45 protein-coding genes, 1 tRNA gene and 5 pseudogenes (1 of these 51 running past the window's edge) are annotated in these 57671 nt (G+C 69.4%); 19 read left to right on the top strand and 32 right to left on the bottom strand.

The window, feature by feature from the left end; translation table 11 throughout:
* Positions 1-871, bottom strand: a pseudogene (locus ACWC1K_RS29835) (IS630 family transposase); it reaches 275 nt to the left of the window's first position.
* A gap of 387 nt (positions 872-1258) precedes the next feature.
* Here ACWC1K_RS29835 and ACWC1K_RS29830 point away from each other — a divergent pair.
* Complete coding sequence (locus ACWC1K_RS29830; protein ID WP_450836025.1) at positions 1259-3520, top strand: M4 family metallopeptidase; 2262 nt, start codon at positions 1259-1261, stop codon at positions 3518-3520.
* A 74-nt stretch (positions 3521-3594) separates the two neighbouring features.
* Here ACWC1K_RS29830 and ACWC1K_RS29825 read toward each other — a convergent pair whose 3' ends face one another.
* Positions 3595-4260 (bottom strand): TetR/AcrR family transcriptional regulator, encoded by a 666-nt coding sequence (locus ACWC1K_RS29825; protein ID WP_450835895.1) that lies wholly within the window; start codon positions 4258-4260, stop codon positions 3595-3597.
* Between the two features lie 60 nt (positions 4261-4320).
* Between ACWC1K_RS29825 and ACWC1K_RS29820 the strand changes: the two genes are divergently transcribed.
* Entirely contained in the window at positions 4321-4620 is a 300-nt protein-coding gene (locus ACWC1K_RS29820) for a hypothetical protein (RefSeq protein WP_450835893.1), read from the top strand.
* Between the two features lie 417 nt (positions 4621-5037).
* Entirely contained in the window at positions 5038-5442 is a 405-nt protein-coding gene (locus ACWC1K_RS29815; RefSeq protein ID WP_450835891.1) for a nuclear transport factor 2 family protein, read from the top strand.
* A gap of 333 nt (positions 5443-5775) precedes the next feature.
* Here the strand turns inward: ACWC1K_RS29815 and ACWC1K_RS29810 are convergent, their stop codons facing one another.
* The 7 genes and pseudogenes from ACWC1K_RS29810 to ACWC1K_RS29780 form a co-directional block, all read right to left on the bottom strand.
* Positions 5776-5922 carry a hypothetical protein gene (locus ACWC1K_RS29810; protein WP_450835890.1) on the bottom strand — a complete coding sequence of 49 codons (147 nt, stop codon included), beginning with the start codon at positions 5920-5922 and terminating at the stop codon, positions 5776-5778.
* A 602-nt stretch (positions 5923-6524) separates the two neighbouring features.
* Positions 6525-7421: a C1 family peptidase gene (locus ACWC1K_RS29805; RefSeq protein ID WP_450835888.1), complete on the bottom strand. Its 897-nt coding sequence runs from the start codon at positions 7419-7421 to the stop codon at positions 6525-6527.
* Positions 7422-7537: 116 nt separating this feature from the next.
* Positions 7538-7723, bottom strand: coding sequence for a hypothetical protein (locus ACWC1K_RS29800; protein WP_450835886.1), 186 nt, complete (start codon positions 7721-7723; stop codon positions 7538-7540).
* Between the two features lie 46 nt (positions 7724-7769).
* The gene (locus tag ACWC1K_RS29795; protein WP_450836036.1) at positions 7770-8075 is read right to left on the bottom strand and encodes a hypothetical protein; all 306 of its coding nucleotides are present in this window, start codon (positions 8073-8075) and stop codon (positions 7770-7772) included.
* A 148-nt stretch (positions 8076-8223) separates the two neighbouring features.
* Positions 8224-8292: pseudogene (locus ACWC1K_RS29790) on the bottom strand (hypothetical protein); the annotation flags it as partial.
* A gap of 242 nt (positions 8293-8534) precedes the next feature.
* Positions 8535-9110, bottom strand: coding sequence for a hypothetical protein (locus tag ACWC1K_RS29785; protein ID WP_450835884.1), 576 nt, complete (start codon positions 9108-9110; stop codon positions 8535-8537).
* Between the two features lie 346 nt (positions 9111-9456).
* Positions 9457-9825, bottom strand: a complete 369-nt coding sequence (locus ACWC1K_RS29780) for a winged helix-turn-helix transcriptional regulator (RefSeq protein ID WP_450835882.1) — start codon at positions 9823-9825, stop codon at positions 9457-9459.
* A gap of 441 nt (positions 9826-10266) precedes the next feature.
* Between ACWC1K_RS29780 and nadC the strand changes: the two genes are divergently transcribed.
* Together nadC and ACWC1K_RS29770 are read left to right on the top strand one after the other, a co-directional pair.
* Complete coding sequence (nadC, locus tag ACWC1K_RS29775; protein ID WP_450835880.1) at positions 10267-11160, top strand: carboxylating nicotinate-nucleotide diphosphorylase; 894 nt, start codon at positions 10267-10269, stop codon at positions 11158-11160.
* Positions 11148-12005, top strand: a complete 858-nt coding sequence (locus tag ACWC1K_RS29770; RefSeq protein ID WP_450835878.1) for a PhzF family phenazine biosynthesis protein — start codon at positions 11148-11150, stop codon at positions 12003-12005. The genes nadC and ACWC1K_RS29770 overlap by 13 nt, the downstream gene beginning before the upstream one ends.
* A gap of 395 nt (positions 12006-12400) precedes the next feature.
* On the opposite strand, the gene ACWC1K_RS29765 is transcribed toward ACWC1K_RS29770, so the two are convergent.
* A complete protein-coding gene (locus tag ACWC1K_RS29765) occupies positions 12401-14011 on the bottom strand; it encodes a flavin monoamine oxidase family protein (RefSeq protein WP_450835877.1) in 1611 nt (536 codons plus the stop codon).
* Between the two features lie 191 nt (positions 14012-14202).
* Here ACWC1K_RS29765 and ACWC1K_RS29760 point away from each other — a divergent pair.
* Positions 14203-14328, top strand: a tRNA-Cys gene (locus ACWC1K_RS29760).
* Between the two features lie 138 nt (positions 14329-14466).
* Here ACWC1K_RS29760 and ACWC1K_RS29755 read toward each other — a convergent pair.
* From ACWC1K_RS29755 to ACWC1K_RS29705, 11 genes and pseudogenes are all read right to left on the bottom strand, one after another.
* Positions 14467-15423, bottom strand: a complete 957-nt coding sequence (locus tag ACWC1K_RS29755) for a sugar phosphate isomerase/epimerase family protein (protein ID WP_450835875.1) — start codon at positions 15421-15423, stop codon at positions 14467-14469.
* Positions 15420-16028, bottom strand: coding sequence for a nucleoside deaminase (locus ACWC1K_RS29750; RefSeq protein WP_450835874.1), 609 nt, complete (start codon positions 16026-16028; stop codon positions 15420-15422). The genes ACWC1K_RS29755 and ACWC1K_RS29750 overlap by 4 nt, the downstream gene beginning before the upstream one ends.
* Positions 16029-16044: 16 nt before the next feature.
* Positions 16045-17589, bottom strand: a complete 1545-nt coding sequence (locus ACWC1K_RS29745; protein WP_450835872.1) for a GMC oxidoreductase — start codon at positions 17587-17589, stop codon at positions 16045-16047.
* A 46-nt stretch (positions 17590-17635) separates the two neighbouring features.
* On the bottom strand, positions 17636-18802 hold the full coding sequence (locus ACWC1K_RS29740) for an ROK family protein (RefSeq protein ID WP_450835870.1): 1167 nt from the start codon (positions 18800-18802) through the stop codon (positions 17636-17638).
* Complete coding sequence (locus ACWC1K_RS29735; RefSeq protein ID WP_450835868.1) at positions 18802-20214, bottom strand: carboxylesterase family protein; 1413 nt, start codon at positions 20212-20214, stop codon at positions 18802-18804. Before ACWC1K_RS29735 ends, ACWC1K_RS29740 begins: the two co-directional genes overlap by 1 nt.
* 17 nt (positions 20215-20231) lie before the next feature.
* Positions 20232-21137, bottom strand: coding sequence for a carbohydrate ABC transporter permease (locus tag ACWC1K_RS29730; protein ID WP_450835866.1), 906 nt, complete (start codon positions 21135-21137; stop codon positions 20232-20234).
* Positions 21138-21142: 5 nt separating this feature from the next.
* Positions 21143-22078, bottom strand: a complete 936-nt coding sequence (locus tag ACWC1K_RS29725) for a carbohydrate ABC transporter permease (protein ID WP_450835864.1) — start codon at positions 22076-22078, stop codon at positions 21143-21145.
* Between the two features lie 7 nt (positions 22079-22085).
* Complete coding sequence (locus ACWC1K_RS29720; RefSeq protein ID WP_450835862.1) at positions 22086-23384, bottom strand: sugar ABC transporter substrate-binding protein; 1299 nt, start codon at positions 23382-23384, stop codon at positions 22086-22088.
* Between the two features lie 469 nt (positions 23385-23853).
* Positions 23854-25734, bottom strand: coding sequence for a M48 family metalloprotease (locus tag ACWC1K_RS29715; RefSeq protein ID WP_450835860.1), 1881 nt, complete (start codon positions 25732-25734; stop codon positions 23854-23856).
* A complete protein-coding gene (locus ACWC1K_RS29710) occupies positions 25731-26027 on the bottom strand; it encodes a hypothetical protein (RefSeq protein ID WP_450835859.1) in 297 nt (98 codons plus the stop codon). The genes ACWC1K_RS29715 and ACWC1K_RS29710 overlap by 4 nt, the downstream gene beginning before the upstream one ends.
* Before the next feature lie 268 nt (positions 26028-26295).
* Positions 26296-26409: pseudogene (locus tag ACWC1K_RS29705) on the bottom strand (IS5/IS1182 family transposase); the annotation flags it as partial.
* 199 nt (positions 26410-26608) lie between these two features.
* On the opposite strand from ACWC1K_RS29705, the gene ACWC1K_RS29700 reads away from it, so the two are divergent.
* Both ACWC1K_RS29700 and ACWC1K_RS29695 read left to right on the top strand, forming a co-directional pair.
* Positions 26609-28123 (top strand): hypothetical protein, encoded by a 1515-nt coding sequence (locus tag ACWC1K_RS29700; protein WP_450835858.1) that lies wholly within the window; start codon positions 26609-26611, stop codon positions 28121-28123.
* 55 nt (positions 28124-28178) lie between these two features.
* Entirely contained in the window at positions 28179-28430 is a 252-nt protein-coding gene (locus ACWC1K_RS29695; RefSeq protein WP_450835856.1) for a hypothetical protein, read from the top strand.
* Positions 28431-28749: 319 nt separating this feature from the next.
* Here ACWC1K_RS29695 and ACWC1K_RS29690 read toward each other — a convergent pair whose 3' ends face one another.
* From ACWC1K_RS29690 to ACWC1K_RS29680, 3 genes are all read right to left on the bottom strand, one after another.
* Positions 28750-29436: a hypothetical protein gene (locus tag ACWC1K_RS29690; protein WP_450835854.1), complete on the bottom strand. Its 687-nt coding sequence runs from the start codon at positions 29434-29436 to the stop codon at positions 28750-28752.
* 349 nt (positions 29437-29785) lie between these two features.
* Positions 29786-32761, bottom strand: coding sequence for a caspase, EACC1-associated type (locus ACWC1K_RS29685; protein ID WP_450835852.1), 2976 nt, complete (start codon positions 32759-32761; stop codon positions 29786-29788).
* Positions 32758-33195, bottom strand: a complete 438-nt coding sequence (locus ACWC1K_RS29680; RefSeq protein ID WP_450835850.1) for an effector-associated constant component EACC1 — start codon at positions 33193-33195, stop codon at positions 32758-32760. Before ACWC1K_RS29680 ends, ACWC1K_RS29685 begins: the two co-directional genes overlap by 4 nt.
* 854 nt (positions 33196-34049) lie before the next feature.
* On the opposite strand from ACWC1K_RS29680, the gene ACWC1K_RS29675 reads away from it, so the two are divergent.
* Together ACWC1K_RS29675 and ACWC1K_RS29670 are read left to right on the top strand one after the other, a co-directional pair.
* Positions 34050-35486: an alpha/beta fold hydrolase gene (locus ACWC1K_RS29675; protein ID WP_450835848.1), complete on the top strand. Its 1437-nt coding sequence runs from the start codon at positions 34050-34052 to the stop codon at positions 35484-35486.
* Between the two features lie 503 nt (positions 35487-35989).
* Positions 35990-37405 carry a DEAD/DEAH box helicase gene (locus ACWC1K_RS29670; protein ID WP_450835846.1) on the top strand — a complete coding sequence of 472 codons (1416 nt, stop codon included), beginning with the start codon at positions 35990-35992 and terminating at the stop codon, positions 37403-37405.
* 465 nt (positions 37406-37870) lie between these two features.
* On the opposite strand, the gene ACWC1K_RS29665 is transcribed toward ACWC1K_RS29670, so the two are convergent.
* Positions 37871-39556 (bottom strand): ribonuclease J, encoded by a 1686-nt coding sequence (locus tag ACWC1K_RS29665; protein ID WP_450835844.1) that lies wholly within the window; start codon positions 39554-39556, stop codon positions 37871-37873.
* Positions 39557-40070: 514 nt separating this feature from the next.
* Between ACWC1K_RS29665 and ACWC1K_RS29660 the strand changes: the two genes are divergently transcribed.
* The 3 genes and pseudogenes from ACWC1K_RS29660 to ACWC1K_RS29650 all read left to right on the top strand — a co-directional run.
* Positions 40071-40487, top strand: a complete 417-nt coding sequence (locus ACWC1K_RS29660) for a hypothetical protein (protein WP_450835842.1) — start codon at positions 40071-40073, stop codon at positions 40485-40487.
* 343 nt (positions 40488-40830) lie between these two features.
* Positions 40831-41085 carry a pentapeptide repeat-containing protein gene (locus ACWC1K_RS29655; protein ID WP_450835840.1) on the top strand — a complete coding sequence of 85 codons (255 nt, stop codon included), beginning with the start codon at positions 40831-40833 and terminating at the stop codon, positions 41083-41085.
* A 425-nt stretch (positions 41086-41510) separates the two neighbouring features.
* Positions 41511-41894 (top strand): annotated as a pseudogene (locus ACWC1K_RS29650) (PLP-dependent transferase); the annotation flags it as partial.
* Between the two features lie 459 nt (positions 41895-42353).
* Here ACWC1K_RS29650 and ACWC1K_RS29645 read toward each other — a convergent pair.
* Positions 42354-43205, bottom strand: coding sequence for a helix-turn-helix transcriptional regulator (locus ACWC1K_RS29645; RefSeq protein ID WP_450835838.1), 852 nt, complete (start codon positions 43203-43205; stop codon positions 42354-42356).
* 85 nt (positions 43206-43290) lie between these two features.
* Here ACWC1K_RS29645 and ACWC1K_RS29640 point away from each other — a divergent pair, with 85 nt between their 5' ends.
* Positions 43291-44094, top strand: coding sequence for an SDR family NAD(P)-dependent oxidoreductase (locus ACWC1K_RS29640; RefSeq protein WP_450835836.1), 804 nt, complete (start codon positions 43291-43293; stop codon positions 44092-44094).
* Positions 44095-44618: 524 nt separating this feature from the next.
* Positions 44619-45146, top strand: a complete 528-nt coding sequence (locus ACWC1K_RS29635; RefSeq protein WP_450835835.1) for an alpha/beta hydrolase fold domain-containing protein — start codon at positions 44619-44621, stop codon at positions 45144-45146.
* A gap of 216 nt (positions 45147-45362) precedes the next feature.
* Here the strand turns inward: ACWC1K_RS29635 and ACWC1K_RS29630 are convergent, their stop codons facing one another.
* Positions 45363-47582, bottom strand: a complete 2220-nt coding sequence (locus ACWC1K_RS29630; protein ID WP_450835833.1) for a WD40 repeat domain-containing protein — start codon at positions 47580-47582, stop codon at positions 45363-45365.
* Positions 47583-48247: 665 nt separating this feature from the next.
* Here ACWC1K_RS29630 and ACWC1K_RS29625 point away from each other — a divergent pair.
* Positions 48248-48391, top strand: coding sequence for a transposase (locus ACWC1K_RS29625; protein WP_450835831.1), 144 nt, complete (start codon positions 48248-48250; stop codon positions 48389-48391).
* 105 nt (positions 48392-48496) lie between these two features.
* Here ACWC1K_RS29625 and ACWC1K_RS29620 read toward each other — a convergent pair.
* From ACWC1K_RS29620 to ACWC1K_RS29605, 4 genes and pseudogenes are all read right to left on the bottom strand, one after another.
* Positions 48497-48829: pseudogene (locus ACWC1K_RS29620) on the bottom strand (replication-relaxation family protein); the annotation flags it as partial.
* A 148-nt stretch (positions 48830-48977) separates the two neighbouring features.
* Complete coding sequence (locus tag ACWC1K_RS29615; RefSeq protein WP_450835829.1) at positions 48978-50513, bottom strand: NCS1 family nucleobase:cation symporter-1; 1536 nt, start codon at positions 50511-50513, stop codon at positions 48978-48980.
* Between the two features lie 188 nt (positions 50514-50701).
* Positions 50702-51301, bottom strand: a complete 600-nt coding sequence (locus ACWC1K_RS29610; protein WP_450835827.1) for an aldehyde dehydrogenase family protein — start codon at positions 51299-51301, stop codon at positions 50702-50704.
* 59 nt (positions 51302-51360) lie between these two features.
* Positions 51361-51822 carry a MarR family winged helix-turn-helix transcriptional regulator gene (locus tag ACWC1K_RS29605; protein ID WP_450835825.1) on the bottom strand — a complete coding sequence of 154 codons (462 nt, stop codon included), beginning with the start codon at positions 51820-51822 and terminating at the stop codon, positions 51361-51363.
* 109 nt (positions 51823-51931) lie between these two features.
* Between ACWC1K_RS29605 and ACWC1K_RS29600 the strand changes: the two genes are divergently transcribed.
* Complete coding sequence (locus ACWC1K_RS29600; RefSeq protein ID WP_450835823.1) at positions 51932-52864, top strand: LLM class flavin-dependent oxidoreductase; 933 nt, start codon at positions 51932-51934, stop codon at positions 52862-52864.
* A gap of 339 nt (positions 52865-53203) precedes the next feature.
* Here ACWC1K_RS29600 and ACWC1K_RS29595 read toward each other — a convergent pair whose 3' ends face one another.
* The gene (locus ACWC1K_RS29595; RefSeq protein WP_450835821.1) at positions 53204-55426 is read right to left on the bottom strand and encodes an alpha-L-fucosidase; all 2223 of its coding nucleotides are present in this window, start codon (positions 55424-55426) and stop codon (positions 53204-53206) included.
* A 924-nt stretch (positions 55427-56350) separates the two neighbouring features.
* Between ACWC1K_RS29595 and ACWC1K_RS29590 the strand changes: the two genes are divergently transcribed.
* Both ACWC1K_RS29590 and ACWC1K_RS29585 read left to right on the top strand, forming a co-directional pair.
* Positions 56351-56668: a hypothetical protein gene (locus tag ACWC1K_RS29590; RefSeq protein WP_450835819.1), complete on the top strand. Its 318-nt coding sequence runs from the start codon at positions 56351-56353 to the stop codon at positions 56666-56668.
* A gap of 254 nt (positions 56669-56922) precedes the next feature.
* A partial coding sequence (locus tag ACWC1K_RS29585) for a glycoside hydrolase 43 family protein (RefSeq protein WP_450835817.1) occupies positions 56923-57671 on the top strand: 749 nt, incomplete at its 3' end.

The raw sequence follows: 57671 nt of genomic DNA, 5'->3' as shown, positions 1-57671 counted from the left end.
CGCCCAGCGACGAATGTCCTGTCCGGTATGGGCGGAGGGGTTGTCCAGGATGATGTAGATCGGGGCGCCGTCGGGGCGGGCGGCGCGGATCGACTTCGGCGTGGCCAGGCTGTTGGCGGTCGGCGTGGCCAGGCTGTTGGCGGTGCCTTTGTGGCGGCGGTTGACGCCCCACAACCGGTCGTCGCCGACGGAGTAGCAGCCGTGGAAGTAGGTGACGCCGTGGGTGCGGCGGTAGGTCGCCGGCCGCCGGTCGGGCTTGCCCCGCTTCGCCCAGCAGGAACCTGCGGTCGGCCGGATCCCGAGCGGCCCGAACTCGTCGAGGGCGAAGACCTGGTCCGGGAGACGCTCCAGACACGTGCTCGACGCGGTCGAGCTTGGCGTCGCAGTCGGGGCCGGGTGACTCCTTCCACGTCTTGGTGTGTTGGAAGGTGATGCAGCGGCGCCGGAGCAGGCACCGTAAGGCTTCCCGGCCGATGCGGATGACGCGGCCGTGCACGCGGCGCAGGCAGGCGGCGAGTTTGCGGACCGACCAGCGGGTGAAGGGCTGGCCGGGCTTGGTGGGGCGGGTGGTGGCCGTCTGGATGACGAAGTCCTCGTCTTCATCGCTGAGGAGACGGGGACGGCCTCCCGCCCATTGAGGATCCATACAGGCCAGGCCGATCTCGTGGAACCAGTGGATCACATCGCGCATGGTGCCCTCGTCAGCCCGGACCAGCTGGGCGATCACCGGGACCGAGTTCCCGCCGACCGAGGCGAGCAGCATCATCGCCCGCTGCCAGCGCAGCGAGTTGGTGCTGCCCCGGGGCACGATCTGCTGCTGCTTCTGCTCCTCCTGATCGGTCAGTCTGCGCACGCGCACAGGCTCGGCCACCACACCTCCAGCGGTCGGAATGGATGTCACCGCCATACCACCGCCCCAACCGCGAGCCCGGTGAACCTCCCCGGTCAGAGCACCAGCGTCGGGTGCGGCCGAAAACCGGCGTCGTCCGTTCCGATTTGCCTGATCTGCATAGCCATTTCCAGCCGATCAGTTGACCGGCTCATGACACTGAGGCTGTGCGGTGTCACTCTTCTGCAGGAAGTTCACCATTCCTTGACAGATTCACCACGCGGTGCACCCGCAGCGTCACCCCCAGCTCCCCTCACCCCCCACCTCCTTCCACCCGCATGCCGTGCAGCCTCCAGGCCGGCGCCCTCTGCCGCTCTGTGCCGCCCGCGGCCCCCATGGGCCGTCATATCGAAGGAGAAACCGTTGCCCCTGCGAGACCGCACCCTTGCCCGGCGCAGACGCGCCACCGCCGTCGCTCTCAGTTCCCTGGGATCTCTCCTCGCCCTGACCCTTCCCGGCCACGCCACCGCCGCTCCCGTCGGCCCGAGCCCCACGAAAATCACCGCAAAGCCCCGGGTCGGTGCCCTGCCGGCGTCCCTGACGCCCGCCCGCCGCACCGCTCTGCTGAAAGCGGCCCAGACCTCGGCCGCCGACACCGCACGCCGTATCGGCCTCGGCGTCAAGGAGAAACTCGTCGTCAGGGACGTCGTCACGGACGCCGACGGCACCACGCACACCCGTTACGAGCGCACCTACGCCGGCCTGCCCGTCCTCGGCGGCGATCTCGTCGTCCACGACAGCAGCGGTCGCACCACCGTCACCAGGGCGAGCCGGGCGGCCCTTGCCGTGTCCTCGCTCAGTCCGAGGATCCGCTCAGCCGCCGCCGCAGCCAAGGCCGAGGCAGCCTCGAAGCGCGCCCGGGTCAAGGGCTCCGAGGTCGAGCGGAAGCCCCGCCTGGTGATCTGGGCCGGTTCCGGAAAGCCCGTCCTGGCCTGGGAGAGCGTCGTCGAAGGCGTCCAACGAGACGGCACGCCCAGTGAGTTGCAGGTCGTCTCCGACGCCACCACCGGCAAACGGCTCCTGGCGGCCGAGAAGGTGGACACCGGCACCGGCACCGGCCAGTACGTCGGTACGGTCCCGCTGGGCACGACCCAGTCGGGATCGACGTACCAGCTCAACGACCCCGACCGTGCCGGGCACAAGACGTACGATCTCAATCAGGGCACGTCGGGCACCGGCACCCTTTTCACGGACGACAACGATGTCTGGGGCGACGGGCTTCCGTCGAACCGTCAGACCGCCGGCGTGGACGTCGCGTTCGGCGCCGCGGCCACCTGGGACTTCTACAAGGACACGTTCGGCCGCAACGGCATCCGGAACGACGGCGTCGCCGCGTACAGCCGCGCCCACTACGGCAGCAACTACGTCAACGCCTTCTGGCAGGACTCCTGCTTCTGCATGACCTACGGCGACGGCTCGGGCAACAACCACCCGTTGACCGCGCTGGATGTCGCGGCCCACGAGATGAGCCACGGCGTCACCGCGGCCACCGCGGGCCTCAACTACTCGGGCGAGTCGGGCGGCCTGAATGAGGCGACCTCCGACATCTTCGCCGCCGCCGTGGAGTTCTACGAGAACCTCCCGGCCGACCCCGGTGACTACCTGGTCGGCGAGAAGATCGACATCAACGGCGACGGCACCCCGCTGCGGTACATGGACAAGCCCTCCAAGGACGGTGCCTCCGCCGACAGTTGGAGCCCCTCCCTCGGCGGCCTCGACGTCCACTACTCCTCGGGCCCCGCGAACCACTTCTTCTACCTGCTCTCCGAGGGCAGCGGCGCAAAGACAGTCAACGGCGTCTCCTACGACAGTCCCACCTACGACGGCCAGCCCGTCACCGGCATCGGCGTCCAGAGCGCCGCCGCGATCTGGTACCGCGCCCTGACCACCTACATGACCTCCACGACGAACTACGCCGGCGCCCGCACCGCCACCCTGTCGGCCGCCGCAGACCTGTTCGGCGCCTACAGCCCGACCTACCTCGCCGTCGCCGACGCCTGGGCGGCGATCAACGTCGGCAACCGCATCGCCCTGGGCGTCAACCTCGCCCCGATCGCCGACCAGACCAGCGGCATCGGCCAGGCGGTCAGCCTCCAACTCGACGCCTACACCACCAACACCGGAGCCACGCTGACCTACGAGGCCACCGGGTTGCCCGACGGCCTGAGCATCAGCCCCAGCGGTCTGATCACCGGCACCCCGACGACGCTCGGCACCGGCGACGTCACCGTCAAGGTCACCGACAGCACGGGAGCGTCTGTCTCGAAGACCTTCAGCTGGCGGATCGCCTACGTCTACGCCAACGCCACCCGCGTGGACATACCGGACAATGGGCCCGCCGTGGAGTCACCGGTGACCATCACCGGCCGCGACGGCAACGCCTCCGCGACCACCTCCGTCTACGTCAACATCGTCCACACCTACCGCGGTGACCTGACCGTCGACCTGGTCGGCCCCAACGGCACCGTCTACTCCCTGCTCAACCGCAGCGGCGGCTCCGCCGACAACGTGGACCAGACCTTCACCGTCGACGCCTCCGCGCAGCCGCTGAACGGCACCTGGAAACTGCGCGTGCAGGACCGGGCATCCATCGACGTCGGCTACATCGCACGCTGGCAGCTGACGCCCTGACCTCCACACAGCACACCGCTGCCCGGGCTCACGGTCCGGGCAGCGGCTATGGCGGTGTCACTTTGCGACGGCTCTCAATGCGCAACGGTGCCAAGGCCCCTGGGCGGGGCAAGGAGGAGGCGCTGCCAACAGTCGGCCAGCCAGGCCTCGTAACGCGGAGGAGGCCAGCCCCGGTCCTGGACCAGAAGGCAGTAGAACTCGGGGGAATTGGTCGCCCAGATCATGTCGGCAACCTCGTCGAGGGAAAGCTCGGGGCGCAACTGGCCGGTGGCGGCCAGATCTGCGGCGAACTCGCGCATGTTGACGGCCCGGCGGTGGGCGATGCTCTCCCAGAGCTCCTCCACCTCGGGGTCGGCGGCGGTTCGGGCGACGCGGAGAAGCGGGGCGAGCCGGGAGTGCACGTCACGCAGTGCGCCGGCGTAGATGGAGATCTTCGTTGCCGCGTCCGGCGCCTCGCGGATCGCCTGCACATAGGCGCGCTGCTGGGCCGGGACCGCCTGCTCGGTGCCGGACAGGGCGGTCTCGATCAGCTCGCGGAAGAGCGCGGGTTTGCGGCCCGTGGTGGCGTAGACGGTGTCGAGCGCGACACCGGCGCGCTCCGCGACGTGCTTCATGGTCGTCTTCTGGTAGCCCTGCTCGGCGAACAGCTCCCGCGCGGCAGCGAGTACGGCACCGCGGGTGGCGGCGGCGGACTCCTGGCGGCGACTGGCGTCGTATCTGCGCTTGACCTGCCCACTCATGAGAGAGATGCTACCAGTATTCATCCGAAAGACATTCGGATGAATCTGGAGGTGAGTCCCATGACGTTCGCCTACACCTACGAGGTGCCGATCGGCCCCGACCTGTACGCCGAAATCCGAGAGGGCCTGGGCAGCGAGCCGCCCGAGGGCCTGGTCGTCCACATCGCGCACCGCACAGAGGCCGGCCTGCGCTACGTCGACGTGTGGCGCAGCGAGGACGACTGGAAGCGCTTCGTCGAGGGCCGGCTGCACCCCGTCGTGGACCGCGTACTGGAATCCCGTCTCGGCTTCCGGCCCCCGGAGCCCCAGCACGAGCGACTGGCCATCGTCGACACCTGGCTCGGCGCTCCTGTCACCTGATGACTGTGAAGGCTGGACCCGTGCTGCATGGGGTGGTGGGCGTCTGGGAAAGGGACGAGAGTCGGCGACCGCAGCAAGTGCAGGTGCTCAAGGAGCGGATCATCTCCTCGGCGCTGCCGCCCCGGGCTTCGTGGCCGGGATTGGCCACGCGACCTCCTCACCGGCAAGGCGCACTCGGTGATCGTCTTCGAGAATGAAGGTGTCGCTACGGTTTTCAAGGCGGCGGTCGAAGCAACGCGCAGGGTCAGACCCAGGTGGGTGCGAGTCCCGAGTTGCTTTCCCTGGCCGACGTCACGGCAGCCGAGTTCCCCCACTGGCCAAGACACGGGTCGTGGCGCATGGTTTCGGAAGGCGGCTTCGCAGCTTGTGATGAGGAGCTGACAGTCCCCGTCCGGTCAACCGACCGGACGGGGACTGTTGCGTCCTTACACCGCTGGTCATCAGGGCCAGCGCGCACAAGGAGTTGCCTCGCAACGAACCGAACTGATCGGACGGGCTTGCCGTGCCTTCGCCGAGGGCGACATCCCCGCTGTCCTTGAGCTCTTCGATCCCGACGTCACGTGGCACGTCCCCGGGCACAGCCCGCTGTCCGGCGACTACCCCGGCCCCGACGGCGTCTTGAAGGGCTCCGGCCTGTGCCTGGACCTTTCCGGCGGGACCCTCAAGGTCCAGGCGGACGAGATCCTCGCCGACGGGGAGCGGGTCGTGGTCCTCAGCGAAGTGTCGGCGGAGCGGCACGGCAAGTCCTGGTCCTGCCCGGAGGTCCACGTCTGGCGCGTCGTCGCTGGGAAAGACCGTGGAGTTCCGCGAGTTCCAGGGTGACGAGAAGGCCGAGGATGCCTTCTGGTCCTCGTGAACTCCAGCTGCCGGGCGTGGCCCTTCCAGCCTTGCAGGGCTGATCGCGCCCGCGCCGACGGCCGACACACGGAGGGCGCTGGCCCTGCATCGGAGCTGCCGCCTGGCCGACTGGACCCCACAACCGGGGCGACCGCCACCGCATCCGAAGGGTGGTGGCAGTTGCGGCTGCGGCCGTCGCGGTCAAGAGGTCACGACGTTGAACGCGGGATAGATCTTCGGCTGAACGTCCGGGGCGCCAACCTCTTTGAGCATCGGCATGAGAACCTCCCCGAAGTTTTGGAAGGCTTCCTCCGACTCTCAGACGTCCACGACCAGCCAGCCGTTCGGCGTGGGGCCGGCCACGTGTGAGATGAGGCCCGGGACGGGCCAGTCGGACGCCTTCTTGACGCCCCCGCGCCCGCCGGTGATGTGGTTGGTGCCCTGCTCGTACATAGTCTGCGTCATGCCAGGCGCATCGAATACGGCGATGATCGCCACACCGAACTCCCGCGCGAGAATGCGAAATCGGACGAGCACCAGTCGAGCCTCTCCGGGGACCCGTCGCACGCCGGTCCAGGGCGGACGAGTGAGGGCGACAGGGAGGCGATCGAGTGGCCAGGCGACTGATCCATCGTGCCCGCCACGGTCGCTCCCGGAGAGCTTCACCGTTGCTGGCTCCCCGCACCCCGGAGTCGCGGCGGCTGCGCGTCTGGGCGCTGGCGGACCATTCTTGATCGCTGCCGCCGACACCGCCCCGAAGTGACACTCCGTGCCAGGGCCAGGGGCAGTCGATGGCCGTCGTCGGCAGGGCCGTGGTTCGCGCGCCGAGGGCCTGCGAGGAGTACGGGGACTCGTGCGCAGCCCCAGCGGTGTACGACGAACGAAGAAGGCCGCCCGGCTTTCCAGCTGGGCGGGACCGAGCCCGTCGCACAGCAAGGCTCCACAGCAAGTGGATGGGGTGCAGCCAAAGCCCACGCGACCTCGGGTTGGCTCAACTGGCCCGAGGTGGCGTGGCGAATCAAGTCCCGGGCCGCCTGAGGTACTTGTGACGGCCGACGCGCACCGCGCTACCCGGCGGAGATATCGAAATTGCCCGTCGCGAGGTACTCGGCCTTGACGAGCACCCAGAAGTCCTGAGCCAGCCCGTTGAGTACGTACTGGTACGGCATGTAGCCGTAGCCGGCCTCCCCCCAGTCGGCACCCCAGGAGTTGCGGATGATCATGGCGCCCCGCGTCGTACTGCCGTCGATCGGGTTGGTGATCTCCCGGTTGTCGTCGTAACCGACCACCACGATGGCGTGACCGTCGTTCGTTGACTCGCCGCTTGCGGGATAGGGGATCTCCCCGTTGGGTGCGGAGTCGATGCTCGCGTACACCGGGAAGCCGAACATTGCGGGCAGGCCCGCGGCGGCATGGGCCTTGATGTCGGCGAGGACGTCCTGCCGGGAGACGTTGGGCGGGTCAAGACGGTAGTACGTCAGCGCCTGGTAGTTGCCGGCGAAGGAGTAGCAGAACGAGGTGGGTTCCACATCGAACTTCGAGACGTTGTACGGCCAGAACCGCTCCGGCGGGGCTCCGAACAGGCTCAGCGCCCCCATTGTCGAGCGCAGGAACGCTCCGGAGTCCCCCGTCCACTGGAGATAGTCGCGAGTGGCCTTGTAGATGAACAGTCGGGACGCGGGCATGTAGTTGCCGAACGCCTGAAGCTCGAAGTACTCCAGCACTCCCGCCGCGGCGTTGGCCGTACACGATCCGAGGTGGCCCTGGTCGACGATCGGGGAGCACTTCGAGCGGAGGTCGACCCGGGAAGGCAGCGGTCCGAGGGCTGCCTTGAGCACACCGGTCCGCTCGAGGAGCTCGGGCACGCCGTTGGTGTTCTTGGTGTAGTCGCGGATGTCGACTCGGTCGGGAAGCCAGCCCATTCCCTTGTCCTGGGCGACGGGCCTGGGCGCGATGACGTTCATGTGATCCACCTCGGTTGTCTCTGTGCGGGTGTGCGGGTGACTTGGGATATGCGTCCCACATATGCGATCGCCGCTCTTCGGGTTTCACCCGAATGCCCTTCCGCAATGCGTGCCTGTCAGGTGTTGCGCCCCTCCGTTGAGCCCGATGACGGCCCGGTGATGTACTCCGCTTCCTCCGGCATCAGGAACGAACACGCGGTCGCGATGTCCTCGGGTCGCCCCGGCCGCCGCACCGGCATGCGCTCCGCGTGGTGGTTCACGGACCCGCCGAGCAGCCCGCGCTCCTCTGAGGCGCGCAGCATGGGGTCGGCGTCGCCAGGCTCCCTTACGTGGTGCTGCTCTCGTGATCTACGTGGTGCTGGTCTCTTGATCGGTGAGACGCCTGGTGAGGAAGGTTCGCTCGGCTTCGTTGCCGGTCAGTTCCAGTGGCTGCCGGTAGGCGGTCGCCGCCGCGTCCGTACGGCCGAGCCGTTGCAGCAGGTCCGGCTTGATTGCCGGCAGGTACTGGCACCGGGCCAGCCGGCCGTCCTGCGCCAGCGCCTCGACCTGCGCCAGTGCGCTGGCCGGTCCATGGGTCATCGACACGGGCACGGTCCGGTTCAGCGCGACAACCGGTGAAGGCCACAGCGTCGCCAGCCTGTCGTAGAGTGCCACGATCTGTGGCCAGTCCGTCTCCTCGTACGTCGGCGCCCGGGCGTACAGCGAGGCGATCGCCGCCTGCAGCAGGTAGCGTCCCGCACGGCCGCCACAACGAGCGGTCCTGCACGGCAAGTCGCGGCAGCCGGCCGTCTCCGCCAGTTCGGGCCGCGCGCCGGGCGTAGGTGACCAGGAGCAGCGCCAGCAGCCCACGCACCTCCGGCTCGTCGGGCATCAAGTCGCGCAGCGTGCGGGCCACGCAGTGCGCAGTCGGCCAGGTCGGTGCGCATGAGCGTCGGGCCCGAGGGGGTGGTGTGTCCGGCGGCGAACAGCAGGTGGAGCACGGTGAGCACGGCCGTCAGCTGGTCCGGCCCATTGGGATCATCCGGGTTCAGATACAGCTCTCAGGATCTGCTCGGCAACGCCTTGCCCGCCCGGAGGCCAGGCGCCTGTGGGCATATGTGTCAGCGGCGGGAGTCACTCGGGTTTGATCACGGGTTGGTCTGCCGGTGGAATTGGTCGGGGCGCGTGTGCCGGCTGGTTGGTGTGCCTGGCGAGTTCTGCGGTGATGCGTTCACTGCTCTTGAGGATGGCCGTTGTTGTAGGGGGTGAGGGCCAGACGGTCAGCCGGTAGTGCTCGAGGGGGTCGGCGTCGGTGCCGTCGGGGTTGGTGTCGCGGCCGTGTGCGTGGACGCGGAGGCGGTACCAGCCGGGGCCTGCCGTGGCCAGGTTGGGCAGCTCGTCGGCGGGGCCGAGGTCGAGGGACTCGACGAGCAGCTGGCCGGTATGGCACTGGATGCTGGTTTCGACGATCTCTTCCCAGGTGGTGTGGTCGCTGGCCGGGGGCGGGGTGTCGCGTGGTTCGGCGGTCACCTGGACGTCGCCGGTGCGGATGCCGGTGAGGATGAGGGCGCCGTGCGACAAGGGTGCGGCCAGTCCGTTGGACCAGTCCGCGGTGTCCACGGGGATGTCTCCGCCGTCCAGGACGCCGAAGGTTCCTTCTGCGACGAAGAGTTGGCCGGCGCTCATCTGCTGGCCTTTCTCGCCGGGCATGCCGTGACAGTGGGGCTGCCGGGGCTGTGATGGTACTTCCGCTCGCATCCGGCCGACGGGCACCGTGTGGGTGTGGTGGTCCGCCGGACGCGAACGGGCTTGTCCAGGAGATGCGCATGGGGAAGGGGTCGCCGTTCAGCACGCGCCGGCTGCGGAAGAACTGCGTCTTCAGGCCGCCTGGGCGTCATTGTCACCCTTGTTGATCATGCAGGAGCTGGCTCCCTTCGGTCCGCTGCCGGAACGGATGTTGGACAGGTCGCAGTCGGAGAAGGTACGGCGGGTTCCTCCGGCGCTCCGGCCCTGCTTGGACGTGGGGTGTTGACCAGCCCGTCCATCGACATCAGCGTCAGTCCGCGGAGTTTCTCTGCGGCGTCCCGTCGTCCACGGTGTCCGGATGCGAGACGCGGCCGGCGGATGGGGCGTCGGTGCGGTGCAGCTCTTGCGGGTCGATCGTGGCCGCCCAGTGTTCCGCCCAGCGGGCGAGGGGGTTGAGGGCGTGGCGCGCCTCCTGTCCCAGCGGGGTGAGTTCGTAGCGGCTGTCCGGTAGTTGGTGAATCACCTGGGCGTCCAGCAGTTCGGTCAGGCGCTGCCGCATCACGCTGGAGGACATGTCGTCGCACCGCTTCTGCAAGGGGCGGAATCCGAGCGGGCCCTCGCGTAGCTCCCACAGGATGCGCAGACTCCACCGCCGCCCGAACAGATCGAGTGCGGCCATGAGGGGGCGGCCGGTGGTCGAGCCGCGAACAGGACTGCCAGGTCTGGGTGTTGCCATGTCGGGATGTCCGGCTCTCCAGGGTTGATGCTTCGAATTCAGACACGCTAGCATCGGTGACTGCTTCGGAAATCGAATCAGAGGGGCTGTTGTGGCATCTGCCCTGACGAGCGGGGCGAGAGGCGTTCCTGAAAGCCCCGGTCGACGGAGGCGAGACCGGCGGGAGGACCGGTACATGCGTATGGTGTCCCGGCTTCGAGGTCGGCGCCGAGTCGCACGGACGGCTCACCCGGAACCTGCGCGTGGCGGGGGAGGGGTGACCGGCATGCGGGAGAGCAAGTGCAGGATCCACCGGGTCCTGCAGACCGGACCAGCGGAACTTCAGTGCCACCTCGTCGGCGGTTGCCGCCACCGAGCCGACGTCCGCTCAGAGATGGAGAGCAGATGACGACGACCGAGTTTCCCTCGCCGGCAGCACGGGCCGCCGTCGCTGCCGCCCTGGCGGAAGATGCGTCAGGGAAGGACATCACCACCGAGTTAAGTGTTCCCGAGGACCTGGCGGCCACGGCCGAGATCCGCACCCGGCACAGCGGCGTCGCCGCCGGCCTCCCCGTGGTCGCCGAGGTCTTCGCGCAGGTCGACCCCGAGGTCACGGTCGAGCCGGCCGTCGTCGACGGCGCCCGGCTGGCCGACGGCCAGGTCCTGGTGCACCTGTCGGGTTCGGCGCGCAGCCTGATCACCGGGGAGCGTACGGCGCTGAACTTCCTGCAGCGCATGTGCGGCATCGCGACGCTAACCGACCGCTACGTCCAAGCTGTGGCTGGGACCGGGGCGCGCATCCTGGACACGCGCAAGACGGCACCGGGCCTGCGCGCCCTGGACAAGTACGCGGTCACCGCCGGCGGCGGCCACAACCACCGCCTCGATCTCGCGGCGATGGTCCTGCTCAAGGAGAACCACATCGCCGCGGCGGGCGGGGTGACCGCCGCGATCGAGGCGGTCGGGCGCGGGGTGGCGCGCACCGGGCAGACCGTGGAGAGCGATGTCGAGGTGCAGACCGTCGCACAGGCCGTCGAGGCCCTCGACGCGGGAGCCCGCTGGATCATGCTCGACAACATGCCGGTGGCCGACATCGAGCAGGTCGTGAAGGTCCGGGCCGGGCGGGCCGACGCTTCCCGGATCCTGCTGGAGGCCTCGGGCGCCATCCGCCTGGACACCGTGCTCGCCGTTGCCGGGACGGGCGTCGACCTCATCTCGGTCGGGGCGTTGACGCACAGCGCGCCCGCACTGGACCTGACCATGCTGCTGACCACCGGCCCAGTGCCATGTCCGGGGTAGCGGTCGTCGAGGCGTGTCAGCGAGACGGTGCGGGTGGCAGCCCGACCGCCGTTGTGGATGACGGGCCGTTCACCGACGAGGAACGATGCCGCATTCCCGCGGAGTGGGGAACATCGCACGCCGTCTTCCTCCGCGCGACCGGAATCGAGCGTCATCGGCCCGCGTACACACTGCGGTTCTTCACCGCCCATGGCGAACTGCCCGCCTGCGGCCACGGCACCGTCGCCGCCCTCGCCGTGCTCGCCGAACGGGAAGGCGGCGACCACGACTACCGCGCCGCCCTGCGTACGGCCCACCGCAGCTTCGACGGTCGGGCCGGCCGAAACGGTGACGGCCTGACGGCGTCGTTCGACCCAGGCCCGGTCAGCCTGCGCAGCGCCGGTGGACCCGAACTGAGAGCAGTCGCAGGCGGCCTCGGACTGACCAAGGACGCGGTCGCCGGCGACGCCTGCGTGGCGTCGAACGGGCGGCCGAGGCTTCTGCTGCCCCTCCGGTCCCGCGCCGCACTGGCCGAACTCACGCCGGACTCAGCCCTGTTGCGCGCAGCCTGTGACCGCTACGGTCTGCTGGGCTGCTACGTCTACTCGCCCCCGGACCGACACGGCCGGGCAGCAGCCCGGATGTTCGCCCCGTCGATCGGCGTCCCCGAGGACATCGCCAACGCCAACAGCACGGCCTGCCTGGCAGCACATGCTGCCGGGTTCGGCACATACCGCCTCGCTGTCGACATGGGTGACCACCTCGGCAGCCCGTCCACCATCACAGCGACCGTCCACCGCGACCGCACGGGAGACCGGATCCGAGTCGGCGGCCAGGCAGCGATCGTGCGCACGGTCATGCGATGAGGCCTGGGCGTTCGAGTCGAGGGTGCCGGTGCGCAACAGGTCCAGCTGCTCCTGTGAGAGCCGGGCCAGTTCTGGCGGCATCTGGGGAGTGACCGGGCCTCGGTGACTCCCGTGGCGCCCTGAGCGAGGGCCGGGTCGGTGTAGAACTCGGGTGAGCCGACCGGTGCGGACGGGTTGAGCGCGGTCGGGCCGAGGCCGCTGCTCTGGTAGAGCGCCACCTCACTGCCGCTTGCCACTCCGGTGGCGATGGCCGGGTTGGACTGGCCCTCGGGCAGCATGACGCGGACCTCTTTGGAGCCGGGCCACCAGCCCTTGCCCTCGGCGAGCGCGGTGCCGCCGGTGAGAAGCCAGGGAGGCGGTCGGGGCCGTACCGATCACAGCCTTCGTACGTCGCTTCATACGGCCATGACCCTTGCGTGGATGTCGGTCACGACCTTGCGGGCCGAGGTGAACGCGCCGTGCTGCCAGGCGATGACATGGCTGAGCCAGTCGCCGGCGAAGTAGACGTGCCCGGCCGGCTGGTTGAGCAGCTTGTACTCCGGACCGGTCTGCGAGGGCCAGCCCACCCAGCCGGCCTCGATGTGAGGCGTGCGATGCCAGGCCACGCTGAAGGAGTGATCGAGTTCGGTGCGGTACTTGTCACCGTGGATCTTCACACCCCGGCTCACCGCCCGCGCGACGCGCTGTGCATGCGGCAGATCGCTGTACGCGACGGCGTTGGCACCGAAGTTGTAGTAGCCGATGAGTGTGCCGCGGCGTCCCTGGTAGCCGTACGAGGGGTACCAGATGGTCGCCAGGTCGGTGTCGGTCGGCGTGATGCCACCGTAGATGTGCTCGTCCGTCTCCCACCAGCGGCTGCGGTACTCGAGCCCGACCTTGCCGACGGGCGTCGGGACGGCGTACTTCAGCGCGGCGGTGATGTCGGTCCCGAGATTGTGCTTGAGGCGGGCCATGACCATCGGCGGTATGGCCGCGACGACGAAGTCGGCGCGCTGGGTGTGGGTACGGCCACCGGTGTCCTTGTACGTGACCTCGGCACCGTCCGGCAGGTCCTTGACCTCCTGCACCGCGGCGCCATAGGTGATGCGGTGCCGGCCGATCGCCTCGGCCAGGGCGTACGGGATCGCGTCCATGCCGCCCACCGGCTGGAACATCAACATGGCCTGGTCGTAGCCGAGTTCGAACGCGAAGCGCTGGCCCACGCCGCTGGCGACGACATCCGACAACGATGGCACCGGGCCGAGGACGGTGCCCTCCTCGAAGGCCGCGCCCGGTTCGACGGAGTAGCCTCGCCGGTCGGTGCCGGTGTAGGCGTAGCCGTCGGCCTTGCCTTTGATGGCGCCGAAGCTCTGCAGGAACGCGATCAGTTGCTCCTTGTCCTGCGCGGTGAGCCGTGCGTCAAGGGCGCCCTGGTCGGTGGCCTTGGCGAGCAGTTCGGAGATGTAGCCGTAGACGTCGGCCTTTGCCGTGCGCCAGCGCATGGGCTTGCCCGCGAGGGCGGCACTGCTCTCGTGGTAGATGTACGCGTTGGCGTTCTGGTTGGTGAACACCTGGAGCTCGACGCCGAGTTCGCGGCAGTACTCGAGAGTGACGTGGGACTGCGGTAACCGGGCCGGGCCCGCGTTCATGTACTGGCCTTTGGTGAACGACGCCGTCTGCGTACGCCCGTCGAGGTCGGTCAGTTTCGTGCCGCCGCGGACCGTCCAGTTGCGTCCCCCGGGACGGTCGTTCGCCTCCAGGATCCGGCAGTCGTAACCGGCCTTGCCCAGTTCGTACGCCGTCGCCAGGCCGGCTATGCCGCCGCCCAGCACGAGCACCTTCTTCCCGACGCGCCCTGTAAGCGCGAAGTCGCCTCGCTGGGGCGGGCGGTACTCGTCCGCCCGCACGTCGGGCACCGGGGCGAGCCCGAGTGCGCCCATCGCCGAGTACAGCACTCCGGCGCCTCCCGCGGCGCCAACGGATCTCAGGAAGGTGCGGCGGGATGCGGGGGATTGCTCTGCAGCCATCAATTCCTCCTCGTCCGAACCCCGGCACGCGCGCCGTCCGGGGAGCGGTCGTTCGGCCAACCCGGTCACGTGGGGGGCGAGTTGCTGAGGAGACCGGAGGTGTGTCGTCATGAGCCTCCGTCAGGACTGTTACGACGCCATGCCACTGACGTAACCGGTCCGAGCTGTGAGCTGCGCGGCAGGAGGAAGGAGCGGGCACGCGTAATTCAGGTGCTCATCCAGGACCGTCGTATTACGGTGAACCTCGTTCAGGTGCGCAGGTTGCGGATACTTCTCCTGCAAAGAGAGCAACGCGGGTTCGAATCCCGTCGCCGGCTTCTGGCCGGTGTCGTCCAGCGGCCCAGGACGCTATGTCGCCGCCGCCGATCTTGATCTCTGAACACCAAGGCGCAAGCCGCCCGTCACGGGGGAAACCGGCGGGCGGCTTTGTCGCATGAGAAGGTCAGCCGAGGGCGTCATGCTCGTGCATTCCGTGCCACAGCTATCCCCGCCCGGAGCGCGGCGACCGGATCGGACGCCTCGTCGAGTTCGATGAGCACGATGGCGGCGCCGGGAGTGCGTGACATCTCGACAGCCCATCCTCTGAAGTCCACGATGCCCGTGCCCAGTTCCGTCATGTAGGGCTGTTGCTGAGCGAAGACCGTCTCGTCGATGGTCAGTTCGACGTCGATCGGCTTGACGGCGTCCTTCCAGTGCGCCAGTGCAATGCGCTGGGAATGGCGACGCGCGATGGCGACGGGGTCGCCTCCGCCGAGCGCGATGTGGCAGGAGTCGGGGCAGAGCCAGACGTAGCGCGGGTCGGTCAGGGCCATGAACAGGTCGATGTCCCTCTCGTACCAGAGCGTGCTGTTGGACTCGGTGTGGAAGGCCAGTCGCACTCCATGCTGTGCGACGGCCTCGCCCACCACGTGTGCGATGTCGGCCATCCGTGTCATGTAGGCGGCGTCGACGAAGAAGGGCGGACGCGAACCGAATGTCGCACGCATGGGGAGTCCGGCGACGAGAAGGTCCGCCCCGACTTCGGCGAGGAAGGCCGCGCGTCGCTCGGCGTCGGCGACGATGGCGGGCATATTCGAGCCCTGCCGCCAGTCGGGGCTTTCGCTCTCCGTGATGAAGGCGCTCACGACCGACAGTCCGCGGGCCGCGAGGTCGCGGCGGAACGACGGGGCGTCACCGAAGGTCCGAAGGACGGAGTCGATGTCGCCGGGCGCGAAGGTCAGTTCGATGCCGGTGACCCCGGCCTCGGTCAGCGCGTCCAGCACCCGTTCCCAGAAACGCTCGGGGTTCTTGGCGGCCCAGGCGCGGAAGGCGTCGGCGGACTCCAGTCCCCAGAACTCGGGGTGGTAGAAGGTGATGATGTCGGTTGCGAAGCGTGGCTGCGCGGCGTGAGTCCTCAGGCTCGGTCGTGTCATGCGGCACCTGCGCGGGCGTTGTAGACAACCGTGCCGTCGGCGTCGACGGCTTTGCGGTAGGCGCGGAACACGGCGAGTGCCTCGTCGCGGAGCACGTCCCCGGTGACCTCGATGCCGCGCGCCTGGAACTGCTCGGCCCAGTCCGCGCCGAGCGGGCCCTCGTCGAACGTGGTGATCTCCTCGAGTTCCGGGCCCTCGCCGGCGACCACGAGGCCGCGCACCCCGGACCACATCGCCGCCCCGTAGCACTGGACGCACGGACGCCAGTTCACGACCAGCTCGTGGGCCGGCATTCCGTCTCCGCCGAGGTCCCAGCCACCGGCCGCCGTCTGGGCCAGTGAGAGCGCGACGACCTCGGCGTGCGCACTGGAGACGCCGGAGGCGAGGACGACGTTCACCCCCGCCGAGACGATCCGGCCGGTGTCCCGCTCGGCGACGAGGGCCGCGAACGGCCCGCCGTTGCCCTCGCGCCAGTTGCGGTCGGCGAGTCGGTGGACGAGCCGCATCCGGTCCTCGCGGCCGGGTATGACGGCGGGCACGTCGGTGAGTTCGTCATCGATCCACGCGGGCAGCGCCACGCGGTACTCCTTGGGGATGTCCAGCATGGGGTGGGGGTTCCTCTCAGTGAGCGGTGAGTCCATGAGCGGCGAGGGCGCGGGATCGTTCGACGACGGCGCGGGCGGCGCGCACGGCCGTCACCGCACCGGTCAGGGTGACGTTGGCCGCCATGGCGGTGGGGATGACGCCGTTCCCGGCGAGGTACAAGTTGTCGTAACCCCACACCCGGCCGTCCGGGCCGCACACGCTGGTGCCGTCGTCGGTCGTGCCTGCCCGGACGGTGCCCGTCTGGTGCAGGGACGAGCCGGGCGGCAGTACGGCTCGTTCGGTGGCGGGATCGAACGTGCCGAACGCCTCGGCGAGTGACGCGACTTCGTCGAGTGCCCGACGGATGAGTGCCCGGTCGGTGGCCGAGTAGTCGAACTCGATGCTGATGCGGGGCATCCCGGCGAGGTCTGTTTCCGTCGGCGAGAACACGAGCCGGTTCTCCGGGCGCGACTCGACAGGGACGTACAGCGACAGGCCCACCGAGTGCGCCAGGGGGTGGCCGCCCTCGTTGACGTAGGTGCGATTCATGATCTGGCCGTGGAACGGCTGGGCCGCTCCGTTCCGGGGCAGCCACAGCGAGTCCGTGCTGAACTCGCCGGGGCGCGGCAGGGGCAGGGTGCTCACGTCGATGCCGAACCGGTCGAGGTCGAGCAGGACGCGGGCGGTGACGAAGGCGTGCTCGTTGAGGTACCGGCCCAGTGCTTCGGGCCGGATGCCGGAGGCGAAGAGCAGCTGTGGGGTGCGCAGCGCGTCGGCGCACACCACCACGGTGTCCGCGAGGAGTTCCGACTCGGCGCCGTCGGCGGTGCGGCGCAGGCGGACACCGGCGATCCGGTCGTCGTCGCGCACCATGAGCGACGTCGCGAGCGTGCCGGTCATCAGGGTGAACGCCGGGTCCCCACCGGTCGCGATGGCGGTGAAGATCGTCCCGGGGGCCGTGCGCGGCATGGGACCCGATGCCGTGGTGGTGACCGCCATGGGCATCGGCTGCGGGCGCCGGTCGTCCGGCCCGACACCGGCGAAGCGACGGCGCAGGACGTCGAGGACCGTCCGGCCGACCTCGGTGGGGCCGATCGCGCAGGGCGTGACGGCGAGCAGTCGACGGGCGGTGTCCAGGTCTGCCGCCCAGCGGTCCGGGTCACCGAAGTCGAACACCTCGTCGCCGGCGGGCCACGGTGTCGCGGCGGTCCAGTGCACGCCCATGCCGCCCGCGTTCCACGCGAGCGCCGTCGCGGGCATCGCCTCGGCGCCGTGGCCGAAGGCGAGGGCGTGGAACATGCCGGGCGTCAGATCGACCAGGTTTTCCGGGATGTCACGGGTCACCTCGGCGCCCGTGTACATGCCCTGGATGCCGGTGGCGACCTGTTCGTTGTAGCGGGACCACAGGACCGGGTCGTCGAGGTCGTGCAGGTGCAGGCCGGGGGACTCGCCGATCGCCGAGCCACCGTCGACCATGGTGAGGCCGAGCGTGGGATCGGCCTCACGCAGCAGCCGGGCCACGACGGATCCCATGATGCCGCTGCCCACGATGAGGACGTCGGTGCGGGGGGTGTCGGTCACGAGAAAACTCCATGGGGGACGCCGCGGGGGCGGATGTGTGCGGGGGTCAGGCGCGGGGGAGCAGCGGGCCGAACAGTTCGGTGTCCATGCGGTCGAGGGCCAGCTTCACGGCGCCGATGAGTGCGGCGTCGTGGCCCAGGCCGGTGGCCCGCACCTCGACCGCGGGCGTGCGGGCGTCGCGCAGCGCGTCGCGCACCCGGGGCAGCAGCACGTCGGCCGCGTCCTCCAGGCCGCCGCCGAGGACGATGAGCGAGGGGGCGACGGTCCACGACAACGTGGTGAGGATCGACGCGATGTTCTCGACGAACTCGTCGACCTCCGCGAGCGCGGTCGTGTCACCGGCCCGGGCCGCGTCGAAGCGGTCGAGCGCGACGCGCCGGCGATCCGGCTCCGGGGACGTCAGCCACGCCACGGGGCGGTCCTCGATCGGGCCGGTCGCTATCGACCGGGCCTCGACGATCTCACCCGCGGCGCCGTCCAGGCCGCGGTGCACGGTTCCGCGGATGAGGATGCCGAGGCCCGTCCGGTTCCCGAGGACCGCCCACACGAGGTTGTCGTGGTCACCGCCGACGCCCCGCCAATGCTCCGCGAGCGCGCCGAGGTTGGCGTCGTTGTCCGCGAACCAGGGCATCCGGATCCGCCGCGCGAGCTGTTCGGGCAGGTGCACACCCTCCCAGCGCGTCGTGTGGACCAGGCGCCGTACGACTCCCTCGTCGTCGATCGCGCCGCCGTTCGCGACCGCCCCGGCGCGCAGCCGGTCCGTCGACCCGCCCGCGTCTTCGAGTGCGTCGAGGACGAGTGCCGCGGCGTCGTCGAGGGTGGCGTGCGGATCCTGGTAGGCGCGCAGCCGCCGGTGTGCCCGGCCGAGGATGCGGCCGCGGACGTCGGCGACGACCGCGGAGACGTCCGAGGTGGTGATGAACACGGCGGCCAACAGCGCGTTTTCGGCCCGTAGTTGATAGCGGCGGGCGGGGCGTCCTGCGCAGCCGCTGGTCGGCACGCGCTCCAACTCGGTCACCCAGCCTGCCGCGACGAGCGAGTCCAGGACGAGTTCGATGGTGCGACGGGAGAGGCCGACGTGCTCGGCGAGCGCCGTCAGGGTCGTCGGGCCGGCCGACACGGCCAGTGCGCGCAGGATGACCGAGGTGTTGACGCGTCGGACGGCGCTCTGGTTCATCCCGTTCATGCGGGAAGTGCCGTTCGTTCGGGGCATCAGCGCACCTCCGGCTGCTCGGGCGCCGCCCGCACCACGGGATCGAACACGCCGGTGGTGTCGGCTGCGAGGGCTGCTCCGGGGCGGCCGTACTCACGAGCCGGATCGCCGGGCGTCCCGGTCGCCCCGGCCCACGCCGGCTCCCGGCCCTGGACGAAAGCGACCAGGTCGGAGTGCATGAGTGTGGCCAGTTCTGCGGACGGGGCGGGGCCCAGTGCCTCCGCGACGCCCGGTGCGTCGAGCACGTCGAAGAAGTACGGGATGTCGACGCAGTGGGTGGCGCCGCCGAGCACCGGAGAGGGCCACTCGAAGGAGTACAGCCAGGTGCCGGCGACGGCGGTTCGCCGGGAGGCCGCCACACGCGGGCAGGCGGCGCGGAACAGGGTGTCGCTCACACGTGTGCCCGCCGCGCGGGCCGCGGCGCGTTCGGCGGGGCCGACATGGCTCGGGTGGGGGCTCTCCGGGGTGGCGCCACCGTCGAACTCGTCGCCTGTCGCGCCGAGCAGCACAGGTACGCGGTGCCCGTGCCGGGCGAGTCCGTCGGTGACGGCCAGGGGCAGGACGTCGTCGCCGACGAGCGGGCCGAGGACGAGCGCGCCGTCACCGGACTCGGTGCGCAGGTCGCTGACGGCCTGCTGGATACGCCCCACCGTGCGGCCGGCGAATCCGGTTCGTGTCGGCGGCACACCCAGGCTGCTCGCGAGCCGTTCCAGGACGTCGCGTGCGGCCTCCCTGCCCACGTCGAAGAGGCCGCCGGACACACTGACGGCGCGCTGGAAGCGACCGCCGCCGAGGGGCGACGAAAGCAGCGCGAGCACCGCCGCGCCCCCGGCCGACTGGCCGGCGATGGTCACCCGGTCCGGGTCGCCGCCGAAAGCGGTGATGTTCTCCCGTACCCAGTCCAGTGCGACCAGCAGGTCGCGCAGGGCGAGGTTGGTGGGGACGCCGTCGAGCGGGGCGAATCCGTCGACGCCCAGCCGGTAGCCCACGGTGACGCAGACGACCTGGTCGCGGGCGAACGCGCGGCCGTCGTACCAGGGGCTGGCCGGGCTTCCCGCCAGGAAGGCGCCGCCGTGGATCCACACCATGACCGGGAAGGGCGCGTGGTCGTCGGGGGCGGCCGGCGCGACGACGGAGAGGTTCAGCACGTCATCGCCGGGAACCGACGGCTCTGGCACGGTGGTCGTCGCGAACAGCGGCACCTTCTGCGCGGTGGGGCCGTGCCGGGACGCGTCGTACGGCTCCGTGAACCGGCCGCGTCGCACCGGCGCCGCGAACCGGCGTGGCCCGGTGGGTGGTTCGGCGTAGGGGATGCCGAGGAAGCGCCGCAGCTGTCCGGTGCCACGGCCGACGACGGTTCCGGCGGGAGCGTGCACGGTGACCGGCTCGCCGGGCGCGACGCGTGCTGCCATCCGGTTGTCCACCGCGCTCACCGCATACCCGTTCCGGCGATGCCCCGTACGAAGTGACGTTGCAGGAAGAGGAAGAGCACCAGTACGGGCAGCATCACCACGATCGCGCCGGCGAGCATCAGCCCGTAGTCGGTGACGTGCGCCGCAGCCTGACTGGTGGCGGCGAGGCCCACCGGCAGTGTGTAACTGGACGTGCTCTGGGCGACGATGAGCGGCCAGATGAAGTTGTTCCACGAGAACAGGAACGACATGATCGTGATCGTCGCGACCGCGGGACCGGCCAGCGGAAGGAAGATCCGGAAGAAGATCCGGAACTCGCCCGCGCCGTCGATCCGGGCCGCCTCCAGCAGTTCGTCGGGGATCGACAGCGCGTACTGCCGCATGATGAAGACCGACAGCGGCAACGCCAGGGCGGGCAGGGCGATACCGGTGAGGGTGTCCGCCAGACCCAGGTCCACGGTGATCACGAACTGGGGGACGAACACCGCGGTGAACGGCACCATCAGCGCGGCCATGACCGCGCCGAACGCGATCCGCTTGCCCGCGAAGTCGAGCTTCGCGAGCGCGTAACCGGCGGCTGAGGCCGCCACGATGTTTCCGATCACCACGATCGTGGCGACCACGACGCTGTTGACCAGGAACCGGCCGAAGCCCTCGGTGGCGAACAGCCGGGTGAAGTTGTCGAGGGTGACGTCGTGCGGAAGCCAGGCACCGGGATCGGAGCGGATCTCTTCGAGGCCGCGCAGCGATCCGCTGAGCACCCAGAGGAACGGCAGCAGTGTGAGCAGGGCGCACAGCACCAGGGCGCCGTACAGCAAGGGTCGGGCGACGGACCGGTGGCGCACGGCAGTCCGGTCGGCGGTACTCGTGTCGGCGCTCTTCGGCTCGGGGATTGTCGACTCAGGGTGTTCCAACGTCGCCATGTCAGTCATGTGCGGGGCCTCAGCAGTCGGAACTGGACGACACTCACCAGGCCGATGAGCAGGAGCGTCACGAAGGAAGCGGCCGAGGAGACCCCGAACTCGCCGGCCCCGAACTGGTGGTAGGTGTACAGCGCCACCGATTCGGTCGAGCCCAGCGGGCCGCCGTTCGTGAGCAGGTACGGCTCGTCGAACACCTGGAGGTAGAAGACGGTCAGCAGCACCGTCACCACCAGGGTGGTGGGCAGTAGCAGGGGCAGGGTGATGTGCCTCAGCTGCCGCCACCGGCCGGCCCCGTCGAGGGCGGCTGCCTCGTACACCTCCCGCGGAACCGCCTGCAGTCCGGCGAGGAACAACACCATCGCGGTGCCGAAGTTGCGCCAGATGCCGAGCAGGATGACCACGGGCATGGCCAGGTCAGGGTCGTCCAGCCAGTTGGGTCCGGCAAAGCCGGCGGCGCCGAACACCTCGTTGACGGTGCCGTGCGCGGTGAAGGCGTACTGCCAGATCAACGCGACCGCCACGATGTTCGTGACGACCGGAGCGAAGAAGACCGTACGGAACACGCCGCGCAGCCGCCGGATGCCGGAGTTCACCGCGAGCGCCAGCGCCAATCCGGTCCCCATGGTCAGCGGCACTCCGACGACCACGAACAGGCCCGTGTTGAGGAGGTCGTGCAGGAAGCTGTCGTCCCGGAACAGCCGGAGGTAATTGTCGAGCCCGACGAAGTCGACGGCGAACGGATGACGCAGATCCATGCCTCGCAGGTCGGTCAGGCTGAACCCGAGCGCGGCGACGGCGGGAACCGCCGTGTACAGCAGGAACACGAGGGTGAACGGTGCAAGGAACAGCCATGCCACAGCCGTTCGACGGGCACCCCGCGAGCGCTGGGAGCGCCGGGAACGCCGATTCTTGTGCGGCGACGCCGCGATCACGGTGGCCATCCGGGAGTCACTCCGTGCCCGAGCCGAGGCTCTCGGCGTACGCCTGAACCTTCGCGGCCGCCTTCTCGGCGCTCTGGGTGCCCTTGGCCACGCCCTCCATCTCCTTGCCCAGCCGGGTCGCGACCTGCTGCCAGGTGCTCACCTGCGGGAAGGCCCGGGTGCTCTTCATCTGCGTGAGAAAGGCGTCCAGCAGCGGCTGGTCGGCGATGGCCGGGTCGTCCCAGGCGGACACGACGGCCGGAAGCGAGCTGTACGCCTTGTACTGCGCGACCTGGGTGCCCGGCTTGGCGAGGTGCCGGATGAGCTTCCACGAAGCGTCCGCATTGCCGCTGCTCGCTAGCACACCCCAGGTGCCTCCGCCGGCGAAGGACGTGCTGCCCGACGACCCGGCCGGCAGCGGTGCGGTGGCGACGTGGGACGTCGTCCAGCCGGTCTTCTTCGCGGCGGTGTCGAGCTGACCGACGACCCAAGGGCCCGTGATCATGCAGGCGGTCTTGCCGGAGACGAAGTACGGCTGTGCGTCGAGGAACGTGGGCCCGCTCGGGTCGGCGGTGCCGGAGGTGAAGAACGACGCGTTGAACTTGAGCGCGTCGACCGTCGCCGGAGTGTCGAGTGTCCACTTGCCGCCGGCGGAGCGCAGCGAGCCGCCGGCCTGCCAGGCGTACATCGCGACGTCCTGGCCGTTGAAGATGTCCCAGCCGATGTCGGCCCCGAGGCCGCGCGCGGCGCCCGCGTCCTGGAGCGCCTTCAGGAACGGGACCGTCGCATCCCAGGTGGTCGGCGCCTTCACGCCCGCCTTCTCGGCGAGGTCGGAGCGGTAGACGAGCGCGTAGGTGTACGCGTACCAGGGCACGGTGTAGGCGACGTCCTTGACGACCCCGGCTTCCCAGAGGCTCTTGAAGAAGCTGTTCGGTTCGACGAGGCCGTCCGGAACGGGTCGGAGGATCGAGGCGGCGAGGAACTGCGCCTGCGCCTCGGGGAAGAACTGGGCCATGTCGGGTCCCTTGCCCGCGGCGATCGCCGACTGGAGCTTGGTGTAGTACTCGGCGTTCGGGATCAGCGTGAACTTCACGTCGAGGTCCGGGTTCGCGGCCTTGAACGGTTCGATGACCTTCGCGAGCACGTCGGCATCGCCCTGCGGGGCCCAGACCGTGATGGTGCCCGTGGCCGGGGAGCTGTCGACGGGCTTGGCCGAGGCGGCCGCAGCGGTGTCGTCGCCGCGCCCGCAGCCGGCCAGAGCGAGGGTTCCGAGGACGGCCATGCCGCTGGTCAGCCGTAGGGCGCTGCGTCTGGACATGTTGGACACTCTTGGCTCCTGCCTCATGAAGGTGCTGGGTCTAGGCATTTCCGGTGGAAGTAGCGTTTTTGACTTCGACGGACCCGATGACCCACTGGATGTGAGGGACTCGCCCGACCTGAGCGCGATCACCGGCTGCCAGCGACGGTAGAAAGGGGGTGTTTCGGCCGCATGGCCGGAACCGGCCTCGATAATTTCAGAACTTGTAGCGAAATCGCTTCGTCACGCTGCGCTGTGGAGTCGACTGGGGACTTTTCGCATATCAAGAGGTATGTGCCGGTTCAGGTGACGGAAGGCGTCACGGAGGGCCGACGGCCCAGGGGCAGCCCGCCGATCGACGTCCTCGGAGTCGCGGGTCATGACCGGCCCGCGACGACTGCTCACCACACGAACGACCCCGCTGCCTTGAACGTCGTCATCCGCGAACACCCGGTCCAGCTCCGGCGGTTGCAGGGTCAGGGCGCAAGCTGGTGTCTACTCATCGCTCTTCGAGTTGCAGGGTCAGTCGGGCGGCGGTGGTGACGGTGGAGTCGAATTCCCGGCACGCGACCACGGCGTGCGTGACGCCGGTCGCCGCGCGGATCAGGTCGAGTCGTGCGGTACGGCCGGCCTGTGTGTTCAGCCGCGCGTCCACCCAGGTGGTGGTGGCGCTGACGTCCGTGGTCCGAGTGCGCTCGCCGCGCAGAAGGCGTGTGCCGTCGTGCACCACGGTGGTGCGCATTTCGGGGAGGTCGGCGCCCGTGACGGTGAGCGTCCCGTCGGGGCTCAGCGTCCAGCGGACATGGGCGAGACGGTCTGCCATGTCCTGAGCCTGCGTGAGTGACCCGGACAGCAGTTCTGTCGAGGTGACGCGGAGCGTACGGAAGGAGCGCATCCGGTTGTCGGCGGCTGAGGCGGAGCCCGCGGGATCCGCTACCCGTGGGGTGTCGAAGGACGGGAGCCCCTGGGGTCGGATGGGCGCCGCGGGCTTCGAGGGACTGGGGCAGGGCGTCGGCGGGATGCTTCCCCAGGTCGTACTGCCGCCTGCCGTCGGGGCGGCCGTGGCATCCGGGACGCGGGAGTCGGCCTGGGAGGGTGCGCCGGGTTTCGGGCCGGCAGGGAGGAGTCCGAGGGACAGAATCAGCACGGGGAGCAGGGCGGAGGTCGCGTACAGGGCGGGTGAGAAGGTGCCCAGCGGTCGCCCACGCCACCCCCACAGCCGTGCCCAGACGCCGGTGAGTAGGGGCCAGGCGGCGAATGTCCCCAGCATCGCCCACCACGTGGGACCCGAGGCGAGCTGCTCCTGGGCGAGTGAGGCAGCCCTGCGGGTGGCGTCGGCGGCCGACGTGTCGCCGAGCAGGCGGTAGGCCAGTGCGGCGCCGAACAGGTCCAGGAGGTTCTCGGCGAGTACCGCCGCGGGCCACAGGAGGACCAGCAGGAGTTGGGGCACCGGCTGTTCGGTGCGGGCGGTGAACCACAGCCGCATGCGGACGGGTGGGTGGTAGAGCCGGGCCAGAGCGTCGTGGGGGGATTGCGCGAGGGCGTTCAGTGCCCGCTGCTGCGCTGTTTGTGCGGCTGTCCTGGCCGCGTACCGGTCCGCGGTCAGTTCCGCCGACCACAGGGCGCTGACCACGATCAGCAGGACCTTGGGCGCACTGAGGACCACCAGGACGATCTGAGCGGACATCAGGGGCGCGGTGGCGTTCCCGGAGGCGAAGAGCAACGCCACGGGCAGCAGGCCGAACACCGCGAAGACGTACGGCCAGGCCCTGACCAGCCCGGTGAACGGGCTGCCGAGTCCGGCGACATGCTGCTCCCCGTACCGGATGTGGCCGATCTCGTGCAGCAGGACCGCTTCGGCCGCCTGCCGGTCTCTCTCCCACAGGCTGACCAGCGGGCTGAAGACGCCGACCCGTGTGGTGCGCCAACGACCGGGATAGACACGGGCGAGCAGGTCCCGGCGCACGGTGACCCGCAGTTCGGTGCCCGGCGCATGGCCGGCGAGGAAGCGCCGCATCTGGTCGTAGACGTGCGGGGCGCTGTCCGGTTCGTGGGCACGAGGCCGCAGCTTGTAGCGCCACTCGACCCACCAGGTGCGTGGCTGGGGCGGGACCACGGAGAGCGCTCCCGCCAGCAGGAAGACCAGAGGGAGCAGTTGCACGAGGGTCAGTGCCAGAACCGTCAGCAGGGCCGGACTCCGGCCGTGCTCGGTTCTGCTCCAGGACACCGTCCAGGCCAGCCAGGCGACCAGCGACGGGACCTGCGCTCCGAACAGTCCCAGGGTCAGCCAGAGCCAGGGCGGCGGTCCCCACAGCCGTGTGGACCGGCTCCCGGGCCCGGAGGCCGGTGGCGCCGGGCGAGCGGGGTCCGCCGGGCTCATGCGCCGCCCGTCTCCTCCCGTGCCGCGGGAGGCCTTCCCTGCATCGGGTCGGCTCCGGGCGCAGTGCTGCGGCGCAGCAAACCGAGGACCGCAGCGGTCAGACGGCGCACGGGGGTGAGCGAGCGTCGGGATCCGCGTACGGCCGGTTCGGGCGGCTCGTTCGCCACCAGGGCGTCGAGGAAGGCCGCGGCGCCCCCGCGGTCCTCGGCGGCAACTAGTTGGGCGGTCAGCTGGGCTACGAGTTCCTCGGCGGTGGCAGGGTCGATTCCCCGGGCGCGCAGCCGCCCGCACACGTCAACGCTTCACTGACCGCCATAGCCGGTGGCACAAGCTCTCGGCGGACGGGGGACGGGATTGAACTGTTCCCCATGGTCTCGATCGCGGTCACCCGCTACCGATACCGGAGGAACACGATCCCCCACCCCTGGACACTCAACCACGCTTGAACGGCAGAGACCGTGGAGAGCCCGCTGCGGTGAGAGCCGCACGACGGGTTCGGCGAGCGGCACGGAGAAACGGGCCGGTGGCAACACCGGCACCGCGCTCCGTGCCGACTCAAGAGAAGGGCTGGTCGGTGGCGATCCGGTCGATCGGCAGCAGGGTGCCGTCCAGCAGGACATACGCCTTCGTCGAGGCCTCGGCCAGGGGCGGGGCGAGTGAGGCCAGCAGGTCGACGCCTCGGTGATACTCGGCACCCGCGGCGGCGCCTGAGTGCCGGCCTCACAGAACACCCACGTGGACCTGGACCACGTCACATCGTGCCCGGCAGCGCGGACACCTGAGCCCGGCTGACCGCAACCATTTCCGCACCTGGCGGGTCACACCTGTGAAGCACGGCCGGGGCCCTCCCGGCGCACGGGAAGGGTTCGGTCGGATGGCACGACGATCACGGGTACGCGCGGTCGCGACGACGGCGGCGGGCGCGGTGGCGCTGGTGGCGGGGGTGTTCGGCACGGGTCCGGCCCGCGCCGACACGGCGGACGCCGCACGAAAGATGACGGTCCAGTTCGCCCAGCACGAGCTCTTCATCGGGACGGAGCCGGCGAGCGTGGCGCTGTCCTACCGGTGGAAGGTGGCCGGCGGGGGCACGGCGCACCACGTCCACCTGACCGTCGACCTGTCCGGAGTGGCCGACTTCGCCGAGCCGGAGCCGTCGGAGCACTGCGAGGGCAACCTCTGCACGCTGGACCTGGCGTCCGCCACCTCGGACTTCCACGCCTTCAGGCTGGTGCCGAAGCCCGGTGCGGCCGTCGGCAGCAGCGGCACCGTGACCGTCTCCGGCACGGCGTCGGACGCCACCGTCACCGGCGACCGCCTCACCCTGACCAACGGCAAGACGCAGCTGAAGGTGAGCGCGTCGGCCGAGCAGTTGGACCAGGTGCCGGGCGACATGCTGACCTTTCCGCTGGACGTGTGGAACAACGGCCAACTCCCGGCGGCCAAGGGGGTGGAGCTGCGGATCGACACCACCGCCGGGCTGCACCTTCAGGGCTCCTGGGCCAACTGCCGCGATGTGCCCGCGAACGGCCGAGGCGGGCACATCGTGCGCGAGACCCTGTGCGACTTCCCCACCCCGGTGGAGCCCGGCCGGCAGTACGCGTTGTCGTCGCCGCTGCGCGTCAAGGTCGGCGACGAGGCCCTGCGCGACAAGATCTTCTACGAATTCACCCCGCTGACCAGCGCCGCCCCGGCGAACGGCCCCGGGACCCCGCTGACCCTGGTCCCGAAGGGCGCGATGCCGTCCGACGGGAACATCGACCGGTACTTCACCACCTACGTCAACAGCGTCAACCACGCCGACTTCGCCGTCACCGGGGACACCGTCACCGGGCGGCGCGGCGGTCACGCCACGCTGCACGCCACGGTGATCGACCGGGGGCCGGCGGTGGTGCAGGACCTCCTCGACGACGAGGCCTGGCTCCCGGTCCTGGTCAAGCTGCCGCCGGGCACGAAGGCCACGAAGATCCCGGACAACTGCCAGCCGCCGCCCACGGACGACGGGTCGGACCCCGGCCCCCGGATGGGCCGGTCCTCCTACCAGTGCGACTTCGGCGACCCCGCCCCGGGGGACAGACACGTCCTGTCGTTCACCGTCGCCATCGGCCCCCGTACCCCGGCCGTCTCCACGGGTCAGGTCCGCACGCTGGAGGTCATGAAGGGGCTCGACCCCGACGCCTCCAACGACAGCGCGGCGCTGACCCTGCGGCTGGCGCGGGGCGGCTCCGCGGCCGGAGCGTCCGGCTCCGTTTCGGGCGGTCCTTCCGCAGGGTCCGGACCGCTGGCCGACACCGGATTCGGCGGCGGCTGGATCGTCTGGGCGGCCGGTGCGCTGTTGCTGACCGGTGGTGTGTCCGTGGCGCTCTCCCGACGGTCCCGCATGGGGAACTGACACGTCGTCCGGAGGTCCGGAGGGGGCCCCGGCGGGTCAGGGACGGAAGCCCTCGGTGGACCACGAGCTCTTCACCGACCTGGGCGTGGTGACCGGTATCCACCTGGTCACCGATGCCGAGAATCACATCCGCCGGCTCGGGCAGGACAAGCGCGACGACGACCTCGGCGCGCGGCTGGCGAGCATCGGAGGAACGCGCACAAGCGAGCCGTCTTCACCCGTGCACGCGGACAGCGACAGCCAGGCGCGCGAGGAAAATCTTGTACGCGGACGCCTCAGGCGGTGCCGTCGGCCGTCGGTGGCGTGACCTCCGTGATGGCGGGAACCGAAGAAACCCGGCTGGTCGTGCCGCGCGGCCCTGCGCACCAGAGGTGTGCGCGGGGTGGTGTCCTTCGCTGATGTGGCGTCCAGCCATGGGTGGCCACGGACAGCAAAAAGACCGGTGGTGGGCAGGGCGTGTTCAGGGACGGTTGGCCAGTCTGCTCAGAGACGGTTGGCCACTGCGGCCCAGAGTTCGTCGTGAGCGTGGAGCCGTCGCCTGGCACGGGTCTAATGGTGCCGACTGCTGCTCTCTGCAGAGGGTCGGGCAGGAGCTGAGGAACCTTGGGGCCGTTGCCGCAGGTGCGTCATGTCCGAACGTCGTCGGGCCTCTGCGTCGGCTTCGGCTTGTCGGTCGTCTTCGTGGCCAGCCGGTCTGCGGAACCCCGGTAGGCCGCCCATGCGAGGAACAGGATCTCGACGCCCGCGGCGATGCCCGCGGTCCGGACGTTCCCTGAGCCTGCCGAAGGAGTGCCCAGCAGCACCGGGATCTCCCCCCGGGGATCTACAGTGACGGTGACGGTCTGGCCGGCTTTCAGCCCGTCCCCGGACACCGTGCCCGGCAAGGGCTGTCCCCACGGGTCAGCCAGCTGTGCGACGTGAGATGGCGGATCGGCACCCTGGTCGACCCAGTACACGTCGGTCACCGTCGCCCGCTCCTGCCGGCCTCGGGCGTGCAGCGCCCGCTGGTCCAGGCCCGAGTAGGTCTGGTACGTCACGACCACAGCAGCGATGGGCACCACGATCACCGCCAGGACGCCCCAGCCCCTGGACCAGCCCTCAAGCTCCTCCATGTCCGGCATCATCAGCCCGAGGAGAAGGAACGCCAGGAGATAGAGCCCGGGATAGACGAGCAGCGCCAGCCAGATGTTCTGCGTGACGTGCAGCAGGATGCCACCGCCACCCTCAAGGCCCAGGTACACGATCGTGAAGCCCACCAGGAACAACGCGGCCAGGCCCAGCAGGCGCGCCCGCCTCAGTATTCGCCCGGCCACAACACCCCCACCACCGAAATGTTCCGCGTCAACCCGCCACCGAGATGCGCAATCGACTCCCTTTCGCGCCCCCCGTTCAACGTCACTTGAACAGTGCGCCACCGACCCCGGTGGCATCAAGTGGATTCCCTTCAGGGGCTCATGGCGAAGGCGCCCCGCACTGGCCAGCCATCATCGCGAGTGGCCAACTATCACTGCGCGTCACACTGATCCTGTGGTGCTGCTGGGCGAGGACGTCACCGACACCGGCTACCTCGCGTTGGGGTCCACCGACTCTGCATCCGACGTGGGGAGCTGTAGGAGGTGCTGGCGAGTGGGGTCCGGGCGGTCGGAGGGCCCCCGGGCCTGCTCACGGAGTTTTCACGGCGAAGTGCGAGACGGAGTGCGGTGCGGCGGCCCGGAAGGATGCGATGTCCCTGAACAGGGCAAGCCACACGCGGTCGCCGTCGGGGGAGATCGCGATGGACATCGGCGGCTCGTCCACGCCGACCGGCTTCGCTAGCGCCCTCATCGTCCTGGTGTCCACGACGGAGACACTGCCGTCGTCGAAGAGGTTGTGCATGACGTACAGCCGCCGACCGTCCGGGCTCACGACCATCCTGTGCTGGAAGGCGTCCGGGACACTGGTCATGCCCTGCACGATGCCGCTCTTCGTGTCCAGAGCCACGACGAGTGCGCGTCGGTCGTCCTGTCCGGGGTCGCCGGTCTCCACGACCGCGTAGACGCGTGTGGCATCGACCGGGTCCGGAGTGAGGGCAACGGGTTTGCCACTGAGCTCGATGGGTGTGCGGACCGCCTTGCCCGTGTCCGGGTCGATCACCGAGATCGACGTGCCCCGCGCCACGTAGAGGCGTCGGCCGTCGGGGCTGACCGTGGCGCCGGTCCAGTCCTTGCCCAGGGGAATGCGGCGTTCGGCGACCTTGGTGGTGCGGGTGTCGATCCACGTGGCTTCGTCGGGATCGCTGCAGAAGATCCAGGCGCGGTGGTCCGAGGTGACCTCGATCCAGAACGGTTTGCCGTCCAGGCGCAGGGGCGAGCCGACCTGTTCCATCTCTTGTGCGGCGAACACCGTGACAGTGCGGGTCTTGGGCTGCGCCAGGTACAGATAGCGGCCGTCGTCGCTCGACGCCACGTCCGGGGCGGCCGCGTCGAGCCTGACAGGGCCCAGGATCGTCCGGCCGCTCGCCGCGTCGAGGACGCTGATCGATCCTGGCGGGTCATCGCTGTCTGCGACAGCCGCCCAGTACCGCTCGGTGGTGACGTACAGGGTCTTGCCGTCCTTGCCGTAGGTGACGTCCAGCGGGGTCACCGCGGTGCGGTCCGCCGTGCGGCCCGCGAGGATCCCACCGCCAACGGCCAGGGCGGGGAGGAGGACGAGGGCCGCCACCAGCATCCGCCACCGGGGCCGCTGCGGCGGTCCCTCGATCGTCCGGCCCCAGCGTGCCAGGACCGTCGCGAGGGCGGCCAGCACCGTCGGTGTGGCCCCGGCGAGCACGACGTAGCCCAGCGGTTCTCCGAGCCCGAGAAACGACGCGTACGTGGCCGCTGTCACCGCGAGCGTCACCGCGGCCCAGCCGAGCAGCAGGGCGTGACCGAACCGGCGCGGTGCGAGTACCGCTGCGCAGAGAGGGATGACGGCCGCCGTCACGCCGGTGGCGAAGAAGGCGTGGAACCAGTGAGCGAGGTCCGGGTGCGGATTCACCTGTCGCAGTCCGGCGATCTGGTGCAGCAGTAGTGCGGGCGCCAGTACGCCGACGAGGACGACCCCGCACGCCGTGCCGAGCACCACCCAGCTCCAGACAGCCTGCGGCGGACGAAGATCGACGGCGATTTCCCGGGCACGAACGGGACCGAGCGCGGCGACGACCCCGGCGGTCAAGAGCCCCGCGTGACCCGCGAGTTCGAGGCGGGCGGCGTCCTTGAACACGTAGTCGGATGTCGCGTCCGCGGTGAAATACACGAGACCCCATACGGACGCAGCCGCGCTTCCCAGCAGCACGCCCGCTCCGGCGGGTCCCCGGAACTTCGGCACGACCAGGAGAATCGCCGCGACCAGAGCGACCGCGGACGTGCCGACGACGTACACGCCTACTCTGCCCAACTCCCAAGTGCCGAACAGGGTGTACCTTCCGCCCTCGCGGAGCAGCCCCCACATCATCAGCGCCGACGCGAGTGCGGCCAGCACACCGGCGATGCCCTGCAGGCCGAAGGCGTATGCACCTCTTCTGACCCTCTGCTGTGCGGCATGGGCACCGGCCAGAGTCCGTTGCCTCAACAGGTCGGCGACAGAGGGCTGTTCGGAGCCGGATTCCGGTCTGGGTACGTCTTCCTCAGGTCTCTGTGGCGCGCTCACCAGAGGCGCCTCGACGTCCTCCTCGGTGACCAGGGGCCCCCGCCCCAGCAACTCCGCCGCCGCCGACACCTTCCGGCTGTCGTCTCCGGCCAGCCGTTCGATCTGCTCCTCCACCTTCGCCCGCACCGTCTCGTTGCCGACGCGGCGCAGATAAGCCAGGCCGTCCAGGGCGGACAGGCGGTCGTCGGGGACGGGGCTGTCCAGGGCGTTGCGGAGGTGGGCCGGGAGGGTCCAGTGCACGTTGCGGGCGATGACGATGCGGCCCTCGACGTCGTCCTGCCGCTTGGGCCGTTGCTGCGGCATCTCATCGACCACGCGGTCGTGGACATAGCGGTACAGCTCGTCGACGGTGATGTCGCCGTCGCCGTCCAGGTCGGCGGTGCCCTCGCGCAGGCCGGTGACCAGATGGCGGGTGAAGACCGACTGCACGGCGGATCCGCTGAGCCGGTCGCCCTCGTAGGAGTACTGCATGGCGTCGGAGGCGGTCAGAACCGTACGGCCCCGGCCTTGGAAGCGTTCGAGCGCATGTACCTGCGGGTCGGACTTGGCGATGCGTCCCGCTGGGAATGCGCCGCTGTAACAGCAGTCGAGGATCAGGACCTGGCGCCGTGAGTCACTGCCGGTCATGGCCTGGTCGACCTGCTCGGCGGGCAGGGAGGTGAACAGCAGGCTGCCGCGACGGGTGTTGCGCATCGCCAGATACAACCGGCCGTCCTCGTCCTTGAGGCCGTGGCCGGTGAAATACAGCAGGACGAGGTCGTCGCTGCGCCGGCCGTCGAAGAGATCACCGACCGCCTCGCCGACCCGGTAGTGCGGCTCGTTGACGAGGAGGGTGACGTCGAAGCCGGCGACGGCGGGGTCACGCAGGACCTCGGCGAGCGCCTCGGCGTCGTGGGCGGGCGCGGTCAGGCGGCTGAGCCCCGGATCGTCGTGCTCGTACGTGGCGACCAGCAGCGCGAGACGCCGACTCATGACGGGTCGGACCCGCTGTGGCGACGGACGAACTCCTGGACGAGGGCAGCCCGTTCGGCGTCGGTGGCGTGTTCCAGCTCCAGGCTGTCGTCACCGATGCTGACCACGATGCGATCGCGCACGGCGCGCCGCCCCAGCCAGTCGCGCAGGGTGTCCACCAGCGCCGTGAGCACCCCGCCGGACGCACTGAGGGCCACGACGATCGCCCCGATGGTGACGGCGTCGCCCTTCGCGCCGGGCGGGGGTGGGCCGGAGGGTGCATGGCCCACGCGGACGCTGTGGAGTTCTCCCAGCTCCCGGCGCAGGCCGCGGATCAGCCGCTCCACCGTCTCCAGGTCGCCGCCGTTCTCCGGGAGGATGCGCAGCCCGACGGCCAACTCGGCCTCCCGACCGGTGCGTTCACTCGCTCTGCTCGTCGGGTCCATCGCATTCATGAGCACCCCCCGTTGCGTACTCACAGTGTGGCGCTCCATCCGGTGCCGCGGCGGCCATTTGTCGAAGACATCCACCCTGCTTGATGTCCGGCAGCCAGGCCGTTGACCGACGCAGCGGTTCCAGGGCGCGTGCTGGGATCGCAGGGCTGCAACGGCCGTCTGCTCGATGTTGTGGCCCACGCTTACGGCGATGCCCCACGTCCTGTGGATCGCCCTGGAGCGGTGAAGATCCGGCGGGAGTGTTCTCCCTGGCGCGGATCCGCTTGACGATCACCCTGTGTCCGACGCCGTCATCGGCCTGTGCCCGAGACTTGTCCATGTCGCCGGAGGTCCCGCACGCGGGCCGCGAACCGCTGTGCAACCTGCCGCCGCACCTGGGTGTCGGCTGCCGTCGTCGACGACGCCGGTCACAAGCAGGACGACGGGTGGGTGGTGAGCCTGCGCAGGCAACTGTCATGTATGCCCGGGTGGTTGAGGGGCCGTGTCACCGTGCGGGGTAGCTGGGAGCTTCGTGGCGCAAGGAACTTCCGGCCTTCAAGTCGTACGCCCGCGCAGGGACATGGGCGGTGGGCCACCGCCCGGGGCGAGAGTGAGAACGCGGCCGCCGAGCGCGCTGCTGTGCCACCGGTGCGCCCGTGCGCGGGGCGCTCTCAACGTGCCTGCTGGGCAGACTGATGAGCGTCGGCTTCACCCCGCGTCCAGCGGCAGGAGGTTTGGGCATGACAGCAGCGCACATGACTCGACGACACCACGGAATCCTGCGGATAACGGGCGTACTGGCGCGCTCGGCGGGGCGCGGGCGGCGGGCGTGGACCGGGGGACACCGAACGTCCGGCGCCCGGACGAGATGGCTCTTGCTGAGCGTCTGCCTGATCCTGAGTTTCTGCTCCAGCACACCATCTTTGGCTGTTGCCACCACGCCGTCGGCCCGGCAGTGCGACGAAGTGCCGACCGGTGTCTCCACGGGCGATCACTGGCTGAGGTTCAGGGTGCCGCCCGGGCTCATGCCGGACCCGCGGTTCGACGGGCGCCCGGCGAAGATCCAGGTGCATCGCGTCCAGCCGGTGTACGCGCACGGCAAATGTCCAGGCGTGCCCAACCGGGCCGCAGTGCTGATCCACGGCCGTACCGTCACCGCCTCGCCGGCCTTCGACCTGCGCTTCCCCGCCCCGGAGGGTGGCTCGCTCAGCGTGCAGGAAGGACTCGCGCGGGCGGGAATCGACACGTTCGCCCCGAGCCTGCTCGGCTACGGCCACTCGACGCGCTTCGACGACGGCCTGAACGATCCCGGCAACGCGAGCCTGAGGCCCTATCTCGCGGACGGCACCTGTCCGTACCCCGAGGGGTGCGACCGCACCCACAACCCGATCTTCACCCTCGACCAGCAGGGGACCCTGCTCCTGACCAATCCGCTGGGCGGGGAGAGGCGCGCGCACTCGAGCAATTACCGCTTTGCGCGCATGGACGTCTGGGTACGCGATATCCGTCAGGTGATCGATGACGCCATCACACGCGCGCAGCCGGCGGACGGCAAGGTCACCCTGCTCGGCTATTCGCTCGGCGGGCCGCGCGTCGGGCGGACGCTGTACGCAGCCAACCCCAACCCGCTGTTGCCCGGAAGCGCCGACGTCATCGCGAAAGTCAACCGTGCCGTGTTCATGTCGTCGCTCTTCGGCGGACCGACTGAGGAGACGACACCCCCAACGGGCTTCGTCACGTTCCCGCTGACGCTCAACCGCCGTCCGGCGGCACCGGTGCTGCCGCCGGATCGCGAGGCCGCGTGCACCGGGCGTGTTGTCCCCGGCAGCCAGGATCAGTTCTGGAAGCAGATCATGGAGCAGGACACCGAGGGGCGGAACTGGGGAGGGGACGACCCCGGCCACCCGACAGGCCTCGACCGCTCGCCGACGTTCTCCAGCTACGGCTGGAACACCGCCGTCGCGGGGCAGCTGACCCCGCCCACACTGGTCCTCCACGGTCTCGAGGACGACACCGCGCCGCCGGCCAACGCGCCCGCCATCTTCAACGCGCTCCCGGCGTCGATGACGAACAAGGTCCTCGTGCAGGTCCAGTGCGCCAGCCACCAGATGCAGATGGAGGGCTGCGCCGGCCCACGCTGCACACCGCAGTCCGGAACGCCCTACGGCGGGCGCCCCGGCGAACCGTGGGCCGGCCCCCATGCCACGGTCAAGGCGGCCCTGATCGAGTGGATCAGGAACGGCACCTTCAACGGCGCCGCGAACGGAAAGTTCACCGTCGACGAAAGCGGCGTGGCCAGCGCCAGCCCGTAGAGCGACCCGGGGCCGTCAGGGCTGTGGCACCGCCCCTTCCGGGCGAGCCGCAGCCCTCCGTCGACGCCGCGATGCGTTCGTGACGGCCTCGACGCACGAGTCCGGCGGCTTCCCCGACAGCGTGAATCTGGTGACCACATCACGCCGTGGCGGTGCAGTGATGCGCCACGCGAAGCCTGGCACGTGTGCCAAAGGCTCATCTCCATCGGTATCTCGGGGCCGCGATGAGCCCTGCACCCAGCAACCCCACCCCACGGGCGAGCTGTCGAGCCACGCATCGAGCCTTGCGAGCGGGGCGCCGGGCGGGGCAGCAGACCCCTGCTGCGGGTGCAGGTCAGCAATCCGGACGCCGTGCGGAGGGGCGCGAGGCTATGCCGTGTGTTAGTGTCACACGTTTGCGTGGTCGTCGCGGTGGGCGATTCTGTCTGTTCCGTTCGGCTTGTGCGTGAGCTGTTCAAACCTGCCGGGCCTTCCTCGGTAAGTTCCCCTGCGGAAGGCTGTTCATGAAGCATCCCCATGACTCCGGCATCGCTCTCGGCAGTCCCGCCCATCCTGGGGCAACGCCCCCGGCGCTGCTCCCGGCCGTCACCTTCGCCGGTCTGGAACTGCCGACGGAGATGCTGCGGACACTGAGCGAACTCGGGGTGCGCGAACCCTTTCCGATCCAGGCCGCCACCCTGCCCGATGCCCTGGAGGGGCGCGACATCCTGGGACGCGGGCGCACCGGATCAGGCAAGACGCTCGCTTTCGGCCTGCCACTGCTCGCACGGACGGCCGGGCGGCGCGCGGAACCGAAGCAGCCCCTTGCGCTGATCCTGGTGCCTACCCGGGAGCTGGCCCAGCAGGTCACCCAGGCGCTGGCGCCGTACGCCGAGGCACTGCGGCTGCGGATCGCCACGGTCGTCGGCGGAACGTCGATCGGCCGGCAGGTCGCCGCGCTGCGCCAGGGAGCCGAGGTGGTCGTCGCCACCCCCGGACGCCTGCACGACCTGATCGATCGCAACGCCTGCCGCCTGGGACGGGTGAAAATCACCGTGCTGGACGAGGCCGACCAGATGTGCGATCTGGGATTCCTGCCGCAGGTTGCCGACGTACTCGACCAGGTGCACCCCGACGGTCAACGGATGCTTTTCTCGGCCACTCTCGATCGCGACGTCGATCAACTGGTCCGCCGCTACCTCCACGACCCCATCGTCCACTCGGTCGACCCGGCCGCGGGCACAGTCACGACGATGGAGCACCACGTTCTGGTCGTCCACGGCCCTGACCGCTACGCCGTCATCACGGAAATCGCCGCCCGCGACGGCCGCGTACTGCTGTTCCTCGACACGAAGCACGCCGTCGACCAGCTCACCCGGCATCTGCGGGCCAGCGGGGTGCACGCCGGGGCCCTGCACAGCGGCAAGTCTCAGCCACAGCGCACACGGACCCTGGCGCAGTTCAAGAACAGCCAGATCACCGTTTTGGTGGCGACCAATGTCGCGGCCCGTGGCCTGCACGTCGACGACCTCGATCTCGTGGTCAACGTCGACCCGCCCACCGATGCCAAGGACTATGTGCACCGGGCGGGGCGCACCGCCCGCGCCGGTGAGTCCGGCAGCGTGGTCACGCTCGTGCTGGCGGGCCAGCGCCGTGAGACGAGCCGCATGATGGCCGAGGCCGGCATCGAGCCGACCGTCACCAAGGTGCGCTCGGGCGAGGCGGAGCTGAGCCGGATCACCGGCGCCAAGACTCCCTCCGGGATCCCGCTCGACGGCGGGCCCGCCGTCCCCCGACCCAAGAACACCAACGCGCCCTTCCGCGGCCTCGGCACCAGCAAGGGCACCTCCCGCGGCGCCGGCGGCAAGTCCCGAAAGGCGGGCGAGGCCCGCAAGCTCGCCGAGGCCCGCAGGGCCGCCCTCGTGCGTCGCAACGGCTGAGAGCCGTTGCCCTGGCAGCCTGGCCACGGGATCGACAACCCTCAGCCTGGCCCGAAGCCGTCCTGTGTGCCTCACCTACAAAGTCAAGGCCTTTGGCGCGAGAGGGATGCCCGCCGGAACGGAGCAGGATGATGTTGCCGGCGCCTCGCTCCCCTCTGGAGCTGGACAGCGACGGCAACTACGACCTTGTCACCGGTTCCTCCCACGCCTTCGGCCGCGACTTTGAGCAGGCGGCCCTGGGGCGCGGCGACAGGGCCGTCGCCCGCAACACCGACCCCCTCGCGGACCCGCCGGCCGCCCACGGCGAGGCGATCCGCCTCGTCGAGCCAGGCGGCTTCGCCACCGTCCGGTCAGGGCGTGCCCGACCTCGATGCTCGCGGTGTTGCCACCTGAAGGCGACAGGCCGGACCGGCCCCGGACGCACGGTCGCGTCCGGAACCGCGGACCGTGCTGCCGGGCCGCGGCTCAGGCATCGATGATGACGGGGATGATGAGCGGCTTGCGGCGATAGGTGCGGAACGCCCAGTTCGCCACGGCGCGGGCGACGAGTTGTTCGAGTTGGCGCGCGTCCCCGACGCCTTCCTCGGCTGCGGTGGCCAGGGTCTTCTCGATGACGGGGATGACCGGCTCGAAGGTGGCGTCGTCGTGGACGAAGCCGCGGGCCAGGAAGTCGGGGGCCTCGGCGAGGGCGCCGGTGTCCGCGTCGACGATCGCCACCACTGTGACCACGCCTTCGGCGGCGAGGGTGAGTCGGTCCTTGAGGGACGCTTCGGTGGCGCCGCCGACTTCCATGCCGTCCACGTAGACGTTGCCGGCGGGGACCTTGCCGGTGATGGACGCCCGCCCGTCGACCAGGTCGACGACGACGCCGTCCTCGGCGATGACGACCCGTTCGGGGTCGACACCGGTACGGATGGCGAGGTCGCCGTTGGCTCGGAGGTGGCGCCATTCCCCGTGCACCGGCATGACGTTGCGGGGTTTGACGATGTTGTAGCAGTAGACGAGTTCGCCGGCGCTGGCGTGCCCGGAGACGTGCACCTTGGCGTTGCCCTTGTGGACCACGTGGGCGCCCCACCGGGTGAGTCCGTTGATCACTCGGTAGATGGCGTTCTCGTTGCCGGGGATCAGGGAACTTGCGAGCAGGACGGTGTCGCCCTTGCCGATGCGGATCATGTGGTCGCGGTTGGCCATCCGTGACAGCGCGGCCATCGGTTCGCCCTGGGAGCCGGTGCACACCAGAGTGATCTTGTGGTCCGGGAGCTTCTCCAGCTCCTTCGTGCTCACGACCAGACCGGAGGGGACCTTCAGATAGCCCAGGTCACGGGCGATGCCCATGTTGCGGACCATGGAGCGGCCGACGAAGGCGACCTTGCGGCCGTGCTGGTGGGCGGCGTCCAGGACCTGCTGGATGCGGTGCACATGGCTGGCGAAGCTGGAGACGATGACCCGGCGCGGCGCGGTGCGCATCACCTGCTCGATCGCCGGGTTCAGCTCTCGCTCGGAGGTGGTGAAGCCGGGTACTTCGGCGTTGGTGGAGTCGGTGAGGAACAGGTCCACGCCCTCCTCGCCGAGGCGGGCGAAGGCACGCAGATCGGTGATGCGGTCGTCGAGAGGGAACTGGTCCATCTTGAAGTCACCGGTGTGCAGCACCATCCCGGCTCGGGTGCGGATCGCGACCGCGAGACTGTCGGGGATGGAGTGGTTGACCGCCACGAATTCGCAGTCGAAGGGCCCGAAGCCGCGCCGGTCGCCCTCCCGCACCCGCACGGTGCGCGGCCGGATGCCGTGCTCTTTGAGCTTGGCCTCAAGGAACGCCAGCGTCAGCTTGGAGCCGACGACGGGAATGTCGGACCGCTCGCGCAGCAGGTACGGCACGCCGCCGATGTGGTCCTCGTGGCCGTGGGTGAGGACCACGGCCACGATGTCGTCCAGCCGGTCCCGGATGGAGGTGAAGTCCGGCAGGATCACGTCCACGCCGGGCTGGGTCTCCTCGGGGAACAGCACGCCGCAGTCGACGATGAGCAACTTGCCCGCGTGCTCGAAGACGGTCATGTTGCGGCCGATCTCACCCAGGCCGCCCAGGGCGATGACCCGCAGCCCCCCTTCGGGAAGGGGCGGGGCGGCTTTCAGCTCGGGGTGTGGATGACTCATACCCTGACGGTACCCGGAGAGCGGGGCAGGGTGATCCATTGCCTGTGCGATCTCCTTTTCGCGAGGGAACGGGGCACCCGCAGCATGCCTCGGCACCATCGGATCACGCAGGCGACCGGGGACAGGGAGCGGTGCAAGCGGTACCACCTTCCGTGGCCGAATCGTTCGCCCGGTGCTGGAGCAGATCTCGTGCACCCTGTCGTGGCATGCGAAGTTCTGTCCGCGGGGCACGTGACGTGCCACGTTCGAGTCAGGGCACGGGTGGGCTCCGCGTTCTCGGCCCGCAGCCGCCTGATCTCCGCGGCCTCCTCGGACGTCACTCCAGGCCGCTGCCCGGACATCCACCGGTATCGGACACCCCATTCACGCCCCAGCCAGGCAACCACCCAGAAATGTCAGAGTGTTCGATATCCCTCCCGTGCGGCGTATCGTCCAAATCCGCCAAAACGCAGAAGCGAAGGCAGCACGTGCCCCGGACGCCACCCCGTTACCGCCCGGCCGAACTGGAGATGATGTGACCCAAGCGGACGATCGTGACACCACTGCGGGAACTCCCGAGCTGATCCGCGTCGAGGACCCTTGGCCTCCCGATGAGCCCGGACGCGCCCTGCAGCTTCGCGTCTGGCGCATGGCCCCGGGCCGGCTCGCCGTCATGTTCGCCGACTACGACAAAGCCGACGACCGACTCACGCCCCTGATTCGCACGGTCATGGCCGAATACCCCGAGGACTCGATCACCTTCTACTACGAGGAGGTCACCAACCCAGTCTCCCAGGGCTATTACGCGACCCTGACCCTCACGGACGATGGTCGATTCAGCGAGACAGTATGTGAGGGGGCATCAACGTGGGACCTGCACCACATCCTCGGCCCCACACTCAAAGAGACCAGCCGCCCCGACGACGACCGCCCCCTGTGGGGCGGCCCGTAGGACAGGTAAATCGCTAGCATCCGAGCACGCCCGAACTGGGCATGCCTAACGGATCAGACCGGTGCTCGGATGGGCCGCATGACCGGCCGCAGGGCAGGTCCTAGCGGCCGGGACGTGGGTGCGGAGGGCCGGGCAGGGGAGAGACCCGGCTGGACGGGGTGACTTGGGTTCCGCCTCATTGGCTCCGCCGGATCGGTCCACTTCGACTCCGTCCACCCCGACGCGTTCGAGCTGTTCACCAGCTCTCCTTGAAACGGCACCACCAATGGCTCCCGCATGGTGATCGTCGGCCCGGAGACTCCTCGTTCGCCCATGTCATCCCCCTGCCAGCCCGGTGTCCGGCGTGGACGTCCTCGGCGCGGATCTGTCCGACGCGAACCTGACCGGCGCGTACCTCTACCGCGCGAACCTGCCCGGCGCACGGCTCGATCGTGCTCAGGACATGGCTCTGCTCATGGGCGCGACCTGGAACTTGTGCACAAGCCGGCCCGAGCGTCTGGCACCGGTCGTCGCCGAACAATCCGACGAAGTGAGCCCCGGGGTCTACCGCGTGAGGGGCGAGCAGGCCGACGACCGATCAGGATCCGCGCGCGTCTGACTCGCGCATCCGAGCACCGGGTCAGAACAGGGCAGGTGTCTCGACCCGTCACTGCATCGACTCGGCTACGTCGCCGGGCGTACGCCTCCAGCTCGTCGAACGCAGTGAGGTCCCGCACCTGTAGCCGTGGTGGGGCCTTATATGCGTCCGAGAGCGTGCATGACGCCAGCAAGCACGCCCCCTGCGGCGACTCCCACGAGCTTCCACATGAAAACCCGCTTCGCCTGCTGCCGCCGCAGACGCCGATCGTGGTCCAGGTAGCGACGACGCCACTCCGCCCCTTGCTGCTCGCGACGCCTCAGCATCTCTTGTTCATGCGCGCTCAACGGCCGCCAGCGGCGCTTGCCCTTGCGCTTTCCCATCCCATCCCTCTGGTGTCGATCACCAACCCCCTATGCTGCCATGCGCGTTTTGACCTGCACCGCTTGACGCTCGCCGAGTGGCTGGAACAGCAGCCGCAGGTCTCGCGGGTGCACTACCCCGGACTGTCCTCCAGCGCCTGGCACGTCCCGGCCAAACGGTATCTGCCGCGCGGCGCCGGCGCGGTCCTCGCCTTCGAACTGGCGGGCGGCCTGGAGGCGGGCCAACGGTTCGTCGAAGGGGTCCGGCTGTTCAGCCATCTCGCCAACATCGGCGACGTCCGCAGTCTCGTCATCCACCCCGCCTCCACCACCCATGCCCAGCCGGACGCCCGTCAGCAGGCCGCGGCCGGGGTCACGCCCGGCCTGGTGCGGCTGTCGGTCGGCCTGGAAGGCGTCGACGATCTGATCGCCGACCTCGAAACCGGCCTGCGCGCAGCCGCCGTATGAACCCCACCGCGCGCACCCAAGGAGCACGATCAGCCACGCGCCGCACCACCGCCTTCCGGCTCGCCGTCACCGCAGGTCTGACCGGCCTGGCCGCGACGGCGTGCGGCACCGGTCCGACGGACGACCCCGCGAACGCCGGACAGACCAGCCAGGCCGCCGAGCCCGCCGCCATCGACACCGGCGCCACGGTCGACGTACGTCTCGTCCTGGAGCCGACCAGCCTCGACATCGCCGTTCCTGACCGAGCACATCAAGCGGTTCGGCGAGTACAGCACGCACGAACTCGAAATCGAGCCCGAGGCGGACGACCGCAAGCTGGATGTTGGCTTCACCGCGGTGCGTGAGCGGGACCTGACCCTTGCCGATCTCGGACAAGCCGCCTGATGCCGATGGACTCCGCCATGCCCGCCCCGTACGTCACTCTGTCGGCGGCGGTGTCCGTCGTGGTCGGATGTGGCGCTAGTGCAGATAGTCGCTCGCTCGGGCGCCGAGGACGTTCAGAAGAGCCAGCGTCTCGGCGCCGGGGGACCCAGGCGGTGCGCTGTAGAGCACGAGGTGCTGGTCGCGGTCGGTGAGGGTGAGGGTGTCGCAGTCGACGGTGACGTCGCCGACGGTCGGGTGGCGGAAGGTCTTGGTGAGCGTCGGTACGGGCTGTACGTCGTGGCGTTCCCAGAGCCGGGCGAAGTCGGGGCTGGTGTCTCGCAGTTCGTCGACGAGGCCGGTCACGGCGGGATCGGTGGGGTAGCGGGCGAGGGTGGTGTGGAGCTGCATCACGATGCCCAGCCGGAAGTCGGCGGCGTCGGAGATCCCGTAGAGCGTCTCATCGGCGTATTGCGGTCCGGGGAAGGCCCGGCGGGCGAGGTTGCGCTCATTGGGGGTGAGCGGGGCGAAGTCCTCCATGAGGGCGGCCGCGAGGTCGTTCCAGGCGAGGACCTCGCACGCGGCGGACATCACGAAGCCGGCTGTCTGGGGCATTCGTTCGAGGAGCGCGAGGATGCTGGGGCGGACGTCGCGCCGGTGCAGTCCGGTGCGGTTCGGCGCGGTGCCGGCGAGGACGTGGAGGTGGTCGGACTCGGCGTCGGTGAGCCGCAGGGCGCCGGCGATCGCGGCCAGGACGTCGCCTGAGGGGCGTGGCGCCCGGCCTTGTTCGAGGCGGATGTAGTACTCGGTGGAGATGTGCGCGAGGACGGCCACTTCCTCGCGGCGCAGACCTGGTGTGCGGCGTCGCGGCTCGGAGGGGAGGCCTACGTCCTGGGGGCGGAGCCGCTCGCGGCGGCTCCGAAGGAATGCCCCGAGCTCCTGTCTGTCCATACGGTCAGTGTGCGCGCCGCCCGGCGGCGGATCGTAGTACTGGTTGTGCCTGTATCCGGTCGGCGGCCGACCGGACGCTGTTGCCATGACGAACAGCACGAACACCACGAACACCGCTGAGATCGCACCCGTCGGCCTGCTCACCGGCAAGGTCGTCTTCATTACTGGCGCCAGCCGTGGCATCGGGGCGGCCGCGGCCCGGCTCTTCGCCGCCGAGGGCGCCGCCGTCGTGCTCGCCGCCCGCAGCGCCGACGCCCTGGAGACCATCGTGAAGGAGATCCGCGCCGACGGCGGTACCGCCGACGCCGTCACCATGGACCTCGCCGACAGCGCGAGCATCCGCGCCGCCGTGGACCAGGTCGAAAAGCTGCACGGACGGCTGGATGGCGCCTTCAACAACGGCGCGGTCCCCCAGCAGCAGTTCGGCCCGGTCCACACCACCAGCGACGAGGACATCGACGAGCAGTTCGCGGTGAACTTCCGCGCGCACTGGACCGCCATGAACGCCCAGGCCGCTCTCATGCGGAAGAACGGCGGCGGGGCGATCGTCAACACCTCCAGCATCGGCAGCCGCCGCGCGAACCCGGCCCTGCCCGCCTACGGCGCCATGAAGCGCGCGCTCAACAGCCTCACCGAGACCGCCGCGGTGAACTGGGCCGGTGACCGTATCCGGGTCAACGGCATCACCCCCGGCGGCACCTCCACTGAGATGATCGCCACCTGGGAGGCGGCGACCCCCGGCATCGTCGAGCAGATGACCAAGTCGATCCCGCTCGGTCAGATGGGCGAGCCCCGGCAGATCGCCGAGGCGGCCGCGTGGCTGCTCAGCGACCGCGCCTCGTACGTGACCGGCGCGATGCTGCCGGTCGACGGCGGCGCCGGCGCCTGACCAAGACAGCTCAGCGCCACCCGCCGAGGCCCACCTTCACGGCACCGAGCCGTCACTCCGTAAGGACCGCCCAGCAACCCCAGCGGGCTCCGCGACGCGCAGACCTGCGACCCAGCCCCCGGGCCGGGCACTGCCGGGCGGCTCTTACGGCCAACCACACCGTCACCTTCGAGACTTCAAGAAAGGAGGCATGCCCGGCCATGAACTGACCCTCCAGGTTCTCCGACCGCGTCGACCCCGCGCTCACGGACGGACTGGCCCTCTACGAAACGCTCGGGCAACGCGGCTGTCTCCGCGCTTCTCGCCGATGTTCCTCACGACGAACGAGTGGCGCGCCACGATCACGTGATCCACGGGCCGACAGGCGAGGACCTGCTCGTCCGCGTGTACCAGCCCCGCTCCTCGACCGGCGCGCTGCCCGCACTCATGTAGCTCCACGGCGGAGGCATGATTTCCGGCGGCATCGATGCCGACCGGCCCGTGTGTGAACGTATGCGCTCGACCTCGACTGCACGGTCGTATCCGTGGAATACCGGCTGGCACCCGAAGATCCCTACCCTGCCGGAGTGGAAGACTGCTACGCCGCCCTGGTGTGGACCGCGCAACACGCCGACGAACTGGGCATCGACACGACACGTGTCGCCGTGGGCGGCGAGAGCGCGGGGCGCCGGAATGGCAGCCGCCACCGCGCTGCCGGCCCGCGCGAGCCATTGCTCGCCCTTCAACACCGTCCAGCGGCCGACCAGATCGTCCAGGTCGTCCAGGTCCAATGGAGTACGGGCCACGGTCGTCGACCTCTCGGGGCTTCACCCCGCGCAGTTGTACGGCCCCTGGACTCACACACAGGTGACACTCCCACAAGATCACCGTTTGCGGCTGGTGACGATCCTGCTGGCTTATTCAGTCACGCGGCGACGGAGAGGTCGAGACGGGCAAAGTGGCTCACGCGGGGTGCGGTCGAGCGGCTGGCCGTTCCACCAGGCATCGAGGCGAATGAGGTTGAGCGCAACAGCGGAGAAGACATGCTTCAGATGGGTCTTCTGGAGACCTAGGCATCAGGGATTGCTCCGCCTCATCTGCCTCACTGACGGCCCATGGTGCGGGCTCCGCTGCGGCCGCGGCTGGGATGATGGACCCCGGTCCTCGGCGGCCGCCTGCTCCAGCTCCGCGCTGGTGGCCGTGAACAGGCGGGTGGTGGCGAGCAATGGGAACGTCAGACCGCCGTGTCGGGCAGCTCGGGCAAGTCCCGTGCCGTTGCCGGACCGTCCTCAGGGGCGGGGTGGGGCCAGGACCGCGACTTCCCAGCCGAAGCCCACCACCAGTCGGCCGTCCGGGGAGACCTCCACCGCACGGACCGGCCCGGGGAACACCCACTGCCCGGCGGGCCGCCCGGAGGGCAGGTCCCATAGGTGCACCATCCCGTCCTGGCTGCCGCTGACGGCGATTGGACGGCCGTCCACCACTCCCGTCGCCACAGCTCGCACCTGGTCGATGTGGCCGGTGAGGGGTTCGCCGATCGGGCCGCCGGTGCTCAGGTCCCAGATCCGCACCGTGGTGTCCCAACTGCCGGTGACCGCGACCGGGCGGCCTTCCACCACCGCGGTCGCCACCATCACGCCCATTGCCTTCACCAGGCCGATGCGGCCGGTGAGGGGTTCGCCGATCTGGCGGCCGGTAGCCAGGTCCCAGATCCGCACTGTGGTGTCCCAACTGCCGGTGACCGCGACCGGGCGGCCTTCCACCACCGCAGTGGCCACCGAGCTCACCAGGCCGTAGTGGCCGGTGAGGGGTTCGCCGATCGGGCGGCCGGTGGCCAGGTCCCACACCCGTACCATCCCGTCCCCGCTGCCGCCGACCGCGACCGGGCGGTCCTGCACCGATCCTGTCGCCAGGGCGTACACCCCTTCGGCGGCGCCGGTGAGGGGTACTCCGACGGGCCGGCCGGTCATCAGGTCCCACCTCCGCACGGTCTTGTCCGGGCTGCCGGTGATGGCGACCGGGCGACCGTCCACCACTGCGGTCGCTACGGCTCGCACCTCGTCGGTGTGTCCGGTGAGGGGTTCGCCGACCGGGCGGCCGGTGGCCAGGTCCCACACCCGCACCGTCCCGTCCCCATTGCCGACGACGGCGACCGGGCGACCGTCCATGACCTCCGTCGCCAGCGCCTGCACCGGGCCGTTGTGGCCGGTGAGGGGCTTTCCGACGGGCTGACCAGTCGCCAGGTCCCACATCCGTACTGTCCCGTCCCGGCTGCCGCTCACGCCGAGCGGGCGGCCGTCCAGCATTGCCGTCGCCACCGCTGTGACAACTTCGGTGTGGCCGGCGAGGGGGTGGCCGACGGGTCGGCCGGTGGGCAGGTCCCAGACCCGCACGGCGCCGTCCCCGCAGCCGCCGACGACAACCGGGCGGCCGTCCACCACCCCCGTCGCCACTGCACAGACCTCGCCGTCGTAGCCGGTGAGCGGTTCGCCGAGCGGGCGGCCGGAGGCCAGGTCCCACACCCTTACCGTGCGGTCCTCGCTGCTGAAGGTGACGGCGACCGAGCGGCCGTCCACCATCCCCGTCGCCACCCCGCGCACCCGCTCGGTGTGGCCGATGAGGGCCTGCCGGAACCGGTGGTCGACCGTGCTGCCGGTGGCCCAGTCCACCCCCCATCGCCGGTCGGCACCGCCGCCGACCGGCACGGCGGTGATCCGCGCCGACAGGCCCAGGTCCCCGTAGCGGGCGGCGTCCAGCGCCAGCATCTGCCGACGCACCCCCGTATCCGCATGCCGGTGCAGATGAGCCGATGCCCGGTACACCGCCCCCTCCAACCCCCCTGCGGGCCAGGGGGCCGTTGCCAGCAGTTCAAGCACCCCCTCCGGATCGGCGTTCACCAGGAACACAGGATCGGGCAACTCCTCCTCCACACCAGCAGATCCAGCGTCGGGACCGTCGACGCCCAGCTCATCGGACGGTCCCGGCCCGGCCACGCGCTTGCGGCGCAGGAGGAGATGCGCGGGTCGCCACAGGACGCAGGCCAGGCCGAACCCAAGCGCGATCTGCAGGAACCGTTGGACCACCGGAGGGCCGGGAGCGCCTCCCCGCTCGGCCGGGGCCAGCCCCTGCGGATCGACAGTCACCGTGTAGATGCCGCTGTCCGCCCAGTGCCAGCTGACGGAGCCGCCCCGTATCGGAGCCTGCGGGGAACCGTCGAGAACGGCCACGGTGTAGAAGTCAAAGCCCTCACCAGCCATACCGTCCTCGGCCTCCTGGACCCGCAGGACCCTGACGTGTTCGGTGCGCCCGTGCTGGTGCAGCGCCTGCTGGTTCAGCTCGGACCGCTGCAGGACCAGCATGCCAAGGAGGCACAGCACACCCAGGACCCACCGGAAGCCCAGGAAGCGGCAGACACCCGTAAGCAAACAGGCGAGCAGAAGCACCAGCACGCACAGGAAGTCCACCCATGGGGCGGCCCTGAAGAAGGAGGTACGCGCGATCAGGCGCATGACCGCCCACAGCCCGCATGCTCCCCCGACGCTTGCCGCAACCGGACCCAATCTCCGGACCAACGTCCTTGCAGTGGAGGGCTGTTGACCCGAGCCGCACCGCGAAACGTCGCTCTCTTCGCCCGCGCCCATGGCCGTCTCCGTCCTCGACGTGCCCCTCCGTGGTCCGCGGCAGCCGCCGCACGAGGCATCTCCCGCACACGGTATGGATCGTTCAACGATCCTACAAGAGGACATCCTTCGGACTGGCGCCACAGTGCCGCTGCCGGTGTCCCGTCGGCAGGCCCAGCAGTCCTAGCTCGGACACCAGCCGCAAAGGAGCGCCAGCAGGTCATACCCGAGCCCCGAGCCGAAGCCCAGCCCCTGACTGTCTGTTCTGTTCTCTATCCGCTCGCGTGATCGACAGGGTTCGAACAGAGTCCTGGATCGGGTGAGTTGGCCGATGTCGGGGCATGGAAGAGGGGCCTCTCAGTAGCTCGCAGATGTCGAGTCCAGCGAGAATCAAGAGGCCCCGTTGTCGAAGTGTCGAAGTGTCGAAATGTCGAAGTGTCGTGCGGTCGCGGTTGCCCGGGTTCGGTTCGTCCACTCCTGCGTGTGACTGCCTCGCCCACAGGTTCGCGAACGCGTGCGACCGGCCGGATCGCCCGCCCCGATACGACTCGGACATGAGCAACGCCGAGTGGGCTGTGGCGAAGATACTGATGCCGGTTCCGGGCCGGCTGGCGGGCCGTGGTGGTCGGCCGGAGGGCTACTGCCACCGGCAGATGATCGACGCGGTGCGCTATCTCGTCGACAACGGCATCAAGTGACGGGCGATGCCACTTCGTACACCACGCTCAAGGCCAACATCCGGGCCGGGAATGGCTGCGGAGTCGAGCTGACGGACAGAATCGACTTCCAGATCCCTCAGGTCGGCGATCCCCATCCACGAACGCGCGTAGTTTCCGGCGGTTCGTTGTTGACGAGGGTGTGGTGCAGGACGGCGTCGGCGACGAGTCGTTCGCTGTCGTCGATGGGGTGGGCGACTTCGGGGGCAAGGCGTAGGGGCCGTGTTCGTGTCCGTGTCGGCGGGCGTCTGCGGCGAAGGTGAGGTGGGCGCGGACGACGGTGAGGGTGTGCGGCGATTTCAGGGATGCCGCGGTGGTGGAGGTGATGGGGTAGGGCGGTCGGCCGCGCAGTGGGGGCAGGTCGTGGGTGATGCGTGCGCCGTCGGGGGTGAGGTACCAGGCGTGTGTGCGGGAGCGGCCGCATCCTCCTGGACCACGAGTCCGCCGGCTCGGCCACTACCGCCGCCGCGGCAGGGTGCGGCTGCTGACGGACGGGGAAGGTGGCGAGGCGCGACCAGTGTGCCGCACCGGTCGCTCCTCGCCGCATGGTGTGTTCTGCCCGCGTTGTCTACGATCCGGTGGCAGCCTCCGTCTGTCCCTGCGCGGCCGGAGCGTCGGGGGTTCGGGCGGTGAGCGGGCTCCTGCCCCTGCTGAGGGCGAGGTAGATCACTCCGGCGACGGCGACGCCGATGAACCAGGAGTACGGGCCCAGGTTGGCCCCGTATCCGGACGGGCCGTAGACGGGCAGGATGCTGGAGAAGACCGAGCCCACCGCGGCGGCCACGAGCGCCCGGACGTTCCAGCCGCCCTGGAAGCGGAACTCCCCGTCCTCCTGGTACAGCGCGGGCACGTTCAGCTGGGTCTTCCTGATGAGGTAGTAGTCGACGACGAGCACGCCGAAGAGCGGGCCCATCGTCGAGCCGATGGCGTTGACGAAGCTGGGGGCGTTGTCCCAGGGGTGCAGCGGGTAGAGCAGCAGCGCGATGACGGCGGCAATGAGGCCGCCGCGTCGGAAGGTCACGTACTTCGGTGCCACGTTGGCGAAGTCGAAGGCGGGGCTGACGAAGTTGGCGACGACATTGATGCCGAGCGTGGCGACGGCGAAGGTCAGGGCGGCGAGCAGGACGAGGGCCGTGCTGTCGAACTTGGCGGATATCTTGGCCGGTTCGAGGATGACCTCCCCGTACACCTTGCTGGCGGCGGCCGTGGTGATCGCCGCGACGAGGGAGAAGAGGATCAGGTTGACGGGCAGACCCCAGACGTTGCCCTTCTTCAGGGTCTTCACGTCGGGGGTGAAGCGGGCGAAGTCACCGAAGTTGAGGAACAGGGCCGCGAAGTAGGTGACCCAGGTGGCGGCGATCGCGGCGATCGCGGCGAACGAGCCGGGGCTGACGTCGAGTCCGGTGGCGCTCTTGGCGAGTGCGCCCAGGTCCTTGGCCGGCATGTCGACCGTGAAGGACAGCGCGCCGGCCTTCACGGACAGCGCGATCGCCAGCACCAGCATCATCAGCCAGACCGCGGGTCCGGCGAAGTCCTGGAAACGGCGCACCGTCTCCATGCCCTTGCTGATGATGAGCAGCTGGGCGGCCCAGACGCCGAGGTAGCACAGCACTTCGAGGCCGCTGTGGTCGAAGAGATGAGTGGTCTCGTGCAGGTGCCTCGGGCCGTCGTAGCGGACGAGGAAGGCGACGATGGCGCCGGCCGCCGCGCTGGTCTGGGCGCCGTACCAGAAGGTGGCGACCACGGCTCGGGCGAGCGCCGGCACGTTGGCGCCGAAGGTGCCGAACGAGGCGCGGGCGAGGACGGGATAGGGGACGCCGGTCTTGACGCCCGCCCTGCCCATGAGGGTCATCAGCCAGTAGATGACCAGCGAGCCCACGGCGATACCGATGAGGAACTTGAGGGTGTTGCCCGCGACGAGGAACAGACTGGCGGCCAGGAAGTAGCCGTACAGACTGTGTACGTCCGAGGTCCAGACGTTGAAGATGCTGAAGGCGCCCCACTTGCGTTCGGTGGCCGGGGCGAGATCCTCGTTGTACAGACGGGGGGAATACCCCGGCGGGGTGACAGTTCTGTCCGCGTCCGCGCTGTCCGTCGCCGTCATGTGGTGCTCCTTGGTGCTGGCTGCGACATCTGCCTCCGGCATCGCACCGGATGGTTGATGCGTCAGACAACGGCCTGTGTATTGCACCCGAATGCCCGGCAAGTAACGGACTCGTCAACGGAAAATACTTTCCAGTTCCGGCCTTGCGCGACCCATCACGCAGGGTCTGGTCGCCGACCGCACCCCCCTCACTCTCGGGGGCGGCGGTGACGACGGTCACTCGGCTCGGTGCGGGCGCAAGGAGGACGTACCCCATGGAGCGATGGCCGCGACCACACCGACCGGCTGACGGACCGTGAGCGCCCGGGTGTCGGGAGGTCCAAGGGCAGCACCTGTCCGACCGAGGTGTAGGGGAGCCCGGCGCTCTGGCGGAGCAACGAGACGCTGAAGTCCACCTGGACCGTCGCGTAGTGGTGGCCGCACCCCGTCTCCCTCGTCCGCAGGCCGATGACCTCCTCGCGGCGGCGGTCGAGGATGTCACCCGCGCGCAGCAGGACCCGCTGCCGCTCGACCGGGAGCGCCTCGGCCCACCCGGCGAAGGCCGGCTGGGCCGCCTCCACCGCCCGACGGGCCTCTTCGGCCGCGCCCGCGGCGACCGTCGCCATGACGAATCCGGTCCAGCGGGCATGGTCGGGGTAGGTTCCTCCGCCCAGCGGCTCGGTCCTGCTTCTTTTCGCCTGATACGAACGCCTTACGGCACCGGGGTAGCCCGCACACGGGCGGCGGACCTGCCCTTCGGTGCCGCCGATCCGCTGGGAACAGGCCGCACGGGCCCAGGTTCGCTTCACAACTCACAGAATCTGGGGGGCCTTCACGGGTCGCTGCCCCCGCTGGGGGACAGGGCTTCTCATTCCCGGTCGTCAGTCGAGGTCTTCGGGGCGGTGACGAGGATCTGCAGGGCTCGGACCAATTGGTTTGCGTCCGAGGGGGAGAGCGGGGCGAGGAACTGACGTTCCATCTCTTCGCGGGCGTGCTCGGCCTTGCGCAAGGTGTCCTGACCCGTTGGGGTCAGCTGCACGGTGTTCTTGCGCCGGTCCTGGGAGCTGCGGTGGCGCTCGACGAGCCCCTTCTCCTCCAGGGCATCGACGAGCGCCACCATCGTCGTGCGGTCGACGCCGAGCCTGCCCGCCGCCTCCAGCTGGGACAGCGGGTATTCCGCCGCGAGCACGGCCAGGACCGCCAGCTCGCGGCCGTCGATGCCGAACGGCGCCAGCGCCGGCGTGGACGCCTCAGCCAGCCGCAGCTGCACGTGCTTGAGCAGATAGCCAAGGCGGGAGGCGAGGGCCTCGGAGGCTGCGTCATCCGTCATGCCCGCATCGTATCGCGAGTCTGATCGTCAGCCTTACTGACGATCATCTATGGTGACAGTATTGCCGTCATCGGCGGCGACACGTCGAGCCGAAGGGTGCGTGTGCACCATGACCGACCAGATTCAGCACCGAGTGACGTTCGGCATCAAGACCACCCCGATGCGCGCCTCCTACGAGGAAATCCTCCGAGTGTGGCAGGAGGCCGACGCCTTGCCGGAGATCGCGGACGCATGGCTGTGGGACCACCTGATGCCGATCGCAGGCCCCAAGGACGGGCAGATTCTCGAAGGGTGGACGCTCCTGAGCGCCTTGGCCGCACAGACCCAACGGCTTCGGCTGGGACTGCTCGTGACCAGCAATCGCATCCGCCAGCCCGCCGTCCTGGGCAAGATCGCCACGACGGTGGATGTGATCTCCCGTGGCCGCCTGGTCATGGGCCTCGGAGTGGGCGGCACCCACCAGCCACCCAACGCCGGTGGCATCACCGGCGAGAACCCCGCCGTCGCGGAGTACGACGCCTACGGCCTGACCCTGGTCCCGCCTGCCGAAGGCATCGCCCGCCTGGCCGAGACCATCACCATCCTCCAGCACATGTGGACGGAGGATGTCTTCGACTTCCACGGCCAGTACTACACGCTGAAGGGCAATCGCAACGAACCCAAGCCCGTCCAGCAACCAGGCCCGCCATTGCTGATCGGCGGATGGGGAACCAGAACCCTTCGTCTGGTCGCCGAACACGCGGACATCTGGAACATCCCCGGCCCGCCGCACAACACCCTCGACTACATCACCCAACGCAGCCGCGTCCTGGACGCGCACTGCGTGGCTGCCGGCCGGGACCCACAGACGATCAACCGCTCCGTGCAGTACATCGTCTCCTACGACGACCCAGCCGGTGACCGCAAGGCCATCCGGGATCTCATGGATGCCGGCCTGACGCACATCGTGCTGAGCCTGCGAACCCCCTACCCCCTCCAAGTCGCACATTGGCTCGTCGAAGAAATCATCACGCCCCTACGCGCGGAGTACGACGGGCGCTGAAAGCCGCAGTCGTACCGGGCAACCGATGAGCCGTCACCTGGACTGATCGACCGTTGACAGCGGACCGACGCCCTCGAACGCTGAGGACGCAGTTGTGCCAACGGTCACTTTGAACTCCCCGCTCGCGGCCGTTGGTTCTCCCCGTTGGCGGTTGTTTGGGATTCCCCGGTGGGGGCCAGATGTTGCCCCGCCCTGTGGACCTGCAGGTGCGCAGGTGCGCCGGTGGCGTTCGAGGCTGTGTTCGGCTGAGGCCGGCTGCTGGCATTGGATGATCGGAGTCCGCCGCTTCTCGTCGGCAGCGGCCGGGGCTGCTGCCCGGCCCCCGCTCCTCGCGCCCGCTCAGACCGCGGTGAAGGTCCACTGCACGTTGGTGCTGCTGTTCCCTGACCACTGCTTGGTCACGGAGCCCGAGGGCACGTTGCCGCCGCCGTCGAGGACGAGGCCGGTGGCGCGGTTGACGATCCAGTACCTGCCGCCACCCTGGTACCTGAGCGCCCATTGCTGCTTGGTGCCGCCGTCCCAAGGAGCTTCCAGGGCGGGGGAGCCGTTCGTGGTGGCGCCGCCGCCGTCGGCGACCATGCCGTTGGCACGGTTGACCAGCTTGTAGTAGCCGGTGCCGAGCTCGACGGCCTGCCACTGGAGGTTGGTGCTGCCGTTCCAGGTCCACTGCTTGAGGTTGGAGCCGCTGGGGACGTTCCCGCCGCTGTCCAGTACCAGCCCGTCGGTGACATTGGTGATTTTGAACCACGCCGAGGGGTTGAGCTGCACCTGCATCGACACGACGGCGTCGTTGTTGCCGGTGACCCGCAGGTCGGCGTTGTCGGCGGTGAAGGTCCAGGCGGTGCCGGTGAAGTTGTCACCGGAGTAGCCGATGATCTGGTAGCCGGGGGCCAGCTTCAGCGAGGACAGACTGCGGCTGGCCAGGCCGGCGAGCGACAACTGGTCGGCGGTGTAGGAGCCGACCTGGAGCACGGAGGAGCCGCCCAGATAGTTGACGTCCTGGTAGACCACGGCCCCGGACAGCGGCTTCAGGGCCGGGATCGGGCCGGAGAAGGTCAGCTTCACGACGTAGGCCAGGGCGGAGAACGGCGCCGCCGACGACGGCAGGGCCACATGCAGCCCGGCCGAGTCCTGCGTCGGCGTGGGCAGGTTCGTGTACGTGCCGGCGGTGGGGTTCAGCAGCTGCGCCGAGGTCAGGGAACCGACGTTGATCCGGGCCGAGTTGAGCGTCGATATGTTCAGAGTGCTGCCCGGCCAGCCGAGGACCGTGGCGTAGAGGACGGTGTTGTTCTTGCTCCGGGTGAAGCGGATGTCCTGCGCCGTTCCGACCTTCGGGGCGGTGAAGGCGCCGCCGCCCATCTGCGTGGGACCTTCGCCGTACGTGGTCCACGCCCGGGTCGAGTACACCGACTCACCGAAGCGGCGCAGGTAGTCGCCGATGCCGAGGAGGATGTCCTTCTGGGCCTGGGGGATCGTACCGTCCGCCATCGGGGCGATGTTGAGCAGCATGTTGCCGTTCTTGCTGACCCGGTCGATCAGCGCGTGCAGCATCTGCTGGATGCTGTAGTAGCCGATGCCGTTCGTATAGCACCAGCTGGAGCTGGAGATGCTGTCGTCGGTGAGCCAGTAGGGGGCGGTGATGTCGCCGGGGCCGCCGCGCTCGTAGTCGAAGACCTCGCCGTGGCCGTTGAAGCCGTCCTTGTAGGTGGCGACGACTTCGCGACCCCACGCCTCGGCCTGGTTGTAGTAGTACGACAGGAAGTTCAGTTGCTGCGTCTGGTTGATCTTGTTCAGGTCGAAGTCCTGCCAGATGATGTCCGGCTTGGCGAGGTCGATCACCTCCTTGAGCTTGTCGTACCACAGCTGGTTCTCGGCCGTAGTGCCCAACTGCCCGTACAGCTTCTGCAGGCTCGGGTCGGACTGCGCGGGCGCGTGGTCGTAGAAGCCGTTGAAGTTGAACGCGTGGTGCATGGCCACCAGGAGCTTCAGCCCCTTGGCGCGGATGGAGTCGGTGAACAACTGGAGCAGGTTGAGCCGGGGGCCCTTCGCGGCCGAATTCCACTCGTTGGCCGAGCTGTTCCACATGGAGAACCCGTCGTGGTGCTCGGCGACCGGGCCCGCGAACCGGGCACCGGCGTCGACGAACAGCTGCGCCCACTCGTCCGGATCGAAATTTCCGCCCGAGGACTTCAACTTCGGGGCGAACTTGTTGAAGTTGCCGTTCAGGTCGTTCGCGCCGTTGATGAAGTTGTGGTACGGCCACGCAGCCGGGTCGCCGTACGTGGCGATGTGGTGGGTGTTGGCCTTGCTCCCGCTGATGTACATGTTGCGCGGGTACCACTCGCTGTCATAGGCGGGGACGCTGAACACGCCCCAGTGGTAGTAGATACCGAACTTGGCGTCCTTGAACCACTCGGGAGCAGCGTTGTGCTGATCGACCGAGGCCCACGTGGGGGTGTACGTGGTCGCGGCGCGGGCGGTGCCGGCGGCGAGGACGTTGCCCGCGGCCGCCGCCGCCGCGACACCCGTGGCGCTCGCCAGGAACTGGCGTCTGCTGATCATGGTGGTACCTCCGTCAGAGCTGTGATGGGAAACCAAACCGGTGGTCGGCGGCACTTCTGTCGGCGAGAAGCGCGTCACCGGCTGCGAACGGCGGCGGAGCCTGCGGACTTCAGGGAACTCGCGGTGGAGCAGCGTCCCGACGGCATGTCCCCACTCCGTTCCCGTACGGCAGCACCGCCGCATGACTCTTTAGGCGCCCCGAGCCTCTCGGGGAACCTTGCGCAGCGTGTGCGTGATGTCACGCATGAAGTTGCGGCACGCGCCATGCCTATGTCAACGGGTGTGCAGGGATGAAAACCGCCTTATGGCTGGTCCTTTTTTCCGTTATCCATGGTTATCAGGCCCTTGCTCCCTGAGTAGACATGGAATGTCTGCGGGTCATTCGTCGGCGCCTCCGTCTTGCGGCGCAATTCGGTATAGGTGCGGGCGGCTGCCGGGGCGTGCGCGGGGGCGGAAGTGCTCTGCGGTGCCAGGGTGCAGCGCGTCTCGGGGGGCAATAAGTCGTACTCATTTTGCCAAGGTCCACCATACGAGCTCTGGATACTCAAGCACGCAAATGCCCTATAGCAGCCGTAATTACGCATGAGTGCTTCGCCATTGCACCAGGGACCAAAAGAACGCCGTACGCACCCTTGACGAACCCCTTGATAAGACGGCTAATTTCTTCCACGTCCGTGACATACAAGCCGCCTTAAGTGGCCGACGCCTACCAGGGACGGTCGGCGTCTGCCCATCCAAGCCGCCGTCTCCGACCTGCTCGGGGGCACCTGTGAACCCAGTGGAGTCGCTCATGACCGTCAACATGCCTTCGTCCGGCCCGAAGAGAGCGTTCAGCGCCGGACCTGCGGCCGGGCACGGCCGACCGCCCCGCTTCTGACGGACGGACCGCGGCACATGATGACGGCACTCGCGGGGGAGTTCCCGATGCTGCTGATTGACAAGGGCGACCACCACGGGGCAGCCGTCGGCAACGCACTGCTCAACGACCTGGTGGAGGACACGATCCAGGCGGTCCCGCCAGCGCCAGGACCACCCTTCGTCGCCCGCCCGCCCGAGCGATTACGTCGGCAACGCCGTGTCCGTCACGGGGAAGCCCACGCCACCTCTGCCGCCAGGAAGTCACCCCGCCCCGCGAAGTTGCGCCGCCCGCCGACGCCCCTGAGCCCGCCGGACGCTCAGGGACCGGGCAACGAACACGATCCGCACAACCAGACCGACAACTCCGCAGGAGCCGTCACATGAACGCTTTACCGACCGTCCGAAGCAACAGGAGGGGCAGACCCCCGGCCGCCTCAGCTCGTCCAGACGACGGACACGAACGCCGACAGCCAGCCGTGGAAGGTGGTCAACGTCGACTGATCCGCGCGACAAAGGGGTGCGAGGGACGGTGTCGGCCATAGCCGGACCGGCGCCGCCACCGCGTACCTCCATCACCGCGCATGCGAATCGAGCAGTACCACCGCATATGTGATGACGCCTACCAAGGGACGGGACTTGTGGACATCACCAGACGACAACTCGGCCGACTCGCTGCGGTCGGCACCGGGGCGCTCCTGCTGCCGGGCCTGCTGTCACCGGGCAGAGCAGCGGCAGCCGCACTGTCGGCAGGCAAGTGGGGCGACCAGGGCGACGGCACCTACGTCAACCCCATCATCCCGGCCGATTTCAGCGACTGGGACTGCATCCGGGTCGGCGACGACTACTACGGCATCACCAGCACGTTCGGGTACTCGCCCGGCGTTGCGGTGCTGCACTCGAAGGATCTGGTCAACTGGCGGACGCTCGGCGGCGCGGTCGGTGACGTGACCCAGATCGGACCGGATCTGAACTGGGACCGGATGAACCGCTACGGCCGTGGTGTGTGGGCCGGGGCCATCCGCTTCCACGCGGGCCGGTACTGGGTGTACTTCAACACCCCTGACGAGGGCTTCTTCATGACCTCGGCCGCGTCGCCGGAAGGGCCGTGGGATCCGCTGACGGCGGTGTGGCGGACCTCCGGCTGGGACGACCCGTGCCCCTTCTGGGACGACGACGGACAGGGCTACCTGGTCACCTCGCACTACTCGGACGGCTACAAGATCAACCTGTTCAAGCTGTCCGCAGACGGCAAGTCGCTGGTCGGCTCGCCCACGGTCATCCACCAGTCGTCGGGCAGCGAGGCCAACAAGCTGTACAAGATCAACGGCCTCTACTACCACCTGTACAGCGAGGTGAAGTCCGAGGGCCGGGTGCTGATGATGAACCG

It is taken from the genome of Streptomyces sp. NPDC001492 (genome assembly GCF_053597275.1).
Note: the sequence above shows the minus strand (reverse complement) of the source record. Positions and strands in the feature narration are given on the sequence as shown.

Coding starts and splice junctions, on each gene's coding strand:
- ACWC1K_RS29825 (WP_450835895.1), bottom strand. CDS start 4,260: ATGAGTGGGCAGGTCAAGCGCAGATACGACGCCAGTCGCCGCCAGGAG.
- ACWC1K_RS29820 (WP_450835893.1), top strand. CDS start 4,321: ATGACGTTCGCCTACACCTACGAGGTGCCGATCGGCCCCGACCTGTAC.
- ACWC1K_RS29810 (WP_450835890.1), bottom strand. CDS start 5,922: ATGACGCAGACTATGTACGAGCAGGGCACCAACCACATCACCGGCGGG.
- ACWC1K_RS29805 (WP_450835888.1), bottom strand. CDS start 7,421: ATGAACGTCATCGCGCCCAGGCCCGTCGCCCAGGACAAGGGAATGGGC.
- ACWC1K_RS29800 (WP_450835886.1), bottom strand. CDS start 7,723: ATGCTGCGCGCCTCAGAGGAGCGCGGGCTGCTCGGCGGGTCCGTGAAC.
- ACWC1K_RS29785 (WP_450835884.1), bottom strand. CDS start 9,110: ATGCCCGGCGAGAAAGGCCAGCAGATGAGCGCCGGCCAACTCTTCGTC.
- ACWC1K_RS29780 (WP_450835882.1), bottom strand. CDS start 9,825: ATGGCCGCACTCGATCTGTTCGGGCGGCGGTGGAGTCTGCGCATCCTG.
- nadC (WP_450835880.1), top strand. CDS start 10,267: ATGACGACGACCGAGTTTCCCTCGCCGGCAGCACGGGCCGCCGTCGCT.
- ACWC1K_RS29770 (WP_450835878.1), top strand. CDS start 11,148: ATGTCCGGGGTAGCGGTCGTCGAGGCGTGTCAGCGAGACGGTGCGGGT.
- ACWC1K_RS29765 (WP_450835877.1), bottom strand. CDS start 14,011: ATGGCTGCAGAGCAATCCCCCGCATCCCGCCGCACCTTCCTGAGATCC.
- ACWC1K_RS29755 (WP_450835875.1), bottom strand. CDS start 15,423: ATGACACGACCGAGCCTGAGGACTCACGCCGCGCAGCCACGCTTCGCA.
- ACWC1K_RS29750 (WP_450835874.1), bottom strand. CDS start 16,028: ATGCTGGACATCCCCAAGGAGTACCGCGTGGCGCTGCCCGCGTGGATC.
- ACWC1K_RS29740 (WP_450835870.1), bottom strand. CDS start 18,802: ATGCCCCGAACGAACGGCACTTCCCGCATGAACGGGATGAACCAGAGC.
- ACWC1K_RS29735 (WP_450835868.1), bottom strand. CDS start 20,214: ATGGCAGCACGCGTCGCGCCCGGCGAGCCGGTCACCGTGCACGCTCCC.
- ACWC1K_RS29730 (WP_450835866.1), bottom strand. CDS start 21,137: ATGGCGACGTTGGAACACCCTGAGTCGACAATCCCCGAGCCGAAGAGC.
- ACWC1K_RS29725 (WP_450835864.1), bottom strand. CDS start 22,078: ATGGCCACCGTGATCGCGGCGTCGCCGCACAAGAATCGGCGTTCCCGG.
- ACWC1K_RS29715 (WP_450835860.1), bottom strand. CDS start 25,734: ATGAGCCCGGCGGACCCCGCTCGCCCGGCGCCACCGGCCTCCGGGCCC.
- ACWC1K_RS29700 (WP_450835858.1), top strand. CDS start 26,609: ATGGCACGACGATCACGGGTACGCGCGGTCGCGACGACGGCGGCGGGC.
- ACWC1K_RS29685 (WP_450835852.1), bottom strand. CDS start 32,761: ATGAGTCGGCGTCTCGCGCTGCTGGTCGCCACGTACGAGCACGACGAT.
- ACWC1K_RS29680 (WP_450835850.1), bottom strand. CDS start 33,195: ATGAATGCGATGGACCCGACGAGCAGAGCGAGTGAACGCACCGGTCGG.
- ACWC1K_RS29670 (WP_450835846.1), top strand. CDS start 35,990: ATGAAGCATCCCCATGACTCCGGCATCGCTCTCGGCAGTCCCGCCCAT.
- ACWC1K_RS29665 (WP_450835844.1), bottom strand. CDS start 39,556: ATGAGTCATCCACACCCCGAGCTGAAAGCCGCCCCGCCCCTTCCCGAA.
- ACWC1K_RS29645 (WP_450835838.1), bottom strand. CDS start 43,205: ATGGACAGACAGGAGCTCGGGGCATTCCTTCGGAGCCGCCGCGAGCGG.
- ACWC1K_RS29640 (WP_450835836.1), top strand. CDS start 43,291: ATGACGAACAGCACGAACACCACGAACACCGCTGAGATCGCACCCGTC.
- ACWC1K_RS29630 (WP_450835833.1), bottom strand. CDS start 47,582: ATGCGCCTGATCGCGCGTACCTCCTTCTTCAGGGCCGCCCCATGGGTG.
- ACWC1K_RS29625 (WP_450835831.1), top strand. CDS start 48,248: ATGAGCAACGCCGAGTGGGCTGTGGCGAAGATACTGATGCCGGTTCCG.
- ACWC1K_RS29615 (WP_450835829.1), bottom strand. CDS start 50,513: ATGACGGCGACGGACAGCGCGGACGCGGACAGAACTGTCACCCCGCCG.
- ACWC1K_RS29605 (WP_450835825.1), bottom strand. CDS start 51,822: ATGACGGATGACGCAGCCTCCGAGGCCCTCGCCTCCCGCCTTGGCTAT.
- ACWC1K_RS29600 (WP_450835823.1), top strand. CDS start 51,932: ATGACCGACCAGATTCAGCACCGAGTGACGTTCGGCATCAAGACCACC.
- ACWC1K_RS29595 (WP_450835821.1), bottom strand. CDS start 55,426: ATGATCAGCAGACGCCAGTTCCTGGCGAGCGCCACGGGTGTCGCGGCG.
- ACWC1K_RS29590 (WP_450835819.1), top strand. CDS start 56,351: ATGCTGCTGATTGACAAGGGCGACCACCACGGGGCAGCCGTCGGCAAC.